Genomic DNA, 57,671 nt, shown 5'->3' with positions numbered 1-57,671 from the left:
CAGCAGCAATTCCAGTTTTCATTGCCGTCACTTTAGGTCAATCAGCCGTGAACTTTATTTTACAAGTTATGCCAAAATGGTTCATGACAGGACTGACTATAGCAGGTGAAATGTTACCTGCCGTAGGTATTGCAATGCTGTTAAATTATATGCCGACAGGTAAATTAGTTAATTACTTATTAATTGGTTTCTTTCTAGCTGCTTTTCTAAAAGTGCCAATTATCGGTGCTGCAATTATTGGTTTTGCAGCTGCATTTACAACCTATAAGCAAGCTGAAAAAGAAGGACAAGCTAAAGCCATGGCTGCAAATACAAATTCAGGTATAGGAGAGGACGAATAAAATGGCTAAAGAAGAAGACGAAAATATTTATGGCCCAATAGTAACAAAAAAAGATTTGCGTAAAGCTAATTATCGTTGGCTAATGAGTGTTGAGACATTTAACTACGAGACTCAACAAGGGGCTTCTGTTGCATATGCTCTATCCCCAATTTTACGTAAAATATATCAAAAAGATGATGATTATGTAGAAGCTTTAGACAATCACTTTCAATATTATAATACTCAACCATGGTTAGCCGCTATTGTTCTAGGAGCATGTGTTGCTATGGAAGAAAAACAAGGGTTAGCTGCTAAAAGTGCTATTAATGATTTTAAAGTTGGTACTATGGGACCACTAGCTGGAATAGGAGATTCTCTTCTAATGACAATGATTCCAACTATCATGGGTTCAATAGCAGCTTATATGGCTTTGGAAAATAATCCATTCGGTATTATTCTGTGGGGTATCTTAATAGCAATTATCTTTTTCCTACGTATGCATTGTTTTGAGTTTGGATATAGACAAGGCTCTAAAGTTATTACAGAATATGGTGATAAGATAAATTACTTAACTGAAGCTGCTTCTGTTTTAGGCATCACAGTTGTAGGCTCTTTGATTGGATCCGTTATATCTGTTACATCGCCACTAAAATTCCAATTTGGAAAAGTTACAATGCAAATTCAACCTATGTTGGATAAAATATTACCACAATTAATTCCAGCATTATTAGTTTGGCTAGCTTATAAGCTTTTAAAATCTAAAAAGTGGAACATGACTTGGGTGATTTTACTATTTATTGTAATAGCAATGTTTGGGGCAGCATTTGGCTTTTTAAAATAATTAGGTAAGGAAAAATAATGAAAAAGATTATTATTGTAACTCACTATACACTTGCACAGGGCTATCAAGAAACCCTTGCTGGACTGACAGGAGATAAAAAAATTGTCACAGCCATTTGTGCCTATATGAATAATGAAGGAACAAATGAATTAAAGGAAAAAGTTGGCAAGATATTAAATAATTCGGACGAATTTTATATACTTACTGACTTAAGTTTTGGCAGTGTAAATCAAGTTATGAGTCAATTTGCATCTGCTAAGATTCATATAATCACTGGGGTTAATCTACCCTTTGCATTAGCACTAGCTCTTGCAGTTAAAAATGATCAGCCAATTAATATCACTAATTTAATTAATCAAGCAAGACAGCAGTTATTACAAGTATCAGTAAATGATATAACTGATTCAAATGATGATGAGTAGGTGGTAAAGAATGAGCTCTTTAGATGATGTATTACATTTTAAAAATGAACAAAGCAGGACTATTTCTGCCGAAAATAAGACAGGGGCTCCTGGAAAGGCAGCAATGGCAACCGGCAAGCTAGGACCACAAAGAAAAGGAAGTGCTGATATTTCACTTGAACAGGGAGAAACAGTAACATTAGCTGACATTATTGGGCCAGGAGAAATTCGCCATATGTGGTTTACAGTTACAGACAAGACAACTAAGGGAAGTTTTGTTTTGAGGGATTTAGTGTTGAGAATTTACTGGGACAATGAGCAAAATCCTTCTGTAGAAGTCCCATTGGGTGACTTCTTCTGTAATGGTTTTGGAACTAGATGTATAGTTAATTCTATACCAATTGTTGTAAATCCCTTTGGTGGCATGAATTCTTACTTTAAAATGCCCTTTAACAAACATGCAAAAATTACTATTACAAATGAACACCCTGGATTTCTTAAACACTTTTTCTATACTATAAATTATGTTAAAAAAGCCAAAACTGAAGATTTGTTGTATTTTCATGCGCTTTGGAACCGCGAAAATCCAGTAAAAATAGGACAAGATTATACTTTACTTGATGGAGTAAAGGGCAAAGGCTATTACGTGGGCACATATATGGCTCTTTGTGCTTTACAAAGATATTGGTGGGGTGAAGGTGAATTTAAATTTTATATTGATGAAGATAATCAATATCCTACTGTAACTTCAACTGGGGCAGAAGATTATTTTGGTGGTGCTTGGGCTTTTCAAAAACAGGAATATGGTCATTTGCCAGAAACTCATACATTTTCAACTGCCTATCAAGGTTATCCGTTTCACGAAACTCAAGACCATTCGCGGGATATGTTTAGTGCAGGAAAACCAGATCCTAATTCTGTTCATGCTTGTGGTAATGATGGCTTACCAGAACATGGGTTGTACCGATGGCATTTGCCTGATCCAATAGCTTTTACTAAAAAATTAAAAGTTACTTTTCAAGATATAGGTAATGATGATATTGGTCTGTTTGAACGTTCAGATGATATTGCAACAGTAGCTTATTGGTATCAAACTGAGCCTCATCAACCATTTCAACGCTTTTTATTGAGAAATGAACGTTTGCCAAGATAGATAAAAAGGATAGTGAATTGATTTCTAGATTTGGTTATCTTTTTTAATTCTATTTTAAATTTATTAATTATTATATATGATTTATATATTAATTTAAATTAATGAAACAAATACTGTAAATATAAGCCATAAAAAACCAAACTTGTTTAAGTTTGGTTTTTAAAATATCAGCTGCTTTAGTTATTATTCACAGCAATAAAATTCTGATATGCTTCATTTTCTGAAGTAGTTGTAATCTTAAAATTATTAAAATCAGGCTGCTTCTGGTGCAAGGTACTTTCTGCAACGTCAATGTAATGTGTAACTGTCGCATTTCCAATTAATTCGATCCAATAGCTATTGGCGGTGCGATGTACCTTTGTTTGGACAAATCCTCCGGGATTTGAAACAGTCAGCAATTTATCAAACAGATCCTGTGACTTGTTGGTCAAAGCGTAAATTAAGCTTGCTGCAGACATGCCAGTACCACAAGCGTTGGTAAAACCAACACCGCGCTCAAAAGTGCGAACGAAAAGGTGGCCAGAAGACAAAACTTGAGCAAAACTGACATTTACTCCATCTGGAAAATAAGGATTTTTATGATTTAATTTAGTTCCTAAATTTGCTAACAAGTCACTTTTTAAAACATCATCTGAAACTAAACTAATCAAATGAGGGTTGGGGACAGCGACTGCTGAAAAGGTTAACTTGGGTGCAAATTCAGGTACTGCTTGGTTTAGTAGTTCAGAGCAGCCTAAGTTGGTAAAAGGAAGATCTGCAGCTGCAAAACTAACCGGACTAATTTCTACACTGACTGCTTTAACGTTTTGCGCCCAGTCTGGCTGACAACTAACACGCAAATCACTTTGCATTGTTTCGACTTTGAAAGATTGCTTGTGGTATTTTTGCGCTAGATAACGGCCCACAGTCCGTAAGCCATTGCCACACATGGAAGCAAAAGAACCATCAGCATTAATGACCTGCATTTTGCCTATGGCTTGTGGATGATGCGAATTGCTGACTACTAACAAGCCATCAGCTCCGTTTAATAATCCTGTGGCGGAGTTAGTTATTTGTTTGGCCAAATTAACTAATTCATTTTTAGTTAAAGGGTTTTGCAATTGGGTTTGATCTAGTAGAAAAAACGTATTCTGTGAACCGTGAACTTTTTGTAGTTGTACCATAAAAATTGCTCCTTAAATTAATTAAAAAACTTATGATAGATTTCTTTAACGGCAGCTGCTGCGTCTGCTTTTTTAGTACCCAGCATAATTGAGATCCTTGAAGCACCTTGGTTAATCATATGAATTGCAATATGCTTTTGTGCCAAAGGCAGCGTGATATTCTTCATTACCCCAATTTTGTTTTTCATTCCTTCTCCTACAACCATGATAATGGCATAGTCATCAATCCACTCTAATTGATCAGGATTAAGTGCCTGTTGAATTTCAAGACACATTTGCTGGCGGATTTGTTCATTAAATTGGCGTTTGTCAAAAATCACAGTTAAATCGTCAATTCCTGAAGGCATGTGTTCATAAGATATATTAAATTTATAAAAAATTTGTAGTAATTTAAGAGTAAAACCGACCTGTTTATTTAGCAAGTATTTATGTAAATATAATGCGGCAAAATGACCAGAACTAGCTACTCCTGTAATTGTACTTTGAGGCTGAAAATTATTTTCAGGTACGATCATTGTCCCCGGCAAATCTGGATGATTGGTATTTTTGACATTAATTGGTATTTGCCCTTCAATTGCAGGAATAATCGCTTCATCGTGAAAAACTGAAAAGCCTGCATATGACAGTTCCCGTAACTCGCGGTAGGTCATAATCTTAACGGCATGGGGATGAGCAATTATTCTAGGATCAGCAGCGTAAATAGCATCGACATCAGTGAAATTTTCATAAAGGTCAGCGTCAAGTCCCCGTGCCCAAATTGCTCCGGTAATATCAGAACCACCACGAGAAAAAGTAGCAATTAAACCGTCTTGAGTAACACCATAAAAGCCAGGAACAATTAATAAGTCTGAAGTTTGAGTCCACTTCTGCAAATTGCTGTAAGTTTCCGGCAAAACCTGGGTGTCATTAGGGTTGTCAGTCACAATAAAACCAGATTCTTTAGGGTCTAAGAAACGAGCTGGTATATGACGACTTTGTAAAATTAAAGTCAAAAGCTGAGCATTTAGTTTTTCTCCATGCGCTTTAAAGCCTGCCATTAAAAAATCTTTACTTGGATAAGAAACTTGAGGTAGATTATGTAATTCTTGCAATAAAGGCTTTAATAATTGTTCGGGTATTTTAAAATAAGCGGCAATGTCATGATACCTGGACCAAATTGTTGTAACAGTTTCACTATAATTTTGTTTATTAATTGTTTCCTGGGCATATTTTATTAATAAATCTGTTACTTTAGTGTCATTTTTATATCTTTTTCCTGGCGCTGAAGTAACTACAATTTTACGAGCCGGATCAGCATTAATAATTTTTAAAACTTTTTGAAACTGTTCTCCGTCAGCTAGAGAACTACCACCAAATTTTACAACTTTCATGTTAATACCTTTCACAATTAAATTTAATTTAAGTAATTAGTATTGGATTTTAACATTAAAATTTTAATCTTCAACTGAAAAAGAAAGTTGCTAATTAATAACGCTATTATTTCTCTTAAGAAAGCTTTGGTAAAAAGACTCTCGATAAATGCCGGTCTTAATAGCATTTGTTATAACTTTAAAAAATCAATTGTAAAAAATAATTTTGCGGATTTGAAAATCAAAAAATATTTACCAGCAAAAATGGTTGACAATCATATTAATTAATAATAATATTTTAATAAATCGAAGAGGTTGCAACCAACAAAAGTAGCTGGTGGAGTTTCTGCAAAAACTAAGAAGCCAGTTAAAGGGGCGGTTGCCGAAGCGTTAGTTATTGCGGTAATTAATTAGCTGGGACGTAATCTAACAGGTTACGGACTGTCGCAATTTTATATTCGCGGAGCGCTATCGACAAAATTGATACCAGATAATAACTTGAAGGACTCTTTTGTTAGGCACAACAAAAGAGCCTTTTTTATTTAACAAAAGGGAGAGACTTAAATGGCTGCTAATGATTATTACCAGACTAACGCTCAAGGTCACTTGGCAATTGGTGGAGTAGATGCATTGAAACTGGCAAAAGAATTTGGTACTCCATTAGTTGTTTATGACGTACAAAAAATCAAACAGCAATTTCAGGCTTTCCAAAAGGCATTCGCAGAAGAAAGTGTAAATTATGCAATTAGTTATGCCAGTAAGGCTTTTGCTACAATTGCGATTTATCAGGTAATTAATGAACTTGGCGGACATGTTGATGTTGTTTCGGGCGGAGAATTGTACACAGCTCTAGAAGCAGGATTTCCGGCAGAAAAAATCAGTTTTCATGGTAATAATAAGACCGCAGATGAGCTATTAATGGCCGTCCAAAACCATGTCGGTGTCATTGTTTTGGATAATTTTTATGAAATTAAGTTGCTGACGCAAATTTTGCAAAAAACAAATGCTCAAGTGCAAGTAATGCTGAGGCTAACTCCAGGGGTCTCAGCTCATACTCACGAGTATGATCAAACTGGTCAAGAGGACAGTAAATTTGGTTTTGATATTAGATCAGGCCAAGCCGAGCAGGCATTTTTAGAGGTAAAAGCTAATAAACAGATGGACTTGATTGGCTTGCATGCCCATATCGGTTCACAAATTTTGGAAACAGTTGGTTTTAAGCTGGAAGTTGAAAAACTTATGCAGTTGGTCAATAACTGGAAACAAAAATATGACTACCAGCCTCAAATCTTAAATTTAGGTGGCGGGTTTGGCATTAGATATACCAAGCAGGACAAAGTTTTGACTGCGCAAACTTTTATCAGCCAAATAGTGCAGACAGTTAAAAAATGCATACAAGAAAGTCACTTAAAAATGCCGGCTATCTGGATAGAACCGGGTCGTTCAATTGTAGGGGAGGCTGGTTATAGCTTATATACAGTTGGTGCACGCAAAGAAGTACCGGGACTATTGCCTTACACTTCAGTAGATGGTGGTATGGGAGATAATATCAGACCGGCACTTTATCAAGCACAATATGAGGCATTATTAGCAGAAAATCCTCATGCAGAGCCTGAAGAAACTGTCAGACTGGCAGGGCGCTATTGTGAATCAGGCGATATTCTTATTAACGAACTGCCATTGCCTCAAAGTAAACCAGGTGATGTAATTGCAGTTCTGGCTACTGGGGCCTATGGCTATAGTATGGCTTCAAATTACAACCGTGTTCCACGTCCAGCCGTTGTATTTGCAGAAAATGGTCAAGCACAAGTAGTAGTTACACGTGAAACTTATGCGGATCTAATCAGCCATGATCGCTTTTATCAAACGAAAGGATAATTAATAAATATGAAAAAAATGTCGGCTGCTGAAATCATTGATTTCATCGCTAATTCAACCAAAAAAACACCAGTTAAAGTATATGTCAAAGGTGAGATAGCTAAGCTAGACTGGCCTGAAGATTGCAAATTTTTTAATGAAACTCACACTGGTGTCGTTTTTGGAGATTGGCAAGTATTGCGACCCTTTTTAGAAAAAAACGCAGAAAAGATAACATATTATCAAGTGGAAAACGTCAGTCGTAATTCTGCTATTCCGTTATTGGATCTAAAAAACGTCTCAGCCAGAATTGAACCTGGTGCGCTTATCCGTGAAAACGTTGAGATAGGGAAAAATGCTGTAATCATGATGGGTGCAGTCATAAATATTGGTGCGGAAATTGGTGAAAATGCCATGATTGATATGAATGCTGTTTTGGGCGGTAGAGCAATCATTGGTGCTAACAGCCATGTAGGAGCGGGTGCCGTAATTGCCGGAGTTGTCGAACCGGCTTCAGCACAACCTGTGAAAATTGGCAAAAACGTTTTGATTGGTGCTAATGCCGTAGTTTTAGAAGGAGTCCAAGTTGGCGACCATGCAGTGGTAGCAGCAGGTGCTGTAGTAACTAAAGATGTCCCAGCAAATAGTGTCGTTGCCGGAGTGCCGGCAAAAGTTGTTAAAATGCGTGATCAAAAAACTGCCTCTAAGACAGGAATTGAACAGGGATTAAGAAAGCTGTGAATTAATTAATGTTAACTTCTGAGCAACTCGTTAAAATTCGCCGAGATTTACACCAAATCCCTGAATTAGCCTTGCATGAACACCAAACACAAAAATATTTATTACATATTATTAGCAATTTTACTCAAAAATATATTGAAGTTCGCACATGCCCTGATCTGCCCACAGCAATATTGGTCAGGGTTCAGGGAAGTAAACCGCAAAAAACAATCGGTTATCGAGCAGATATTGATGGCTTACCGATTGAAGAAAAAACGTCTTTGCCGTTTGCCTCCAAAACTCAAGGTCAAATGCACGCCTGTGGTCACGATATCCACATGACAGTGGCACTAGGAATTTTGGCTTATTTTTGTGAACATCAGCCACAGGATAATTTGCTTTTCTTTTTTCAACCAGCTGAAGAAAGTGAAAGTGGCGGTAAAAAAGCCTATGAGGCTGGAATTTTTACTGGTAAATGGCGCCCTGATGAGTTCTTTGCCTTGCATGTTACTCCTGATTTGCCTACTGGCACAATTGGCTGCCGTTTAGGAACATTATTTGCAGGGACAACTGAAATCAATATTGATTTATATGGTAAAGATGGACATGCCGCATATCCACAACAAGCCAATGATATGGTAGTAGCTGCTGCTTCTTTAATAGAACAAATTCAGACAATTGTCTCACGTAGTATTGATCCCATTGCAGGCGGAGTTATCACAATAGGAAAGGTCAGGGCTGGAACAGTTAGAAATGCTATTGCAGGTCATGCTCATCTAGAAGGAACTATTCGCGGACTAACCCAAAAAATGATTGAAAGAATCGATCAGCGCCTGCAGGATGTGACTCAAGGAATAGCGCAGAGTTTTAATGCTAAGGTTGATTTGCAGCTTAATCAGGGTGGCTATTGGCCAGTTGAAAATGACCCCCAAATTACAGCAGAATTCATTAATTATATGAAGAAAAATCCTCAAATTAACTACCAAGAGATGCAACCGGCTATGACAGGGGAAGACTTTGGCTACTTACTGGCACAAATTCCCGGTACTATGTTCTGGCTGGGAGTGAACGATAATTCTCAACTCCATTCTGCAACCTTTAATCCACACGAAGAAGCAATAGTAATAGGAATTAAAGCAATGGTAGGTTTTTTACTGAGTCATATGTAGCTCAAAAGGAGAAAGACATGACTAATTTTGACAAAGCAGATTTAATGACCGCGATAATTACGCCCTTTAATAAAGAAGGAAAAGTTGATTATCCCGGACTGAAAGAATTGACAGAACATTTAATTAATACGGGTAGCAACGGCTTTGTGATTGGGGGTACCACTGGTGAAACAGCAACAATGACCCATGACGAAAAAATAGAACTATATACTAAGTTTGCTCAAATAATTGCGGGACGAGTCCCTGTAATTGCGGGCACGGGCAGTAATAATACTGCACAGACAGTTGCATTTACTCAAGAAGTGGGGCAAATTCCCGGCATTGATATGGCTTTGGTAGTAGCGCCATATTATAACAAGCCTAATCAAAGAGGCATTATAGCCCACTTTGAAAAAGTAGCAGAAAATTCTCCCGTTCCAATTATTATTTATAACATTCCAGGTCGGACTGGAATTAAGATTAGCAAAGAAACTTTGGTTAGTCTGTCGCATAATCCTAAAATTGCCGGTGTTAAGCAATGTGCGGAGTTAGAAGACTTAGAATATATTGTTGAACACGCAGCAAGTGACTTTTTAGTGTATACAGGCGAAGACCTGCAATCTTTAACTGCTAAAGTTTTAGGTGCAAAAGGAGTGATTTCGGTAGCTTCTCATGTTTATGGTTCGACCATGCGGGAAATGTATGATGATTTAGATCAGGGCAAAGTAGCTGCAGCAGGAAAATTGCAAAGGCAACTAATGCCGAAAATGCAAGCATTATTTATGTACCCCTCACCTTCACCGATTAAGGCAGTTTTAAACGCTCAGGGTTTACCTGCTGGTGGCTGCCGGTTACCGATTGTAGATTTAAATGAAGCAGAAAAAAGGCAATTAGCTGTTCATTTAGGTTTAGCTGAATCAGCTTTATTGCATAAACTGCCGTTAGAACTAGGAGTATAATATGAAAAAAATTTTGGTAGCTGGGTCCACAGGATCTATGGGAAAACAAACAGTACAGTTAGTAGAAAAATTACCGGATTGTCAACTGGTAGCAGTTTTAGCACCAACGGCATCTAAAAGTTCAGACTTTGAAGCTTCAGTTAAATGCTTTGATAATTTAGCTGCTGTTGATGTGGATGCCGATATTTGGGTTGATTTTACTACTCCACAAGCCGTTTATGAAAATACTAGATTTGCTTTGGAACACCATATGCACCCCATTATTGGAACAAGTGGTTTAACCCCAGATCAAACAAAAAAGCTGCAAGCAATTGCACAAAAAGAAAAAATTGGTGGCATTATTGCTCCAAATTTTGGTTTGTCGGCTGTCTTATTAATGAAGTTTGCACAAGAAGCTGCCCGTTATTTTCCTGATGCAGAAGTAATTGAGATGCATCATGCTGATAAAAGGGATGCACCTAGTGCAACAGCAATAGCGACTGCAAAATTAATAGCAGCTAGTCGTAACCCAGAAAATTGTTCTCAATCTGCGAATGATTCTGCAGCTCGCGGTGCTGATTATGATGGTGTTCCTGTACATTCCGTTCGTTTACCAGGCTATGTAGCTCACGAACAAGTGCTTTTTGGCGGTCCCGGAGAAGCTTTAACTATCAGACAAGATTCATTTTCCCGTTCTTCATTTATGCAGGGCGTGAAAGTGGCCTTGAAAAAGGTAATGGACTTACCAGATTTAGTGGTCGGTTTAGACCAGATTTTATAATTTATAAGGAGAACAAAAATGCCACAATTAGCTACTGATTTAACTTCTATTATTCATACACCATTGGAAAAAATCCCTCCTTCTGGTATACGTGCTTTTGCCCAAAAAGTTGAGGACATTCCAGATTTAATAAAATTAACCTTAGGAGAACCTGATTTAAATACACCTGAACATGTTAAAAAAGCAGCTGCTCAGAGCATTTTAGATAATGATTCACATTATTCTGCTCAAAAAGGAACACCTAGATTGCGTCAGGCTATTAGCAATTTTTTACAGCGCAAGCAGGGCTTAACTTATGATCCTGACAGCGAAATTGTAGTCACAGTGGGTGCAACTGAAGCTATAGCCGCAACAATGCTGGCTTTGTTTCAACCGGGGGATGAAATTATTGTACCTACTCCTTCTTATGCCCTTTATTTTCCGTTAATTCAATACACTAAAGCTGAGTTAGTTGCTATTAATACAGCAGACACAAATTTTGTGTTAACTCCCGAAGATTTGGAAAAGACACTGGATGAGCACCCTCATGCTAAAGCAATTTTACTGAATTATCCTACTAATCCAACTGGCAGGGAATGTCCCAGTTCTGTTTTAGAGCAAATAGCACCAATCATTAAAGAGCATCACCTTTATGTGATTTCTGATGAAATATACAGTGAGCTGACTTATAACTTTAATCACGTATCGATTGCACATTATTTACCCGATCGCACACTACTAATTAATGGTTTGTCCAAGTCTCATGCGATGACTGGTTACCGTTTGGGTTATGTAACTGGACCAGCCGATCTAATTAGCTTAATTGCAAAAATGCATGCATTCTTGGTTACAGCTCCATCAAATCCGGCACAAGCAGCAGCTGCTGAGGCCTTGGAAAATGGTGATCAGGATCCAGCTGCAGCACGACCAATTTATCAAAAACGGCGTGATTATATTGTTAGTGCATTAAATAATATGGGCTTAGAAACTCATGCCAGTGAGGGTGCATTTTACGTTTTTGTCAAAATACCGGCAAGTTATGGTAAGGATGATGAAGCCTTCGCACTGGATTTGGCCCATAAAGCCAAAGTTGGTGGCACTCCGGGTAATGCTTTTGGTCCTGGCGGAGAAGGCTATATTCGCTTTTCTTATGCTGCCAGTGACGAAAATCTACATATGGCTATGAGTCGAATTCAAAAGTTTTTAACGCAAAAGGGTGAAAATTGATGAGAGAGTACGTAGTTGCAATTTTGGGCGCTACAGGTGCAGTAGGTCAGCGTTTAATTAGTGAGCTGGAAAAAGCAGCAATTCCAGTCAAGCAAGTTAAATTGCTGGCTTCCAAGCGTTCAGCAGGCAAGAAGTTACAATTCAAAGGGCAAGAAATTACAGTTGAAGAGGCACAACCTGAGTCATTCACTGGCGTTGACTTGGTTTTATCATCTGCTGGTGGCGCTGTTTCAAAAAAGTTATTACCTGAAGCTGTAAAAAGGGGGGCAGTGTGTGTAGATAATACTAGTGCTTTCCGTATGAATGATGATGTTCCATTAATTGTTCCTGGAGTTAACGATGACCAATTAGTTAATCATCATGGCATCATTGCTAATCCTAATTGCTCGACTATTCAGATGGTAGCTGCACTTTATCCACTTCACATCAAGTGGGGTATTAAGCAAATCATCGTTTCAACTTACCAGGCTGTTTCTGGCGCTGGCAAAGCGGCTTGGGATGAACTGCTGCAACAAGCACAAGATAGGCTGAATAATCAAAAAACTGAAGCCAAAATTTTGCCAACTGCGTCTGCTAAAAAGCATTATCCTATGGCATTTAACCTGTTACCGCAGATTGATGTTTTTGAAGATGATGGCTATACGCACGAAGAATGGAAAATGATTCATGAAACCAAAAAGATTTTGTTTAATGATCAGGATTCAAAGCAGATAAAGGTTACTGCTACTTGTGTTCGTGTGCCAGTTGAAATTGGTCATGGTGAGACAGTCTATTTTACGTTGAAAGATCAGTCAGCGACTGTCGCCGAAATAAAGCAGGAGATTGAGCAGACTCCCGGGTTAGTTTTACAAGACGATCCGCAAAACCAAATTTATCCGCAACCGCTTTTAGCAGCAGGCAAAAAAGAGACTTTTGTTGGCCGTATTCGTCCAGACCAAGAAAATCCTGGTGCGTTTAACATGTGGGTAGTTGCTGATAATTTATTAAGGGGTGCTGCCAGCAATACCGTGGAAATTGCTGAGTGTTTAGTCAGGGATAATCTGGTGCGTGTCCCTGATAAGTAATGTTTTTCTTAATAAATAAGCCAAACTTTGGACTGTACAATATTTAATATAAAAATTAACTCTTTTAAACTGAATTATTCAGTTTAAAAGAGTTTTTTGCTTAATGTTCGTAATGCTCTTAATTATATGCGTATGGTAATCTTAAGCACTTTCATAATCTAAAAAATACAAACTATTTACTGAACTAGTATAAATTTTATTCGTATTTGATGTTGACAGTAGATTAAAAATTCGATACTCTAATATACAAAGCGGAGGTAATATATGAATCGCAAAACAGCAGTATGGTTGTTAATTCCTGCATTTTTGGGAGTACTGGTATTCACTTTTTTCCCTCTAATTCAAATTGCAATACCAACATTCCAAAGTAAAAGTGGCTTCTTTTCACTTTACGCGCAATTTTTAAAAAGTTCTTTCAATTGGGCAGTCATTGGCCGTAGTTTTCTCATAGCGATTGTGACGGTGATTGTTGTATTGATCCTTGGAGTACCTATTTCTATCTGGATAGGAAGACAAAAAACAGTAGTTAGACAAATACTGAATTTGCTAATCCTTTTTCCCATGTTAACCAATGCAGTTGTAAGAAACTTTGCCTGGATTATTATTTTGGGCCATGATGGAATCGTCAATAAAACTTTGCTGGCGCTGCATCTAATTAAGTCACCACTAAATATACTTTACACTAATACCTCTATTATTATTGGTTCAGTTTACTTGTTTTTACCAATTATGATTAATTCATTAATTGGCAGCGTGGCTGAATTAAATGTGGAGATTGAAGAAGCTGCAGCCGTTCTTGGTTCCAGTCCTTGGCGAACATTATTTAAGGTGATCATTCCTCAATTAACTACTGGCATTTTAACTGGCTGCATTTTAGTGTTTGCCGGAACAATGACAGCCTATACTACCCCAGAAATTCTTGGTGGTAACCGCCATCTGGTAATGGCGACTTTGATTTATCAGCAAGCAATGACATTAGGCAATTGGCAAAATGCCAGCGTTATCTCACTAATTTTAATTGTTATTTCTGCTCTTTCAATGTGGCTCATGAGAAGACTTAGCCATCATTTAGATCGGAGGCCAATTAATGCTTGATCGTAAAAATAAAACTCTGACAGTGATTTCGATTATTATTTTGGCTTTAATCATGTTGCCACTAATTTTAGTCGTAATTACATCCTTTAATACGCAAAGTTCAATTTCATTACCAATTACCGGCTTTACCCTTTCTTGGTACAGCAATATTTTCCAACAGCCCGATTTTATTTCCGGTTTTGAATCAAGTTTAATTGTTGCTTTGATTGCCAGCATTTCGGCTTTAGTAATTGGTATTCCTGCTGTCTACGCTTTGACGCGCTACAACATTCATCATGCTGCTTGGTTTCAATCGTTTTTCCTGAGTCCTACTTTAATTCCTGAAATTGTTATTGGATTTGCACTCTATCAAGCTGCAGTCATTACTATGAGAATTCCGGTATTTATCGGCTTGATTGTCGGACATTTTCTGCTGTGTTTACCGTATGTCATTCGTTTAATTACAGCCAGCATGCTGCTAATGGACAGTCATATCGAAGAAGCGGGTTGGATTTGCGGCTGTTCGCGAAAAAAAGGATTTTTTCTGATTGTTTTACCTAATATCAAGGCCAGTATCATTGCTGCGTTTATGATGTGCTTTATCAATTCCTTCAACAACATTCCAGTTTCTTTATTCATGAACGGACCTTCTCTTACCATGTTGCCGCCGGCAATTTTGAATTATTTGCAAAATAATTATGATCCTACTGTATCAGCGATTTCTGTGCTGTTAATGATCTTTACGGCACTCATGATGTTCTTGGTTGAAAAAGCGATCGGTATTAAAAATATTACAGAGTAGAGGAGTAGTGCAGTGGCAAATTTAGAAGTTCAAAATTTAGCAAAATCATACGATGGCAAAACTAAAGTTTTAAAAGATATATCTTTTGCTGTCAATAACGGAGAGCTGGTTTCAATTCTCGGTCCTTCTGGCTGTGGCAAAACAACAACACTTAGAATTATTGCCGGTTTAATTCCAGAAACTGCAGGACAAGTTTTAGTTAACGGTAAAGATATTACTAAAGTACCTGTTTATAAGAGAAATTTCGGGATGGTTTTTCAAAGTTACGCACTTTTTCCCCATATGAATGTTTTTGATAACGTTGCTTTTGGACTGAAAATGCGCAAGCTTGACAAAAGTGCCATCAAGAAAAGAGTGACTGATATGCTGGCAACTACCGGCTTAAGTCAACTGGCTAAACAATTTCCAGCGCAGCTTTCCGGAGGGCAGCAACAAAGAGTTTCGTTAGCAAGGGCTCTGGTTACCAATCCTGAATTGCTATTAATGGATGAGCCTTTAAGCAATCTTGATGCAAAATTGCGACTGAAGATGCGTGAAGAAATTCGTGACTTGCAGCAAAAACTAAAAATGACGGTACTGTTTGTAACACATGATCAGCAAGAATGTTTTGCAATTTCCGACAAGGTTTTAATTATGAAGCAAGGACGTATTGATCAGTTTGATACGCCACAGAATATTTTTCATCATCCCCGTACGGAATATGTTGCCCGTTTTATTGGCTATGACAATTTTATTACTGTCACTGCTGCTAATCGTCAGGATGAGCATCATATCAAAGTAGGCGAAACAGTTTTAAATACGGTTGAACCAAATCAAGATGCAAAAGTGCTGACTATTCGTCCAGAAAACATCCACTTGAATTTAGCTGATGCTTCTGAAAATTCATTTACTGGTACTATCATGAGTCGTGAATATTTAGGACAAAGTTTTAAGTATGCCATTCATTCAGCTATAGGGGACTTTCAAGTTGAGGAAGCACGGCAAAAGATGCGCAGCTCAGGAGAAGAAGTAACGCTAGCTCTTCCTGCTAAACATCTTCATCCGTTATCAGAATAATCATTCTTTAGAAAGGTTTTGTTATGAAATTTAAAAAAGCTTGTTTGTTAGCAGCTAGTTTTATCATTGCCGGTACAACTTTGGCAACTTCCGCTTGCTCTTCTAATGCTGGCAGCGGTAAACTGACGGTTTCTACTTTTGGCTTAGCAACTAAGCAGATGCGCTCCGACGTGCTTGATCCATATGCTAAGAAAAACAATGTTAAGGTGTCTACACAGTTTGGGGACAGCTCAACTCGCCTAACTCAGATTGAGCACAATTCTAATTCACCTGTAGATGTCATTGAATTGGCACAAAACAATGCAATTACAGGAGCCAAAAAGAAACTCTTTAAAAAATTGGATTTCTCCAAACTCAAAAATTTCAAGTATTTATCAGCTGACCAGCAAAAGTTGGCAAAAGATACTAATACTGTTCCGTATACTGTTAACAGTTTTGGCATTATTTATAATCCGAAAAAGGTTCACATTAAAAGTTGGGATGACTTATGGTCTAAGAACTTAAAAGGCAAGATTGCAATTCCTGATATTGTAACAACTTTTGGTCCTGCAATGCTTTATGTGGCAGGGGACCATGCTAAAGTCAGCGTAACCAAGGATGATGGCAAGGCTGCCTTCAAAGCGTTAAAGCAGTTAAAGCCGAACGTTGTTAAAACATATTCTCAAAGTTCAGATTTAAGCAATATGTTTAAAACGGGAGAAATTACCGCAGCGGTTGTAGGTGATTTTTCAATCAGCATGCTGCAGGCCACTAATCCTAGTTTGAAGTATCTGGTACCAGCTTCAGGAACATATGCTAACTACGATAATATTGCAATTTTGAAAAACAGTAAGAATACTCAAGCGGCATATAAGTATATTGACTTTCGTATAAGTGAAGCTAACCAAAAGAAAGTCGCCAGTGCAAAATCTCTTAATAATGCACCGGTTAATTCACAAGTAAAATTGACTGCTGCAGAAGCTGCCAATAAAACATATGGTGCGATCGCACAAAGAGCAAAAACTATTGACTTTTATTACGTGAACAAGCAGATGCCTTCATGGATCAGTCAATGGAATAAAATTATGAACCAATAATTATCAAAAAAGAACTTGCCTTCATTAATAAGGCAAGTATGATTTTCGGAAAGGTCTATTATGAAAATTAAAAAAGTATGTTTAATGGTAGCAAGTTTAATTGTTGCGGGAGCAGCTATTGCTACTTCAGCTTGTTCTTCTAAAGCAAACGGTGGCAAGTTAGTTGTTTCTACGTTCGGCATCTTGACTAAGCAAATGAGATCAGATGTACTCAATCCTTTTGCTAAGAAAAATAACGTTAAAGTTTCAGCACAATTTGCTGCAGATACAACTACGAGCTTAACCCAAATTGAGCATAATCCTAATTCTTCAGTTGACGTGATTGAAGTGGCACAAAAGAATGCTTATGCGGGTACGAAAAAGAAGTTGTATAAAAAAGTAGATTTTTCTAAAATCAAAGATTTTAAATATTTATCCAGTAGTGAACAAAAGCTGGCTAAAGACACAGGTACCGTTCCTTATACTGTTAACAGCGTAGGTATAATTTATAATCCTAAAAAAGTTCATATTACAGAATGGGATCAACTGTGGTCTAAAAAGTTAAAGGGCAAGATTGCAATTCCTGATATCGTAACAACTTTTGGTCCTGCAATGCTGTATATTGCGGGTCGCCATGCTAAAGTCGATGTCCCAAGCGACGGTGGTAAGGCGGCTTTCAAGGCCATGAAAGAATTGAAGCCTAATGTGGTTAAGACATACGACCAAAGTTCAGATTTAACTAATATGTTCAAAACAGGTGAAATCAGTGTGGCCGTTGTTGGCGACTATGCTATCAGCATGTTGCAGGCTACTAATCCAGGACTTAAATACATTGTTCCAGCATCAGGTACATATTCTAACAGCAACGTTGTTGCCATTTTAAAGAATAGCAAGAATACAGATGCTGCTTATAAGTATATTAATTTTAGACTAAGTGAAGCTATTCAAAAGAGATGTGCCAGTGCAAAATCACTTAATAACGCCCCAGTTAACACGCAAGTTAAGTTAACACCGGCTGAAGCTGCTAATAAGACTTATGGGGATGTGGCAAAACGCGCAAAGAGCATGAATTTCTTCTATGTTAATAGCCATTTGTCTTCATGGGTTAATCAATGGAATAAAATTATGAATCGGTAAATAGTAATTAAAAATGAAGGGTTGGAATATTTCAACTCTTTCGTTGTTTATGGGGGAGAAAAATGACACAAGTTGATCTTTTGATAAAAAATGGCCATGTTTTTAATGTTTTTTTACGTAAATTTGTTGATACTCAAGTTACAGTCAAAAATGGCAAATTCTATTGGGTTAACCAGGATTTACCAGGAATTAGGGCTAAAAAGACAATTAATCTCAAGGGTAAGTATCTAATCCCAGGATTTGTTGATGCTCACATGCATATTGACTCATCCATGACCACTCCTGCGATTATGGGACAAACAATTTTAAAATACGGTACAACAACAATTATTGCTGACGACCATGAAGTAACAAATGTTGCTGGAATCAAGGGACTAAAAAATTTCATTGCAGAGCCGTCGCCAATTGATATTTTCTTTGGCATTCCATCTTCAGTTCCATCAACGAATCCGGATATGGAAACGACAGGTGGCAAAATTGGCGTGAAAGAATTACAAGAACTGCTTAAAGATCCGCGCTTTATTTGTTTAGGCGAAGTGATGAACTTTAAGGATATGACTTCTCCGCATAAAACCTTGATTAAAGACATTATCAAAGTTTGTCGTGAGGAAAAACCTACAATGCCTCTTGAAGGACATGTGCCGGCATATGCTGGTGAAGATCTGGCTAAAGTTATCTATGCTGGAGTTACCACTGACCATACGGAACAGACAGCTGCCTTAGTTAATGAAAAAGTTCCAAATGGCATGTTTGTTGAGGTGCAACTAAAATCAATGCTGCAGGAAGTAATTGACACGATCATTAAGAATAACTACTTTGAACATGTTGCTCTGGTGACTGATGATTCTATGCCTGACACTCTGCTTCACGGTCACTTGAACTATTTGGTGAAAAAAGCAATCAAAATGGGGATGACACCAGAAGAAGCAATTTATATAGCTACCTATACACCGGCTCGCCATATGGGATTATGGGATAGAGGTGCAATTGCTCCTGGCCGAGTAGCTGATTTTGTTATCCTAGATGATCTGCAGGATTTGTCAATCACAGCTGTTTATAAAAATGGAATTAATGCAGCAGATATCAAAGAGCAGACAGGTTACCAATTTTTGCCAGAGTTGCGTCATTCCGTTAACGCGCCTAAATTATTACCTGATGACTTTGTGGTTAAAACAGATTTAGTCGCAAACGGAGAAGTATTGGCAAATATTATTCAACTTAATCCTGTAGGTACTTTTACTAACCATATTCAAGAAAAACTTGAGGTAAAAGATCACATAGTTCAATGGCAAAAAGCCGGTTTTGCACTGATTATGGTGCAAGACCGTTATAGCGGCAGCGGACATTATAGTCTTGGTTTTGTTGACCGCGGTATTATAAAAGACGGTGCGGTAGGAGCGACTTGGGCTCATGATCACCACAACATAATGATCATGGGTACGAATACTGCCGCAATGCTCAAGATTCAGAATCAACTGGTTGAACAGCAGGGCGGCTATATTGCAGCAAAGGGTGATAAAATAGTTGCCAATGCAAAATTAGCTATTGGCGGTGTTGCCAGTGACCAACCAATGTCTGTTTTAGGCACAGAAATAGGCAAGGTGCGCAAAACACTGCAGGAACTAGGGTATAAAAATCCTAACGAGATTATGTCATTTTCTACTTTGTCTTTACTGGTCTCACCAACCATTAAAATTTCAGATAAGGGTCTATTTGAGGTCAAAAGTCAGAAAAAGATTCCTCTTTTTGAAGAAATTAAGTAGAGAGTGAAAAAAATAATTAAATAATGACCAAAAAATCTGCTAGTCAGATATTGTGAGATTTCACAATATAAACTAACAGATTTTTTCATACTTAAGACGTGAAGGTGTTTATTTCTTTAACCATTCTTTTACTATAGCCTTATATTGGCTTAAAGTAATTGCGCCATCTTCACCTTCACTAGTTGCGTTAAAAGCATCAGCAGCACCATAAGGGGTTTGAGTCATGTGAGCCATGCCCATTACGCGATGTCCCTTATTTAATAAATTGGTATAATGTCCTGCCATTCTATAACCGTTTGTTCCTAAGACAGCCTGATTATATACAGGGTCTGCCCAATTAGGAGTGAACTCATAGGGCGCTAGGCTAGGACTTTTCTTTACGTTCCATTCCCAGGCTACTTTTTCAGTCATCCAGTTGCTAATTGGCTCAGCACCGGCAGAAAGATTTTCCAGGTTGAAATGATAACCATAAAAGCCCGGATGATTTAAGGAACCCCGTTTTTGATAATCCGCATCAATCATGGAAATGGCTGTAGAAGTTGGAGAAATCTTTAACGCACCAACTCCAGCTTTAGTTCTTTCCTTATTTGCATTGGCAAGACTCTGAAGAGAAGCTTTAATATTAACGTTGCTGGTGGCATCATCTTTGCCACCTAGCTTGACATAAGTATTGAACCATGATGGTGCACCTTTTTGCGCTTGACTATCAATTTTGCCTGTTCTTAGTAAAGTGGCTGCTTTTTGTGCTTCTTCTCTTTGAGCAGTAGTTAGCGAACTATCATTTGCCATAAAATCCATCAAACTTGCCCCGTTTTTAGCAGGCCTATTTTTTGGAGTTTTGACTATATTAAGCGGTAAGCCATCGTAATAGTGAATGTATTTATTTTTACCGATACGATAATATTTATAGCCTTTAATCTTTTTAATAGAAGTATAGTAAAGGCTCCTACTCTTTTTATATACTTTTTTGGTTTTCTTGCCCTTGTGATCGTAGACATATGTTTTGCTGGACACAAATATTTGATGTTTAGCAGCAGATACTGGTTGCGGACTACTAAATGAACCAGTACCTAGTAATATTAAAATACTGGCAATTATTACAATAAAATTCTTTTTCTTCATTGCTTCTCCCTTCATAAAATAATAAAGCTTATTAGCCAAAAAATTATTAAATTAATATAATTTAATTTTCGAATTAACGATCTTTTTATTATTATGCATTACTTTTTTTAAAAATGATTTCTTGGCGCCACAGTTGACATACAGGTCTACTTGAGGAAGGTGGGTACTATTGGAAAGATTGCCTTTGCGTGAAGCCTTCTGAGTAAACCACCGATATTTAGCATAATGTGGGCTATTGAGGAGCATGTCATTTTTAAAACGATATTTTTTCCCTGGCTTAAGGTGAGAGAGATCAAAGCGAAATCGCATTAAATAAACACGACCATGTACAAATCTTTTGTGGTCGATGTTATTTATGTAAATACCATCTTCTTTAGCAGAAAGTCCCGTCGCCTTTTTATTAACAACATATATGCTTGGAGTAAAGAACATTGGCTTTCCCGTGTTAACTTTTAGATGTCGAGTGAAAAAAGTAACATTTCCTACCCAATCACTATAAGCCTTTTTAGTAGAATTAACGTTATAATATTTTTTATCAAAATCTGCTTTAATTGTTATAGCAGATGCACTAATGCTTTTAGGTGAAAATAGAATAAGGCCAGTCAATAGCACAAAAAAAGTAGCAATAATTTTAACAACTGATTTTTTCTTCATTATTTATTCCCTTTAAAAACAAAATAAGAATATATGGATAAATTTATAAGTCATCACCGCCAATAATAAAGTCGTAATTTGGATATTTGCGATCTTTTAACTTTTTGGCAAGTTTAGCTGTCTGGTACCAGTGACTATCTACATACCAATAAACATTCTGATATTCTGCATAACCTAAAACTTTATTTCCATCTAATTTAGCAACATTATACCAATCAAGCGTACCTTCGTCAGGGTAACCCCAAATGCCAACTCCTGTCCAAGTATAGCCTTTCTGAGTCATTTTATTTGATAAATAAACCCAAGATCTTGTTTTTTTACTAGGTTTAGGCATGACCTTAGGTTTAGCTTTTAACAATTTAGGATACTGGTGGCCATTTTCGTAATATATTTGTTTTGTTTTAGTGAATGTCATCTTATCGATTTTCTTTGTCTTGGAATTATATGAGTACCATGTTCCACGCCAGCTTTTAGGAAAAACTGCCTTAGTTTGCTTAGCTTGCACATTACTTGGCGTATTAATAAAACTCCCAATCGTGCCAACACTTATTAAGGCGGCTGCCAACATAATCACTTTTTTAAATTTCATTTTTTATTACCTCTATACAAAATTTAACTTCACTACAAACAAATTATACGCTTTCTATGCTTCGTGTAACACTTTAAAACGGATAAAAAAGCATAAATAAAGAAATACCAGGCAACTAATTGAAAATGTGTGAGTTTCTTTCTGATTGCTGCCAGTAGAATAGACTTTAACTAGGGAACAATTTCTTCAAATTTGAATACAAAAAATCCCAGCACTGACTATTTACAGAACTGGGATAACATTATTTTAACAGGAAATACAAATTGCTACCATATTTAACAATTTAGAGATAAGAAAATAACTTACTTATTTGTCACCATTCATGATTGTATTTTTAACAATCACATAATCAACTAATTTAATTGAACTAAGATCTCTGCCCCCGGCATATGAAATTGAGGATTGCAAGTCTTCTTGCATTTCTCTTAGCGTGTCAGCAATATGACCGCGGTAGGGAACAAGCATCTGTTTACCCTCAACATTGCGATAAGCTCCTTTTTGCACTTCCGAAGCAGAGCCCCAATATTGCTTATAGGTTTTACCGTTAATTTTGATTACATTACCAGGTGACTCTTCATGCCCTGCAAGCATTGAACCAATCATAACCATGGTAGCGCCAAAACGAATTGATTTTGCTATATCGCCGTTATAACGGATACCGCCATCTGCAATCAATGGCTTGCTGGCCACTTTACTGCACATTCTTAAAGCAGCTAGTTGCCAGCCACCAGTACCAAAACCAGTTTTAAGTTTGGTAATGCATGCGCGGCCAGGGCCAACACCAACTTTTGTAGCGTCTGCCCCTGCGCCTTCTAATTCACGTACGGCTTCAGGAGTTGCAATATTACCTGCTGTTAAGAAAGTATCAGGTAATTTTTCTTTAATGTATTTGATCATATCAATTACATAGATAGAATGACCGTGGGCGACATCAATCGTGATATATTCAGGCTTAATGTTTTCAGCAACTAGTTGATCGATAAAATCATATTCGCCTTTTTTAATACCAACAGATATAGAAGCAAATAGGCCTTTTTCATGCATCATTTTGATAAAAGCGAGTCGTTTTTCCGGTTGAAAGCGGTGCATGACATAGTAGTAGCCGTTTTGGGCCAGCCAAACCGCCAAATCATCGTTAATGACGCTTTCCATGTTGGCAGGTACGACAGGTATTTTAAATGTTCGGTTTCCGAACTTAACACTGGTATCCGCGTCATGACGGCTTTTAATGATGCCCTTATTGGGCACAAGCTGGATATCATCATAATCAAAGGCTTCCATACTGAAATAATTGCTCATAAGTAAATCGGCTCCTAAATAAATATCTTTACAAACGAAGTAACTATAATCAAAAATGCTTTTTTTGTCAATATAAAAATCGAACTATTAAAAATAAACTTGCTATAATAATTCGCATTTAAATTTGACTAAAGAATGGTAAATTGCTAGACTATTTACGTGATATTTGTAGAAATTTAATGAGGTGAATAAAAATGACAGCAGTTGCAGTCGTTGGTAGCCAATGGGGCGACGAAGGAAAGGGCAAAATTACTGATTTTTTGAGTAATGAAGCAGCTTATACTGTTCGTTCCAATGGTGGTAATAATGCTGGCCATACTATTGAAATCAATGGTCAAGATTTTAAGATGCGTTTAATTCCATCAGGTATTTTTGCGTCAAAAGAAGGGGCCGTAATCGGTAATGGCGTAGTTATTAATCCTGAAGTTTTATTTGGTGAATTAAAAAATCTGGCTGAAAAGGGAATTGACACTAGCAAATTGAAAATTTCCAATCGTGCTCATATCATCATGCCATATCATATCAAGCAAGATGAATATCAAGAAGAAGCAAAAGGCGATCAAAAAATCGGTACTACTAAAAACGGTATTGGACCTGCTTACATGGATAAAGCGTCCAGAATTGGTATTCGTGTTTGTGATCTCCTTGAAAAAGACACTTTTGCAGCAAAATTACGTGCTAACTTGATTCAGAAAAACAACATTTTCACTAAGATTTACGGCAAGCCGGCACTGAAATTTGATGACATTTTCACTAAGTATTATGAATATGGTCAAAAAATGAAAAAATACGTCACAGACACTTCAGTGTTAGTTAATGATGCTCTGGATAATAATGAAAAAGTGTTATTTGAGGGTGCACAGGGAATTATGCTTGATATAGATGAAGGAACCTATCCCTTTGTAACCTCATCGAACACCATTTCCGGCGGCATTGCCAGTGGTATCGGTGTTGGTGCTAACCGGGTAAAAAGTATCATCGGTGTCTGCAAAGCTTATACCACTCGCGTTGGTGCTGGTCCTTTTCCTACCGAATTATTAGATGAAACTGGTGACCGTATTCGCGAAACTGCTCATGAATATGGCACAGTTACCGGTCGTCCTCGGCGCGTGGGCTGGTTTGATTCAGTCGCTTTACGTCACGCTAAACGTGTTGCTGGCATCAATGGTTTAAGTCTTAACTTGCTTGATATTTTTAGCGGTTTTGACACTATTAAAATTGCAACTGCTTATGAACTTGATGGTCAAAAAATTGATTACTATCCTGCTAGTCTAAAAGAATTGGATCGTTGCCAACCGGTTTACGAAGAATTACCTGCTTGGAAAGAAGATATTACAGGTGCTAAGACTTGGTCTGACTTGCCAGAAAACGCACAGAAGTTTTTAAACCGCGTTTCAGAACTTGTGGGTATACCTTTAGTTACTGTTTCGGTAGGTCCTGACCGTGAACAAACAATAGTGTTACAAAATCCGTGGGAAATGTAATTTATGCTGGAACGTTATACTCGCCCTGAAATGGGTAAAATATGGTCTGATGAAAATAAATACGAAGCATGGCTAAAAGTAGAAATTGCTGCTACCAATGCCTGGAGTGAATTAGGGGAAGTGCCTCAAGAAGATGCTGCTAAAATTGCCCAAAATGCCAGCTTCACGCCAGAGCGGGTGGCAGAATTGGAGCAGGTAACTCATCATGACGTGGTTGCTTTTACACGAACGGTTTCTGAAAGCCTGGGTCCTGAGAAAAAGTGGGTGCACTTTGGTCTGACTTCGACGGATGTTGTAGATACGGCGCAGGGTTATATTTTAAAACAGGCAGATGAGATTATTCGCCAAGATCTGCATGAACTAAAAAAGACGATTGCTGAAAAAGCACGTAAATATAAAAATACGGTGGAAATGGGGCGCACGCATGGTGTGCAAGCTGAACCCACTACTTTTGGCTTGAAACTAGCTCGTTGGTATGCGGAAATTAAGCGTGATATCGAACGCTTTGATCATGCAGCAAAGGGAGTAGAATCAGGAAAAATTTCCGGTGCCGTTGGGACTTTTGCTAACGTACCACCAGCTGTTGAAACCAGTGTCTTAAAGCAGCTAGACTTAACTCAGCAGCCAATTACCAGTCAAGTATTGCCACGCGATTTGCATGCTGAATATATTGCTACTTTGGCGCTAATAGCCACAAGTATTGAAAATTGGGCAACCGAAATTAGAAGTTTGCAACGCTCTGAAATCCATGAAGTAGAAGAACACTTCCGTGCAGGGCAAAAAGGTTCTTCAGCAATGCCTCACAAACGTAATCCTATTGGCTCAGAAAATCTTTGTGGAATGGCACGGGTTTTACGGGGTCATATTATAACTGCTTATGAGGATGTATCACTTTGGCATGAACGCGATATTTCCCATTCCAGTGCTGAACGTGTAATTTTACCTGATACGACAATTGGTATTGATTATATGCTCAATCGTTTTAACCGCATTTTGACTAACCTTGATGTTTTCCCAGAAACCATGCTTAAGAACATGGATAAAACTTATGGGTTGATTTATTCCCAGCGCTTATTATTAAAACTGATTGATGAGGCTGGTCTTTCTCGTGAAGATGCCTATGATATGGTTCAAAAATTAACCACGAGATCGTGGAACGAAGGGATTTCCTTTAGAAAATTAGTTGAAGATAGTCTAATCATGGACTATCTTTCAGAAGATGATGTAGCTGATGCATTTGATTATCATTACCATTTGCGTCATGTTGATGAAATCTTTAAAAAAGTTGGTTTAGAATAATTAGTAAAGCAGTTCACTTAATAGTGAGCTGCTTTTTGTCATGGAATTTAAATTGCTGATAAATAAAAAAGTTGAGGTGCTGAAACAAGTTGAATCTGATGATTATGGCCAAAAAGCTATTAACGAATTACCTCAAAAAATGGTCGCTGAAAATAAGGTTGACGTAGATGCAGTTTCGGGCGCCTCTAATACTACTAGAGGATTGAAAGATGCTATCGGGGATGTATTAAGCAAAATTAAATAGATATTTATCAAGAATTTAATAAGCATTTAAAACAGGTCATAAATTTGGTTAAAACTTATGACCTGCTTTTTGTATTATGAAGTTAGGGCAAGTTAACCTGGTAATCATTAAACTGAAACATTGTTTATGAATTTACCTGAGAATTTTGAAAAAGAAAGTGCTTTTAAAAAATTTCTTAACCAATTAATCTATATTTATAACTACTTTATTTGCAGAATAGGAGAAAAGGTAATGGAAAAACTTAATAGATATATTGATCATACTTTATTGGAACCAAATGCGACTCAAGAGCAAATTGATAAGGTGATTTCAGAGGCTAAAAAATATCAATTTGCGTCTGTCTGTGTAAATCCTTTTTGGGTAAAATATGTGAGTGAAAAATTACAAGGAACAAAAATTAATACTGTAACGGTGATTGGTTTTCCCCTAGGAGCAACTACTACTGAAACTAAAGTTTTTGAAGCAACACAAGCAGTCGCAAATGGTGCCGATGAATGTGATATGGTTCAAAATATCGGAGCGTTTCTTTCTGAAGACTATGATGTAGTGCTTAAAGATGAAAAAGCGGTTGTCGAAGCGGTACATTCAAAGGGAAAAAAGGTAAAAGTAATTCTTGAAAATTGTTTTCTTAATTCGCAGCAAATAAAAAAAGCATGCTTGATAGCAGAAAAATCTGGTGCTGATTTCGTGAAAACGTCAACTGGCTTTGCAAAATATGGAGCTAGAGCAGAAGATGTTAAGATTATGGCCGCAACCGTCGGAACTAAAATGGGCATCAAAGCAGCAGGCGGCATTCATACTAAAGCTGAAGCCTGCCAAATGATTGCTAGTGGAGCTACTAGATTAGGGGCAAGTGCAAGTCTAAAAATAATAAAAGAATCATAGATTTAGCGCAAAATAGAGTATTTAAAGAAGACACAATAGTTGTTAACGCAAGGTGTCTTCTTTTTTAGTGTAGTTTTTTGCATAATTTTGTTGAAAGTAGGTAGACTATGTGTCTTATTTTTCAAAAGAAATTGGAAACAATAAACTCTTTTTTATATGTAAGCGGTAACGTATTATTTGAATTGAGGTGAGGAATATGAAAGACCGGCAATTACTGATAATAAATGAGTTGCTTGATAAAGAAAATTTATCAATCGATGAATTGAGTCAAGCCTTGAATGTTTCTTCCAGAACTATCAGAAATGATGTAGATGATATTAACAGAACTTTAAGTGACCTTTCAATTACTGGAATTTCTAATAAGCGGGGGCAACTTTATTTTTGTCTTGATTTGGATGCCAGGCATTCCTTATCTCACTCTTTAAAAATTAGTTCGGATACATTTCTTGATCCTAAAGAAAGGCAACTTCATATCATTATCAGTTTTTTAAAAGCTCCTCGCCAGGTAAAAATTTATGAAGAACAAAAGCGGCTGAATATAAGTAAAAGCACAATGGACAAGGATATGCGTCAGGTTAGAGAATTTCTTGCTAAATATTCTCTGACCTTAGATACGCAACAAGGAGCAAAAATTGAAGGTGCTGAAAGAAATATCAGAACAATGATTCAACAATTAATTGTTGAAAATATTGATATTTCACAATTAACGGAAAAAGGCAGCTTTGAAGGAAGTGATAGTTACCAAATAGTAATTGATTATTTAAATCCCAACATACTTGAGCAAACTAATAAAGTTGCTAAGGAACTAATACTTGGTGGTCGTTACGAAGGAGTTTCTGCTAGAGAAGCACAAATTTCTGTTTTAATGGCCATTTGGATTAGACGCTTGCAGGAAAAGCAATATCTTGATGACAGTCAGGTTTCCAATTTAGAAATTGCTAATACTAGAATTATGAACTCTGTGAACAATTTGCTGGGTAAGTTGGAGCTGACAGTTCCGGAAAATGAAAAAAGCTATATGACTTTTATTCTTAAAACATTTTTGGGTGAGAAAGAGGTAAGAATTGACAAGTGGGCGGAATCGGAACTTCTGACTTTACGGCTAATAGATTATATGAGTGACGTAGAAAAAATTAATTACCGTGATTCTGAACAACTTTATGAACAGCTTAATTCACATATTTCAGCATTCTTGCAAAGGCAGGAAAATCATATTGAGGTATTTAATCCGTTAACTGACGTGCTTAAGACCAATTATGCAACTATTTATCAAGATATTTCAGCTTTTTTTGAAAGCAAATACAGTAAAAATGTTTCAGCAGGAGAGAGAGCTTTTATAACCGTTTACTTTAGTACGTATTATGAAGAAAGCGTTAAGGAAAACAACTTTTATAGAATTGCTGTTCTTTGCAATTATGGTGAGGCTACCGGTCAACTTTTGGCTGCCAATATTTCCCGAAACATGAATGTTGAAGTTGTGGCAGTTTTGGGATTACAAGATATAAATTCTTTAAGAAAGCTAAACATAGATTTTGTCGTTAAGACAATCAATGAATCAACGGGAATGGTCCCCAGCTTTAAAATGCCTCCTGTGCCGAGAAAGCAAGACTATCAGGAGTTAAAGAAATTTATTGCCAAAGCAGACATAAAAAAACATATGCTGTCTTTAAAACAAAGTCCTTCAGTTAAGAAGAATTTACTTAAAGACACCATTTCGCTAATTGAGACAGAAACCAGAAAAAATGTTTCGGCCCGCTTGGTAGACAAGTTAATTGAAATTTTTTCTGAACATCATATTGAAATAAAAGAGAGGGAGGTGAGGCCAATGCTTGAAGATTTGTTAACTGATGACAAGATCCAAATACACATAACAGCTGATAATTGGCGTGAAGCGATTGAAAAGACTAGCCAACCGCTAATAAAAAATAAATCAATTAATGAAGATTATGTTGCTGCAATGGAAGAATCAGTTAAAAAATTTGGGCCGTATATTGTCATAGGTCCTGGAATTGCTTTGGCCCATGCAAGACCAGAGGACGGGGTTGCAAAATTGGATGTTAGTGTAGCATCACTGGCTGAGCCAATAAAATTTGGTAATAAAGCAAACGATCCAGTAAAAATCATTTTTGTTTTATCAGCAATTGACAGCTACTCACATTTAAATGTTCTAAAAGCAATTGTGGATTTAATAAATAAGCCAAATAAGATTGAAGAACTATTTAATAAGGAAGATAAAGCAAGTTTTAAAAAGACCTTGTTTGGCGTAGAAAGATAATAGAGTTAGGAGTGTAAAAATATGGCAAAAGTACCTACAGTGTTCTTTATTTGCGGCAATGGCTTGGGCTCAAGCTTAGCTTGTCAGATGGAAGCAGATGATGTTTTTAGTGAAGCCGGTATCGAAGTTAATTCAGATCATGATTCGATTTCAGATGCACCTTCACTCAATGCCGATGTTATTGTTTCAGCAAGCAATTTTGAGTCTCAATTTGCTAATATGCAAATTGATCCCAAAACCAAATTTGTCTATTTAGACAATATCGTGGATAAAGACGAAATTAAAGAAAAAGTTTTACCAGTTGTGAAACAAATTGCAGATAGTTAAGTTTATAAAAAGGAGTGAGAGAAATGGTCGTTATTCAATGGATAATTAACAATATCCTTACTCAGGCAGCAATTTTAATTTCATTAATTGCGATGCTGGGATTAATATTACAAGGTAAAAAAATAGGAGCGGTCATAAGTGGTACGCTTAAAACTTTGCTTGGATTTGAAGTTTTGTCCGCTGGTTCGACAATTATTCAACAAAGTTTAGCTTATTTTGCAGTAATTTTTCAGCATGGTTTTCATACCAAAGGTATTGTACCTAGTATTGAAGCCATTAATGGTCAGGCAATGAACAAGTTGGGTTTAGGTAATAGTATTGCCTTAACTCTTTTAGGTATTTTCATTGTGAACATTATCATAGCCAGATTTACTAAATGGAAGTATGTCTTTTTAACCGGACAAGCTTTATTGTGGATGGCAACTATGACTGTTATTGGTGGTCACTTTGCCGGCTTAAAAGGTTTTCCGTTAATCTTAATGGGTAGTATTATAGGTGGTATTTTTGCCATTGCAATGCCGGCATTAGCGCAACCAATTGTACGTAAAATTACTGGCAGCAATGCAATTGCCCTGGGTCACTTTTGTACAATTGGATATTTAGTTGAGGCAGGCGTGGCCTGGCTAGTTAGAGACCGCAAAGTTGATCAACACGTAACTAACATTAAGGAAAGAAAAGATTCTTGGGAACACGTAAAGCTGCCTAAGAGTATGTCATTTTTACAGGATAATTCCCTTTCTATTATGGTAGTAATGGTACCTTTATACATTATTACTGCTGCTTTTGCTGGTCCCTACTGGTCCATTAAAGCTGCTGGAGGAGCTGCAGGAAGCGTAAACTACATTATTTATGCCTTTTTACAAGCTATTGAATTTACAGTTGGTGTTTATGTAATGCTTTCAGGGGTTCGTTTGATGTTAGGTGAAATTGTTCCTGCCTTTCGTGGTATTGCTATGAAGGTAGTTCCTAACTCAGTACCTGCTCTTGACTGTCCAGTTTTATTCCCATATTCACCAAATGCAGTCATTATTGGCTTCATAACGACAACTATTGGGACAGTGATTGGCATGTTCTTGTCCCCATTAGTAGGACTAGCAGTTATCTTGCCAGGTATGACTACCAATTTCTTTGCGGGCGGTACTGCAGGAATCTTTGGTAATGCAATTGGCGGCAAACGTGGTGCCATCGTTGGTGGTATTGCACATGGTTTGTTTATTACCTTGCTTCCAGCACTTTTGGTTGGCGCATTATCATCAGTTGGCTTTGTAAACGCCACAGCTACAGATGTTGATACCATTACCGCTGCTTTATTATATCTGTGGGTTATTGCACCGGCCTTTCATGCCTTTGGCTAATTACTTTGGAGGTGTTTAATAATGTCGTTTTGGTCGAAAATTTTTAAATCAAATGCAACGGAAAGTAATTCAGCTGCAGATAAAGAAACTAATGAAACAAGCAGCCAGTTAACAGATGATGAAAAGCAACAGATCAAGAGTCAAATCAAAGACTTAACTGAACAACTTAATGACAACGACTCAGAGTCAGTAGCAAGCAATAAACAAAAAGCTACTGTTTTAACCCAGCTGGGGGAAAATTATCAAAAGCTGGGTAATGTTGATGATGCTATTGATGCTTATGAAAAAAGCTTGAAACTCAACGAGGATTTTGGTCCGGCTTTTGACGGTTTGCTTAAGCTTTATGATATTAAACGGCAAAAAGCTGCTTATGCTAAGAATAATGATGAAATACAAAAATGGCTCAACAAGGGTGACGAATTGACAGCATTATCAAAGAAAATAATGCGTTCTAAATAAATTTCCAGATTATATATTTAAAATTCGCAATTAAAGGAGAAAAAATGGCTTATAAAACGTTAAAAGAAGTACTAAAAGAAGCAGAAGAAATGGATTTCACGGTTGGCGCGTTTAATGCTCATAACTTGGAAATGGTTCCGGCTATGATTGAAGCTGCACACGAAGAAGGCGCTCCTATTATTATTCAAACTTCTGTTGGTACGGCTGATACAGAGGGGATGAGAAACTTTGTAGCTGTTTGCAAAAGCATGGCAGAACACGAAGCGGTGGATGTTGTGCTCCACTTAGATCATGCCCGTGATATTAAAGACATTGAAAGAGCAATTGCAGCCGGATACAGTTCGGTCATGTTTGATGGGTCATTACTTTCATTTAAGGAAAACATTGCCAAGACCAAGAGAGTTGTAGAATATGCCCATAAACGCGGTGTCTCAGTTGAGGGTGAAATTGGAACTATCGGTGGAACTGAAGAAGGTTTTACCGTTAAAGAAGGAAACTATACCCGTCCTGAAGATGCTGTTAAATTTTTGCAAGAATGTGACGTTGATGCTTTAGCTGTCGGCGTTGGTACACATCACGGTCAATTTCAATCTAAAACCAAATTGAACTTTCCACTTATTGAAGAATTACATAGTAAACTGGATAAGCCAATGGTTATCCATGGTGGAACGGGAGTTAACGAGGAAGATTACCATAGACTGACCGAAAATGGTATTCGCAAGTTTAACGTCGGTACTGAACTATTAGTTTCATGGACTAAGAAAGCAAAAGAGATGTTTGACAAAACCGAAGTTAATGAATCTCTGAGAAATAACATTATTCCATGTAACGAAAGCGTTCATAACATTATTAAACATAAAATTGAATTATTCATGAATAAAGGGTGATCTCGTTGAAAAAAACGATGTTGCTTTTGGCTGGTTGTCCTGGGACCGGTAAATCTTATTTAGCGAATCTGATATGCAAGGCCATTCCTGATTATTTTAATGAAGTTTCTATAGATCTGTTTAAAGAGCAGCTTTATGAAAGTAGAGGCTTTGATAATCCATCTGAAAAAACCGAGTTAGACAATCAAGCGTATGATATGTTTTACCAAAATGTCGCAAACTTTATGCAAAAAGATCAATCAATTATTTCTGATTACCCATTTTCTTATCGCCAGCACGATATCTTAGAAAAATTAGCTAACAAGTATCATTTTCAAATAATTACAATTACGCTGACTTGTGACTCAGATATTTTATATGAAAGACAAAGAAAACGTGATTTGGATCCTGATCGTCCTTTAGGATTCATAATGAACCATTATCATAAAGGTGATACTTTAACCGACAGGACAAAAATGGATATCCAAAAAACAAAACAGGAATTTGAAAGTTTTAATAATAAAAGAGGATATTCAACTTTTAAATTAGGTAAAACAATTTTTCTTAATGTTTCAGATTTTAGTAAAGTTGATTATGACGGTACAATTGCTAAGATAAAAAGCTGGGTCAACTAAGTACAATTTTTACTTCTTAAATATTTTGTTCAATATTCATTTAAGAAATTTTAGCCGTATTTCGTATTAAAGCGAATTACGGCTTTTTAAGTGCTCTTGAATTTTTTGTTTCTTCTGAATCAAAAAAATATGCCACTTGGTTTCTTATAATTGCCACTTAGTTAAAAGTGCTAGATTTTACATTAAAATAAGCGTTTAATTAAATCATCAAGTGATGAAGGGCAGGTGAGAAGCGTGAAAATAAAAATAGAACTGAATCCGGATATGGAAGATGATGATACCAGTGTAACAATTCATGCTAAATCTGTGACACCAGAAGTTGAACAGATATACCGACAGTTGCAAGGTATCAATGAACATCCTGACCAAATAGAAGGCAAAAAAGATAATGTGTCCTATTACTTGAGCATGAATGAGATTTTATTTTTTGAAACAGAAGATAAACAAGTGATTGCACATACTGCCAGGGATGCCTTTACCGTAGACTACAAACTCTATGAACTAGAAAATTTGTTAAATAATCAGTTCATGCGGGTATCTAAGTCAACAATTTTAAATTTAAATCAAATTTATGCGTTAACACGTTCGATTTCTAACTGTAAGATTAATTTTCGCGATTCTTATAAAACTGTCTATGTTTCACGTCACTACTATCACAATTTGAATGATAGGTTAAACGAGAGAAGGTCATCATAATGAAAAAATTTAAACTTAGAGAAGTATTTTGGGGCATTGCTCTAGTAGCAGCTGCCGTATTCTTAGTCCTTAATCAGCTGCATCTGCTTTCATTTCATTTAAAAGTCAGCATGATTATTTGGACTATCATATTCGGAGCGGCACTGATCGAAAGCGTGGCTGATAAAAGTTTGTTTGGTACAACTTTTTCCATTGCCTTTTTATTAATTGTTTACGCTGAACCGTTGCATATTACCAAAATTGTACCGTGGACGGTCTTAGTGGCGGCGTTATTAATTTATTTAGGTTTAACGCTGATTTTTAAGAGAAGCTGGTTTCCCAAAATAGTCTATTTTAACCAAAAAAAAGACGGCAAATGGAAGAACTTTAGCAATAATCATTCAAGAATAGATAATAACGTATTCAGTGGCGGTACTGGAAATGTTGATGGCGAAGATATAGTAATTAATCAGCGCTTGTCATCAGTTTCGCGTTATGTTCATTCACAAAATTTACGCAGTATAACAATTAATTCTTCTTTGGGTGAAGTTGAAGTCTACCTTGATCAAGCTAAAGCTGCAGGCGATGTAGTGACCGTTGACATTAGTGGCACTATGGGTGAGATTGAAATTTACGTTCCAACTTCATGGAGAGTCAATAGTGATAGCTTAGACTTAGCTCTGGGAGAATTAAATATTGATGACGGATTTACCGGTGGCGGTCCTACATTAATGTTAACAGGTCATTTTAGCATGGGTGATGTGGAAGTTAATTATGTTTAACTTTGGGAAAAATAAAATGGTTAATTTAAAACAATACATAATTATGTCAAAGAAAATTATGAAGCCGGAAACTATAAAGAAGCTGAAAAAGCCTATAAAAAATGGCGTGATACCTATGATTATACCTATAATGCAGCTAATGCAGCAAAAACTGCTGTGAAAAAGAGTTCTCTCAGTGATTATCAAATGGGTTATGAACAAGCCAAAAAGGACTATGCAGAGAGTCATTCTTTCAAGGATTTTCCTAAAAAAGGTGTTAACTTAGTTAATCGTGTTACCCAGAATAAAGCAATTGAAATAGAACGCTACATTGACGGCTACAATGATGCCAAGGCCAAAATTTTACGGGCGAAAAAATAGCCCATAAAGGAGATTATTAATTATGTATGGCTCATTATTAGCCAATGTAAGTCCAGATAGAAAAATTAAGGAAGCTGTAGAACAATTTCCTCAACATACACAAGCCTATTATCTCGAAAATAAGCCAGTCGGGTTAATGACCTGTTGGCAAAATGCTTTTCACCCTTATTCCTTAAATTTTGCGGGCTATCTTGCACCTAGATTAACCAGCGGTGAACAAATGCAGGTTTATGAGCAAATACTGACGGATTTAACGGCAAAAGCCCAAAAAAATCACCAAAACGCATTAATTACTTATGATTATGCACCGCAGTTACTCTTTAATGCTATTGGTCAAAAAAATGGTTTTAAATTAATCAGAACTACTGTAGAACCCCAGATGCCCTTGAAAAGGGCACTGAAAAATATTCTAATTGATACTGATTTGCAGATGGTCACTCTACACAAAATAAAAAAAGATTCTGTAATAATGAATAGGCTGGCACAGGTGAGTTTCTCCGATTATCAAAAAAATCATTTAGCAAATCCTGTTGCAAAGATACCTCTTAGTGAGTGGAGCAAAACCATTTTCACTGATCAACTTGAACACGCTCCCTTAGCGCTAATTGCTGCTGGACAAATTAAGGCTTATTGCTTTTCTTTTGAGGATACCCCTCAAAAATTGACTTTAGGATGGATGGGTGCTGTTAAGCCTAATTTATTAGACCAATTGCAACAGCAATTGCTAAATTGGGCACAAGCAAAATATCAAACTTTAAGTGGTGAATTTGACTCTACGGACTCATTAGCAACGCGGACTTACAGAAAGTATGCGTTTAATCTGTGTCCAGTTTATGAAACGTATTTAAAGAAACTGAACTAGAAATTTAAAAGACGCCGTTATTCAACTAATGGCGTCTTTTTACTTGTTTATAATTGATAGCGGTAAAAATAATAGGGGATATTCCAACTTTGCGAATCAGCCGCAACTAAATCATCATTCATTAAGTATTTAGGCAATAATGCAGTTGCCTGGCCTTTTTTGACTAGCTCTAAAATCATTTCCAGTGAATCAATTTCAGTGACGCTGTTTTTATTCTGCGTTAATTTGAGAGTCAAGTTACGAAACGGACAATTTATGTCTGCGTTTATGGCAACCGGTACTCTTTTATTTTCCTGCTTTTTGCCTTTTAAAAAACAGGCTTGTAAATGGCTTTTCTTGATTAACGAATATTGGGGTAAAGTGATCGGAGTAAAGGCCCAGACCATGTCATAGGGATGCTTAGTCAATAATTCTTGAATTTCATTAGTACTTTTAATGATGACTTCATATTGATCAAGTGCAAACTGTTTCTTTTGGGTAATAATATAGCCAAAAAGCAACTCAGAGATTAAAACTTTTGGTTTGTTACTGGTTAAATCGTCTTTTAAATCTTGATAGTTTTGTAGTGCTTTAGTCGCAAAATGATACATTTTTTGCCCATTTTTAGTTGGTCTGACTCCTAAATTAGAACGCACGAAAAGTGGCGTTTTCAGTTCTCGCTCCATTGTTTTGAGCCTGGCCGTAATATTGGATTGAGTGTAGCCCAATTTCAATGCCGCTTTATTCAGTGATCTAGTTTCATAAATTGTTTGGTAAATATATAAATCGTTAAAATTCATAATACTCCATATCATTAAAAGTGATAACCCTATTACAATCTCGGATTATGCAGAGTGAATTTGTTTTAATATACTAATTTTGTAATCTAAAGGGGGAACTTATTATGACTACAAAAATTGGTATTAATGGTTTTGGTCGCATTGGTCGGCTTGCTTTACGGCGAATTTATGAAGTGGCCAGTGATGACATCGAAATTGTCGCAATCAACGACTTAACCTCACCAGCTATGTTAGCACACTTATTAAAATATGATACTGCGCATGGTCAATTTAATCATGAAGTAACTGCTACAACTAATAGTATTGTAATTGATGGTAAAAATATTCCGGTTTATGCGGAAAAAGATGCCAGTCAAATTCCGTGGGTTAAAAACGATGGAGTTAAAATAGTACTTGAATGCACTGGATTTTATACTTCAACTGCAAAATCCCAAGCTCACCTTGATGCCGGTGTTAAAAGAGTATTAATTTCTGCTCCTGCAGGCAATATGAAAACTATTGTTTATAGCGTAAATGATGATCAATTAACTGACTCTGATCAAATTATTTCCGCAGGCTCATGTACCACTAATTGTTTAGCACCATTAGCACAGGCAATGAACGATGAATTTGGCATTCAGGTGGGAATTATGTCTACAACGCATGCCTATACTGCTTCACAAATGTTACAAGATGGACCTGATCGTGGTGGCAATGTCCGTAATGCCCGTGCTGCAGTTGCTAACGTTATTCCGCATTCAACTGGAGCAGCTAAAGCTATTGGACTAGTTATACCTGAACTGGATGGCAAACTTACGGGTATTGCTCAACGAGTCCCTGTTATTTCTGGTTCTATTACTGAACTAGCTGCCGTTTTAAGAGAAAAAGTTACAGCTGAAGAATTTAACGCTAGAATTAAAAAGCATACTGAAGGCAATGCTTCTTTTGGCTATAATGACGACCAAATTGTGTCATCAGATATTATTGGCACTGAATTTGGTTCGGTATTTGATCCAACTCTCACCCAAGTTGAAACTGGAGATAATGGGGTACAACTAGTCAAGGGTTACGCCTGGTATGATAATGAGTCCGGCTTTGTAGCCCAAATGATCAGAACACTGCAAAAGATTGCCCAGCTAAGTTAATTCCAAAAATTAACTGATATTTTTATCAATTTATAACTGTTTATCATCAATAAAAAAATGGTTCTGCCAAGTGCAGAATCATTTTTTTGTTTTTAAAATATACTAGTCATTTTTCACCCATGGCGCTGTGAGCATTTGACTAACGGTTTGCTTAATATCATTGCTTTGAGCAATCAAAGAAATTACCGCAGCTCCAGCTGCTTTAGTTTTAGCAATTGCTTCTAAGTCGCTAGCGGTAATCCCACCAATAGCAACAATTGGCCGGGTTGTGCTTTTGACCAGTTTGCTTAAGCCGGCAATACCAATTTCGGGGTCGGCATCACTTTTAGATTGGGTGGCATAAATTGGGCCACTGCCATAATAATCAATTCCGCTAATTTTATTGGCTTGCTCAACTTGAGCTAAATTCGAGCAGGAATAGCCGATAATCATTTGAGCGCCAACTTCTTTAATGACCTGTCTGATTTCTTCATCGCTTTGACCAACATGAACGCCTTCGGCATGAACTTGTTGTGCAAGCTGAACATCATCGTCAATGAAGAAGGGCACGTGATACGCATAACACAATTGGTGTAGCTTTTGTGCCATGGGGAGTCTTTCAGCTTCACTTAAAGTTGAATTAGGTCCCTTATCTCGAAATTGAAAAGCAGTAATACCTGCAGCAAGTGCTTCTTCGACTATGCCCGGTAAAGTTTTACCTTCTGGAACGTCTTGACTGCCACAAATAAAGTAAGCATGTAAAAAATCAGTGTTAAAGTCTTTCATTATTTCTCCTAAATTACTGAGCCCAATGATTTAAAGGACCGTGACCATGACCAACTTGAATAGTTTCCTTAATAGTTTTGGTAACGTACTTTTTAGCAATTTTAATTGCTGACGGTAAACTTTGACCTAAAGCCAGTTGAGCTGTAATTGCTGCAGCTAAGGTGTCACCTGTACCGTGAGTGCGCTCGGTATGTATTCTGGAACTGCTGACCCAAAGATCGGAACCATCAGCAAATAAAGCATAATCTTTTACTTGTTCGCTACTTGCATGACCGCCTTTAATTAGCACATTTTTAACTCCCATATCTTGTAATTTATGAGCTAATTCTGGATATTGGGCTTGATCTTGTACCTTGATATCAGTTAAAGTCTCCGCTTCTGGCAAGTTGGGTGTTATTAGATCGGCTAAAGGCAGCAGCTCGTTCTTAACGGTGGCGACAGCATCTTGACTTAATAATGGTGCGCCCCCCTTAGCAATCATCACTGGATCTATGGTAATAGGACCAAAGTCATACTTTTGCAAATTAAGTGCAACTTGGTGAACGTGATCTGCATCGCCCAACATTCCTGTTTTACAAGCACGGATGTGGAAATCTTCTGCCAAAGAGGCGAATTGGGCATCGATCATTTCTAAAGGCAGTAAAAAAGATTTCTGGACGCCCAAAGTGTTTTGTGCTGTCACTGCTACTACAACAGCTGTACCAAATACTTTTTGCATTTGAAAAGTTTTTAAATCAGCCATGATTCCGGCACCTCCACCTGAATCTGTGCCGGCAATAGTTAAAACCTGGGGAAAAGAATTAATTTTTTCAGTCATCATAAAGTTCCTTAATCAAAATCAGCAATTCGTTCAATATCAGCAACTTTTACTTTATACAAATAATCCATGAGATACATGCCAAAAGTAGCGGGTCCGACATTGGGATGATCTTTAACTACTAATTGACCGGCGCAACTGAAAACTAAAGCACCTATTTGAGCTGCTTCAAAAGGATCGTCAGCAACAGCTGTAAAAGCTGTGACAATACTGGTTAACATATCTCCTGAGCCGACATGAGTTTTAAAAAGGGGTGAGCCGTTATGGACATGGGCTATTCTTTTACCGTCACTAATTGTGTCTGTAGGTCCGCTCGCAATGACTGTGCAACGATATTTTTGAGCAGTTTTAGCAGTAATTTCATCAATATCGCCAGAACCGGAGCCTGCATCAATCCCCTTTGAGCTCCAATCAAAGCCACCTAAGGCAGCTATCTCACCAATATTGCCCCGAATAATACTAGTATGAAAATCCCATAAAAGTTTATCTGTGATTTTATAACGGTACTCCACGGCGCCAACGGCAACGGGATCAAATACTATGGGTTTATTATATTGGCGCGCTAAATCCTCCACTTTTTTAATGTGGTTAATTTGCTGCTTGGTTAAGCAGCCAATATTAACTGCCACGGCGGAAGCCATCCGCACAATTTCTTCAGCTTCAGCAACTTCATTGCTCATAATTGGTGAAGCACCAATAGCATTAACAGCATTGGCCACATCTTGAACTGTTACAAAATTAGCAATATTGAAAATAACCGGATTTTGCGCTCGCAATTTGTCTAATAATTCTAACTGCATTTTATTACTCCTAATTTAATATCCTTAAAATTTTTGACTAATAAAAAAACTTTGGCATATGGAAATGCCAAAGCTTAAGCAGTTTTGACACGTTCCTACGCAAGTATTAACTTACAGGTTCAAAGGGTCTGAAAAATTTTCATCTCAGCCAAAAAGGCACCCCTCGTGTTATCGCTTACAATTATAACGGAATTTATTACTGATTACAATAGTAGGTTGATAAAATTGCTATCTGTTTACGTTATAAATGCTGGTACTTTGACTGTTATTATAAGATTGTGTATAAAAATCAAAAACAGTATAGTGGTTAGAGTTTATCTTTAGTAAAATGTAATTAGTAATAATTAACTGTCATTTTACAATATTATTTAACTCGAAGGAGAATATTCATGAATTTTACGGATCGACTGCACGAAGCGGGGAAGGCATTGTGGCATGAAAGTATGGTGCATCCCTTTATAAAGGAGTTACAAAGTGGCGAACTTCCAATTGCAACTTTTAAATTTTACCTGCTGCAGGATCGCTATTATTTAAGAGAATTTAGCAAGTTACATGGATTAATTGCGGCAAAAATGGATAATCAGGAAGCACAAAAATTTTCACTGGCAAGGGCACAAGACTTGAAAGACGTTGAAATATCAGTGCGAGACCATTTTTTTGAAGAATTAAAAATAACTGCGACTGAAATTGCTGAAACTCCGGTGGCGCCAACAGCTTATAATTACGTTAATCACATGCATATGACATTAAATCGATCTGGTGTTAGGCCTGCGGTAGCAGCGCTTTTACCATGTTACTGGCTCTATCAGGAAATTGGCCAAAAAATGGCAGAAAAGGGCTCACCGGTTTCTTATTATCAGGAATGGATTGATACTTATGATGGCGAGTGGTATGGTGCCAACGTAGCAAAAATGCTGCATTTAACCAACTCTTTGGCTGAAAGTGCCACTAATGAAGAACTTGAGCAAATGCAAACTGCGTTTGTGCGCAGCAGCTATTATGAATTGCAGTTTTGGCAGATGGCTTATGAAAAGCAAGATTGGAAGTAACTTCTGCAAAAAAGCTGATAAAAAGAGCCCACGATTTGCCAAAATCGTTTTTAGTTAATAACTGGTTACAATCACTACCATGTAGCAACATAACAAAGTATCAAAAAACTACTAGACATAGTAATTGGATTTACTACGCCTAGTAGTTTTTTTGCAATTAATTTGTTTTAGCTGCTATTCGCTCATCATGCCATTCAAGAATCATCTTTACTATGGCGTTAGCGACATTCAAGTTTTTTAACAACGGTCCGTGAGAATAGGTACCAATGAAATTGCGATAACGCAGGCCTTCAACGTGGTCTTGTGGGTTGTTGCCGTAACCTTCGATCATTTCTCCTAGGGGATGCAACTTATCCTTATCGTCAAAATAAGTTTGCCCGGAATGATTTTCAAAGGCCTTGACTTCGCCCCATTCACTCATATAGCGGGTATCGCCAATCATGCGCTTATCTGCTTTAAAAACAGTATGGAAGGGTAGGATATCTAGCCCCTTGATAGTCACACCGGCATTAGTTTTGTAATAAGTGCCAACGAGTTGGTAGCCGCCACAAACGCCTACCATAGGTTTACCTGCGTTAATGTACTTGGTTAAAGTTTCCTTATGACGCGGTAAATCTTTGGCAATAACAGTTTGCTCGAAGTCCTGCCCACCGCCAAAAAAGATGAAATCATAGTCAAAAGCATTGAACTCACTACCAAGAGAAATATTATCCACTTGCGTAGTATAGCCTTGCTTTTTAAGTAAAAAACTTATGATTTTAACATCTCCGGAATCACCATAGGTGTTCATCAGGTCTTCATATAAATATGCAATCTTGATTATTTTGTTCGCCATTGTTTACCAACCCCTATTTTCTTGTTTAAAGTATATCTTAATAGTTAGAAGTGGGCAAAGAATAGTTATTTAAGATTTTGCTGCGCTGCAAAATGATTAATTGGGCCATATTTGGAGCCAACTGCAATGGGGTGAGCAATAGCTTCATAAGTAAAATCTTTAGCAGTTTGTACGCTGGCAATAATTGATTGTCCTTTTGCTAATTCAGCAGCAATTACTGCTGATAGTGTGTCACCTGTACCATTAATTCTATCTGTATTAATAAACGGCTTGGTAAATTCGTGAAATTTTCCGTCTGCAGTGAGTAAAATATCTGTTACTTGCGACTGCGCAGAATCATCATGACGGCCTTTCATTAAAACATTTTTGGCTCCCATATCCTGCAATTTTTTGGCTCCCTGATGAATTTCATCTTTGGTAGCTAAATTCAAACCGGTTAATTTTTTCTGTTCGTAAAAGTTAGGCGTAATAATGTCGGCTAATGGCATTAACTGCTCAAGAAAAGCCTGGTAGGCATCGTCATCAAGCAAGGTATCACCGTGTTTGGTCATAATAACCGGATCGAGTACGATCTTACCCATATCATATTTGTGCAAATTAGCAGCAACACAGGCAATTACGTCCTTGTTAGCCAGCATACCGGTTTTAAGTGCGTCAATTTTAAAATCATCGTTTAGTACGTCAAATTGTTCCTGAATAAAAGAAATAGGCATAACTTCTTGTGCATATATACCAGTTGTATTACCAGCAACGGCAGCTGTTAAAAGCCCCATGCCATATACTTGACGGGCATAAAATGAATGTAAATCAGCAGTCATCCCCGCACTGCCATCGCTGTCATTTCCCGCTATTGTTAAAGCAATAATTTCTTTTTTCATTTTCATGTATCCTCTTTTTAACGTAAGCTCTATGTAACCAGTATAACTTAAAATAAGGATAATGTTATAATAATTTCTTGTAAAAGCAAGTCCGGGTAGTAAAATTAGTATAAACCGCTTTCTGTCGGAGAGGATACAAGAGACAATATGCTAAAACAATATATTATGGCAATCGATGAGGGAACTACTTCAACTAGGGCGATGATAATTGATCATCAGGGCAGAAAAATTGCTTCATCACAAAAGGAATTTCCCCAATATTTTCCTCAACCTGGTTGGGTAGAGCATAAACCTGAAGAGATTTGGCACGCAGTTCAAACAACAATTGCCAATGCCATTATTAATTCTGGCGTGCGACCGGGGCAAATAGCAGCAATTGGTATTACTAACCAGCGTGAAACAACGGTAATTTGGGATAAAAAGACCGGCAAACCCATTTATAATGCAATTGTTTGGCAGTCACGGCAGACAACCGACTTGGCTGAAAAGTTAAAGACCGATGGCTATAGTGAATTGATCCATAAAAAGACGGGACTAATAATTGACCCATATTTTAGTGCTACCAAAATTCGCTGGATTTTAGACCATGTTGCTGGTGCACAAGAAAAGGCCGAAAATGGTGATTTGCTTTTTGGTACAATTGACAGCTGGCTTTTGTGGAACTTAACTGATGGTGAAGTCCATGTGACTGACTACACTAATGCTTCGAGAACGATGCTGTTTAATATTCACGACTTAAAATGGGATGACAACATTTTGAAACTGCTCAATATTCCCAAAGTAATGTTGCCAGAAGTTAAGTCCAATTCTGAAATCTATGGTTATACCAAGTCTTATACTTTTTTTGGTGGCAAAGTACCAATTGCCGGTATTGCCGGAGATCAGCAGGCAGCCTTGTTTGGTCAACTGGCTTTGAAAAAAGGAATGGTTAAAAATACTTATGGTACTGGCTCCTTTATCGTCATGAATACCGGTGACCAGCCGACAGAGTCGGACAATAATCTGTTGACGACTATTGCTTATGGTTTAAATGGCAGAATTTCCTATGCTTTAGAGGGTTCTATTTTTGTTTCTGGCAGTGCTATTCAGTGGCTGCGCGATTCGTTAAAAATGATTAAGACGGCTGCAGATTCGGAAAAAGCAGCCAGGCAGTCGAAGTCCGAAAATGAGGTTTACGTTGTTCCGGCATTCACAGGTTTAGGTGCACCGTACTGGGATTCAGAAGCACGTGGCTCTGTTTTTGGAATTACACGTGGAACAAATGATAAGGATTTTATCAAGGCGACGTTGCAGTCGCTCGCTTACCAAACACGGGATGTAGTGGATACGATGCAGGTTGATTCCGGCATTAAAATTCCGACTTTGCGCGTTGATGGCGGAGCTTCCAATAATGATTATTTGCTCCAATTCCAGTCTGATATCTTGGGCATTAAAATCGAACGTGCTAAAGTATTGGAAACAACTTCAATGGGCGCAGCTTTCTTGGCCGGTCTGGCAGTCGGCTATTGGCAAAATGTGGCTGAATTAAAAGATATTTTTGTCGTAGGCAAGACCTTTGAACCTCAAATGCCTGAAAGTGAAAAGGAACATTTATATCAAGGCTGGAAGAAGGCCGTAAAAGCTACTCAGATTTTTGCACATGGTGAATAAGTTATTTAAAAAAGGGGGACAAGAAATTGGCACATGATCGAATAGTTGCACTAGATAGTCCGATGAACTTTCGTGATGTTGGCGGTTATCAAAGTGTGACTGGTAAAACAGTTAAATGGAATAAAATTTATCGTTCAGATTCACTTAGTTCTTTAACGGCCAGGGATCAAGTTAAATTAGCTAAAATGCGTGTCACTGTTGATTGCGATTTACGCTCTGAATACGAGAAGTCCTCTTCACCGGATATGTCTTGGCCCGAAGTGGAATATGTCGATTTACCAGTATATTCAGACAGTATTAATGATACGCAAAATAAGCGCTCAGTCTACCGTTTTTTACATCATATTCCTGATATGCACAATAATTTTATTGGTCGCATTTACCAGCAAACTCTGCTTAGTTCGCACAGTCAGGAAATGTTTGCCCGTGTTTTCGCAGAATTGCTGGAATTGCCCGAAGATGAAGCACTAGTTTATCACTGCAGTGCCGGAAAAGATAGAACGGGAATGGTTTCGGCTTTAATATTAATGGCACTTGGAGTAGATGATGATACCATCGCCCGCGATTATTTATTGACTAACGAGTTATATGATTTTGCTGTTTCACGGCAATTACCAAGTAATGATGAAATTACGCAAATGGTTTCAAAAATGAATGTAACTAAAGGTGAAGGTATAGCTATTCGCGGCATTACAGAAACAGTCCGTGGCGGCTGGGGCGATTTTCCCACCTTTTTCAAAAAAGTATTGGGCTTTAATGATGATGACCTGGCTCAATTAAAACAAATGTACTTAGATTAGAGGCAGGTCAAGCCACTTTTATATAAAAAATTAATCTCAAAACGTTAATTAACGATCTTTAATTTAGATAAGAAGTAACAAGCTTAAAGAGTTTGGAAAAAATAGGGAAACCACTAATTTCCTTGATCTGTCTGACAATAGTTGAGAAGAATATTGATAAAATCAAATAGAATCTTAGTTAAAGCGGTTGTAATGATTGATGAGCTAGGCCAGGTGTGAACTGTATTAAAGAAATTTAAGAAAAAATAATTTGGGTTTAAAATGATATAAAAAAGAGGCTCAGTTTATGGAAGATATCAAAATTGTTCAAGGGGACATAACCAAATTAACTGTAGATGCAATTGTTAATGCTGCTAATAAGACATTGTTAGGTGGCCTGGGTGTTGATGGGGCAATCCACCAGGCAGCTGGACCGGAATTGCTGGCCGAGTGCAGGCAGCTTCATGGCTGTGAAACGGGGCAGGCTAAAATTACCAAGGGCTACAAGTTACCTGCTAAGTTTGTAATTCATACTGTGGGACCAATTTATTCAGGGTCTGCGGAAGATAATAAGTTATTGAAAAGTTGTTATATCAACTCCCTAAATTTAGCCAAAAGCCATGGCTTACATAGTATCGCGTTCCCAGCAATTTCTACAGGGGCTTACGGCTTTCCGGCTGCAGCTGCTGCACATATTGCTTTTACTGCCGTGCAAAATTGGCTCATTCAACATTCTGATTATCAAATGGAAGTTATTATGTGTGCCTTTGATTCCAAAACAACCCAGTTATACCAAGCAGAAGCAAAAAATTTGGAGTAAAAGTTAAAAACCATCCAGCCGTTAACTAGGATGGCTTTTAATTGCCAATAAGCATTTCCAAATTATGCTGCCTCAATTGCTGGCTTTTTGTTAATTGAGCAAGCAACTTTGACCGTTATTACGAGTACTATTAAACTTGTGATTCCCAGTAGTATTAATGCAGTAGTAACATTAAACGAAGCAGTAATTGTAGTAAAAATGGTAGTCATAACAGGACTGGTTATTATTAAAATTGTGTTCAACAATCCAATCGTTGAAGATAGAATATCTTGGTCAACGGCACCAACCAGCCATTGCGTTAATTTAGGACTGGCAGTACCAATAAATGCTGCAAGACTTGCCATAACAGGTAAGCAAATAAAAATATTTTTAATAAGCATGCTGCCTACAACTGCTGTGCTTAAGGCGGTGGCAATTATTGCTACAGTAAATAATGACATGTTTTTAAATAATTTAGTGCCTACGATACTGCCAAGAGCCATGCCGGCAGTCATTACACCTCCAATTAGAGCAATGGTAAAACTATATGTTCCGATAATCATAGAGGATTTATTGCCTGCAACTACGATTGAAATTAAAGGTTCAATAGTGCCTAAAATACCATTTAGCAAGGCAATTACTAAAACAACAGTTAATAGTCCATTAGCTTTTCTAACTTCTTTGAATGACAAAGCAATCGTCTTAAAAAAGCCATGCTCGTTAACCTGAACAGTTTCTTTTTGAGAATGATTTTTGTGATAATTGAAACCAACATTGGCAAAAAGAGCACCTGCTGCTAAAAATGTTAACGCGTTAAAGATTGCCAAGCTAGAGTAGGACATAAATAGTAATAAACCTGATCCAATAAATTGGGCAATCATATTTATAATACTGTTAATGCCGCTGGCAAAGCCTTCAGCTTCAGCGAGATCATCGTTTCCAACAATAGCAACAATTAGTGGAGTTTGCAAACCACCAGAATATGAACCGGCAATATCTGACACAAGGTTGATGCAAATAACAGTTAAAACTAGATTCCAACCAGCAAAGCCACTGGCGAAAAGTATACCAACGATTAAGTAAAGTCCAAAACGGATAACGGCTAGCCAAACCATCAATTTAAATTTATTTTTAGTGCGGTCAGCTAAATAACCACTAAAAACTTGCAGTATTTCAGGTATTGATTCAGAAATTGAAATCAATGAAATTGCTAAAGCATAATTTCTTAATTTACTAGCGTAAGTAATAAGTGCCAGGTAAAATAAAATGTTGCCTGCACCAGATAAAAAGCTGGCGATTGTAAATTTGCGATAATTTTTATTTTTTGCGAAAACGTCCATGATTTTGTAGCTCCTAACTTAAAACTTTTATACTTAAGTTATAACTTGGGTATAATAAGAATTAGCAAAAATGTCGTATTCGAACATTTAAGGATAAATATGAATTAATCAAGGGCATATACTGATGAAAATAGTGATATCAGTGCAACAATTAATGAAGCATATTATAGCAGGTGAAAAGAATCAACTTGAGCAAATTAAAAAGCCGTATTTGAGGTTAAACTTAAATACGGCTTTTACTATTTATTTTACAATTACAGCAAAGGCTTCATATGGCTTTAAGCTAATGTTATTAAATGATTGCGGTGCATTATAATTACTGATTAAAACTTGGTCAATTTTATCAGGTGCAGAAAATCGTTCTTCATTGCCTGTCAAATTAGCAACGACTAACCAGCGCTTCCCAGCAAGTTCACGGTAATAAGCCAAGACGTTAGGTCTGGCAGAAACAGGAGTGAAGTTGCCATTAACGATAATTTCGTTTTCGTGACGTAACTTAATCAATTTTTGGTAGGTATAAAAAATTGATTGTGGGTCAGCTAAAGCCGTTTGAACGTTAATATCTTGATAGTTGGGATTAAGTGCCAGCCAAGGAGTACCAGTAGTAAAGCCAGCGGCAAAAGACGCTGACCACTGCATGGGTCTACGGGCATTGTCACGCCCCTTGGTATTGATTGACCTGATAAGTTCGTCTTTGCTATAACCTTGCTTGATTCGCTCATTATACATATTGACACTTTCAAGGTCTTCAACTTCAGAGATATCCTTGACCGGACAGTTTGTCATGCCAATTTCTTCACCGTTATAAATATAAGGAGTACCCCGCATTAAATGTAAGGCAATGGCAAACATTTTGGCAGATTGTACTCTGTATTTATTATCATTGCCCCAACGAGAAATGACACGGGTAAGATCATGATTTTCCCAGAACAAACTATTCCAGCCATGATTATAATCAATTTGTGTTTGCCATTTAATCAAGATATCTTTAAGATCGCTGGCCTTAAAGGGTTTAAGATCCCATTTTGTCTTTCCCGGCTGTTTATCAATGTTTTGATCTTCAAACTGAAAAATCATAGAGAGCTCATGCCGGTCAGGATCAGAATATTTACGGGCACTATCGAGATCAGCACTCCAGGTCTCACCAACAGTTACTACATCGCGGTTAGCTAAAACAGCTTGGTTCATTTCCTGAATATAATGATGAAGCTGGGGACCATTTTCGCGAATTTTTCGATCCGGATCTTTGCCAATTAGTTCGATCACGTCCATGCGAAAGCCGCCAATGCCTTTATCAAGCCAGAAGTTCATCATGTCATATATTTTGTGCCGTAATTGTGGATTTTGCCAGTTCAAATCTGGTTGTTGCGGGGCAAAAAAGTGGAGGTAATATTGACCCGTTTTATCATCAAATTGCCAGGCAGAACCTGAAAAATCAGATTTTAAATCATTAGGTTCATGACCAGCAACAGGATCACGCCAGATGTAAAAGTCTCTGTAAGGATTATCTTTACTTTTGCGTGCCTCGATAAACCACTCATGTTGATCAGAAGTATGATTAACGACTAAATCCATGATGATTCGAATACCGCGTTTTTTAGCTTCACTAATCAGCCTGTCCATATCTTGCATGCTGCCATATTGCGGATCAATAGCTTCATAATCGGCAATATCATACCCATTATCGACGCCAGGAGATTTATAAATTGGTGAAAGCCAAATTGCATCTATTCCCAATTTTTGCAAATAGTCTAAGCGACTTATAATGCCGGGCAGGTCACCAATACCGTCACCGTTGCTATCTTGGAAAGACTTGGGATAGATCTGATAAATTACTGCATTTTTCCACCATGGTGTCATATTAATTCTCCTTTGCAATCGCTCACATTTTCAGTTAATTATAACACTGCAAGATAGGAAAAATTATTGTTACCGGTATCTGATTAAAGTCCTAAATCTGCAATTAATTGCACTGCCTCTCTATCATCACCAAGCTGCAATAGGGCATCTTTTAGACATAACATGGGCTTACCGTCACGGTCAGGCGTTGTTTGGGCATGAGCCAAAGAACTGAGAATGGCTTCGTGCACAATATCTACCGTAATCCTAAAGTAACGGTCGATTTTGTCATCAGTAATTGCCTGAATTGTGCTCAACTCATGGTCGGGGAAATGACTTACACGGTTAGCAGTAGAAAAAGCCAGAGTAATCTCGCCACTACCGTTACCGCTAAATGAACCGCTGCGTGTGATACCAACACCGGAACGCTTGGCAATGCGTTTTAGTTGTCTTGAGTTAAACGGAATGTCAGTAGCAATTACTGTGATAATGCTGCCTTTTTCCTTACTATCCTTGTTATCCACAAACTTTTTACCAATGGCATGGCCATAAATGTTCAAATCAGCGCTAAGACCAAAATTGGACATAACAAATGCGCCCATTGTAAAGGTCTTACCGTCAATTTCGACTTGTCTTGAAGCCGAGCCAATACCGCCCTTAAGTTCATAGCAGCGCATTCCTGTGCCACCGCCAACTCCGCCTTCAGCGAAATCTGCACTAGCAGCTGCAAAAGCATCATTCACATCGTCTTCGGTGACACCTAAATCGCGAATATGGTTAATCGAACTGTCATTGCACTCCATGATGATCGGATTGACGCTGCCAGTTGACAGACCAATTTCAGGATTTTCAGCCAGCATTCTTTTGACTAAAGCCATTGATGCGGTACCCACGCTGAGAGTATTGGTTAAAACCAGTGGTGTTTCAATTGTACCCAGCTCGTTAACTTGAATGAGTCCTGTGCTTTTGCCAAAGCCGTTAATCACATGTGCAGCTGCCGGCATTTTTTCCCGAAAGATATTATCTGGGCAGGGGTTGATCACAGTAACACCAGTCCTGAGTCTGTCAGTGACAACTGTCTTGTGGCCAACTGTAATGCCCGCAACATCTGTAATTAAGTTTTTTGGTCCAGGCTTAGTATCGCTAAGCGCAAATAAAAGCGGTTTATTAAGTCCCATTTTTACTCCTTTTGTGTTTAAAAAATTTTCTTCTCTTATTAAAACGGTTCGTTTATTTTTATGCAAGACAAAAAATTCCGTCAATTATGACGGATTTTTTGAATTTGCAATCATCCTTTTTTCTTTTTACTAAAGCAACTGGCAAGCAGGCTGCAAATCACCGACAAAAAGCCTAACAGCAGCACGATTATTTGTGAACGTTCATTAGTGCCAGTTTGTGGCAACTCTTCTTCTTGGTCATTGTTGGTGATAAGTATTGGATTTGTGGAGTCAGAATCACTGTCAGAGGATTTGAAAATAGTATAGTTCTCAGTAACACCATTAGTGTGGGGCCTGTGCTTATTTTGGGATTTATTAGTTTGTGAAGCACTATTTTGGCTAGGGCTATTACTGGATGAATTTGTTGGATCGGTTTGATCATTTTTTTCAGGGATGACATTATTTTGAGCATAAATATAAGTTACGCTTTGCGGGTCAGTGCCGAAAAAACCGGTGGCATTCTCAGGCCTGACTTTTAAGGTATAACCCGGTATCGCCTTAGCACCAGTAGTGTAGCCGTCACCCACATTGCCCTGTAATATTGTTTCAGGCGCAATTTGATTGCCGTTTTCATCTTGATAATAGACGGTAACATCTACAGCTTTAATTGGAGTGTTGGTAGAAATAGATTCTGGGTCAACAGAATAAATAAATTCGACGTTCTGCTGTTGATCAGTGAAAACCCCAGTGGCATTATTTGGAACTTCCTTTACGATATATCCCGGAATTGTCTTCGCAGTCACTTTATAATCAGCGCCAATTTTGCCCTTCAAACTAATATCGGGTGCAATTAATCTTTTACTAGCATCCAAGTAAGAAACAGTAATAGGACTACCTGGTCGAATATAAGTGTCGCCGAGAATGTCGTGTGCATGGGCAATTAAGTCTTCAGACAGATATTTATTGTTTGCTTGTGGTTCGTCTTCGCTTCTATCGCCGATATTGACCCAAGTTCCAGGAGTGTTAAGATGTGTATCATTAATATATGTACTTTTACCTAATTTAAGGGTATTTAATTTAGCGAGTCCATCTAACATATAACCCTTATCAATATTAGGATCTATGACAAAACTCCTGAGATCAAGTTCTTTTAAGTTACTACAATTATTAAACATTCCATTCATATCAATTACGTTAGAAGTGTCAAAGGATGATAAATCCAACTTGGTTAAGCTGGAGCAATCCTTAAAAGTCCAAATCATCGATTTAACTTGATGTGTATTAAACTTACTGAGATCTAAAGCAGTTAAGCTTGAACACCCACTGAACATGCGATTTATGTTGTCCACCTTAGCTATTGTGAAATCAGGTGAAAATTTAATGTTCTGTAAGTTTTCACAATCTTGAAACATGCTCTCTGCGTGGATAGTATTAGCAGTATTAAAACTTGATAAGTCTAGACTAGCTAATTTACTGCAGCCCGCAAACATAAAAGACATGTTAGTAACTTTGGGGGTCTGCAAATTATCAATCCCATCTATGCTGGTTAAATTTTGGCAATTCGCAAACATGTACCGCATATTACTGGTAGCAGATGTATCCAGATTTTCCAAACCAGTGATTTTAGTTAAATTAGTTAAGTCTTTAAACATTTCAGAAGCTGAGCCAATCTTTAGTTGGCCGGTAAATTTAACTTCTTGCACATCGTCACTATTAATGCCGTTAATGTGAGCTAAAGAATCCGGTTGGCCTACACTGCCACTGGGGACGGTAATGACATGGTTACTATAGCTGACATCAAGGTTGCCCCATTTAAAAGTAGCAGCACTTGGAGTAGTCGACTCTGCAATTTTTGGCTGAGGTTGCTTTTGAGGGTTTGGTTGCTCTTTGCTAATGAACTTAGAATTAGCATAATTGGTATTATTAATTTGTTTATTCTTAATTTGTGCAGGAGACGGCAGAGATGGATCTGCTTTAACTGTTATAGAGTTAACAGTTAGTGAACTTAAAATTGCTGTAGCAACACTAAAAAACATTGTTGCTGTTTTTGTTCGCATAGGTTTCTTTTTCTGGCTCATTTTGCTATTCATTCCTTGATTATAAAATAAACATATACATGATTAATATTTTTCTTATACCTTATTTCCCTTATTATACAATTCATTAAACTTAATAACACTATTTATACATTTCACCTTGTTTGGCAAGAATAAATAATTAGCTCACCTAAAAACTGTTTTTGATTTATAAATTTAATTATTTGCTGGAGATATAACACTAATTAGTAATTTAAGCACAAAATGTTGAAGTAATTTATTAAATTTTGAGCATAGAAAAAGAACTCAATTAGCATTTTTAACTGTTAGTTGAGTTCTTTTTATTGATAAAGTAAATCTCTTAATCTTTAAAAGTTTGCTTTCTTAACAAATTGGTTCTTGCCTACGATGTAGTATAACTTATTGTGCATCTTAACAGCACCACCGTAAGTTCTAACTGTCTTATTCTTCTTAAGGACTTTGTGACCATAACGTTTAACTTTATTATTGGCTTTCTTAGTGTAAATAAAGGCATTGTGCTTTAATTTACGGTTGATGCCAGTAACATTATTAGCTTTAACGAAACGGTTCTTGCCTAAAGCGTAGAACTTCTTGCCGTTAATGGTCTTAGTACCATAAGTAGTAACAGTTTTACCAACGAAGTATTCACCTTTTACACGCTTGCCTTTTTGGTTAAAGATATAAGCGTTGTGGGTAACAACTCTCTTAACGCCTTTCTTGGCCTTCTTAGCTGGCTTCTTGTTGTCAGCAGCAGGCTTGGTAGTGTCTGGCTTGTTAGTATCCGTCTTATTAGCGTCTTGCTTATCAGTCGTAGTATTTGTGTTGGTGTTACCTGTGTTAGTAGTATTACTTGGAGTAGTCGGTGTGCTTGGTGTATTTGGAGTACTTGGAGTAGTCGGTGTGCTTGGTGTATTTGGAGTACTTGGAGTTGAAGGGGTGCTTGGTGTAGTTGGAGTACTTGGGGTTGAAGGTGTGCTTGGTGTATTTGGAGTACTTGGGGTTGAAGGAGTGCTTGCAGGAGTTAAAGTTAAGGTACCTGCATCCTTAGAACCGTCAAATTTCCGCATAAGTTCTTCGGAAGTTAAGTTCTTACCGTTCAGGTTCCATGTACCCTTTGTGTTAAGACCAGAACTTTTAATAATATTGTCTTTACCAAGTTTTAGAGAGGTTAAGCTGTCCAGTCCCTTTAGCATATCAGTTTCAGCGGGTTCACTATAAGCTGTCTTTCCGTTTTCATCTTTTACTGGTACTGGTTTCTCTGGAGTTTTGAAACTACTGATGTCCAAAGATGTTAAAGCGCTCTGGTTAGTGAACATATTGCCCATTCGTTTTACCTTGGCAGTATCAAACTTTTCCAAGCCTTTAATTTCAGTCAATTTCGGAGCAGCGTCTTTACTTGGTTTATCGTCATCATTAGATGTATCAACCTGAGCAAACATGTATGACATATCAATCACGTTTGAAGTGTCAAAACTTGATACGTCTAATGAGGTTAAACTAGAATCATTGGTAAACATACCCATCATGTCGGTTACTCGAGAAGTGTCAAGGTTTGACAGGTCTAATGAAGTTAATTTAGGATCATTAGCAAACATTTGTTTCATGTTAGTGACTTCTTTTGTATCGAGGTTCTTTAATCCCTCAATTTTCTTCAAGTTTGGTAAATTAGCAAATAATGAACTGGCATCACCTTTGAAATTAAAGGGACCGTCAATTTTAATGGTTTCAATTTCATCTGTGTTAACATCATCAATATTCCAAGCTATTTGGGCAGGATTGATAGGTGGTTGTTCTTGACCGCTAATAACTGTGTATTCATTGTTAAATATACCAGGTTCTGGAATCTTAATGGTAAAAGTCTTAGTCTTTTCGTCATAACTGTAAGATCCTTTGACCCATGCTGAAGCCCATAGACTGTGTGAATCGTCTTCGGCAGTATGATCCTCTATATCGGTTTTTTGGTCTTTATCATTATTTGTTGTTGACTTAGTTTCAGCTGGCTTAACAGGTTGCTCTTTCTGTGCTTCGGCAGCCTTAGCTGCAACAGGACTAACTGCAATTACGCTTAACGCAGCAACTGCCATACTAGTGAATAGTACCTTTTTACCTTTATGATAAAAATTGTTATGTTTACTCATGTTTCTCCTCCATTTATACCATCTAAATCTCATTATACCATTATTAAGTATATCCATATATCTTGTTAAATTCAATACTGTGATAGGTATTTTCATATAGATTTAATATTTTTGCATACTACAAGTAAATAAAATTTGCCCATCATTCATAAAATAAGCTTATTCACAGTAAATATTAGATGTAATTAAGTCTAAATTAATCTTTTTTGCGATTAAACCAAGTTCCAATTGAACTGATGAATATGGCTAAGTTACCGAAAAATAAGGCAACTAGTCGACTTTTTTCATCTAAACCAGTCTGCGGTAAAGCTTTAATATTTTGCTTATGAGTAGCAGCTACAGTTTTAACGCCATTTTCATTATTAGGAAGGTTGGTTGATTTTAATGATGGTGTAATTTTAGCAGAGGAATTATCATCTGTTACTTCAGGATTCAGGTTAGATTCAGGAGTATAATTTTGCCTGTTTTTATCAGTAGGTGTTGTATTAGGTGGGGTATCTGCTTGATTAATTTCATTTTCTGATGCCTTGGCATAAATGTAAACAACATCTTGTGGATTTTTGGTGAAGAAACCAACAGCATTGTTTGGTCTAATCTTCAAAAGGTAGCCAGCAGCAGTTGCAGCAGAAGTGACATATCCGTCACCTACATATCCAGTGATAATTTTGTTTGGAGCAATTTCGTTGCCATTTTCGTCTTGATAATGAACAACGATAGATGAAGTAACTTTAGAAGGCAAAGATGAAGAGGACAAGTTGGGTTTAACCGGAGTTGGCTTTGGTTTAGGATCGGGCATAACAGGTGTCGGATCAACAGGTTTAGGACCGGGATTTGTGGTTGAAACAGCAGTATAAGTACCAGGTTTTGAACCATCGTATTGTGCAATTAGCTCAGCTGATGAGAACTTTTCGCCATTATATGACCATGTGACTGGTGTATTTAATCCTGTATTTTTAATAACTGTATTAGAGCCGAGTTTTAAAGTATTAAGATTGGCTAAATCAGCTAACATATCACCTGTATTAACACCATTAGATATAGTAAATTTGCTAATATCAAGGATTTTAAGATTTTTGTCACCTGTAAACATTTTTTGCATATTATAAACTCTGCTCGTATCAAAACTAGATAAATTCAAATTAGTTAGTTTTGAGCAATACGCAAACATTGCTTGCATATTGGCAACTCTTGTTGTCTTGAAATTGGCTAAATCAAGACCATCAAGGCTTTGGCAGTCATAAAACATGTTGGACATATTGGTGACAACACTCGTATTGAACCTGCTGGAGAAAGTTATGTTTGCTAGTTTCCTGCTAGAAGCAAACATATATGACATATCTACTACCTTGCTACTGTCAAAATTTGATAAATCCAAGTTGGTTAAATTATCACAAGTAGCAAACATTGCTCGCATGGTGGTCACATTTGTAGTGTTGAATCTAGCTACATTGATGTTTTGTAATTTAAGGCAACCAGCGAACATATATGACATGTCAGTTACATTAGTCGTGTCAAGCTGGTTGAGATTTTCAATTGATACTAAATTATTAAGCTCACTAAATAGCTCAAGTGCCGAACCATTAATTGTTAATTTACCATCTAGTTTGATTTTCGTAATGTGGCTTGTATCAACACCTTTAATGTTACCAGCTATTCTTTTGGGATTTGTAACAGTACCACTGTGAATTGTTAAAACATGGTTATTGTAACTAACTTCCAAGTTATTCCATTCACTTTTAATCGCGGAATTGTCAATTTCAGAATTAGATTTATTACTCAGATAATCGGCAGAAACTGAGTCATTGTTTAGTTTGGCAGAAACTAAAGTGGAATTATATTTAGGATTAACAACTTTCTTAGTCAAAGAGCTGTTAGTTACCTGGTTTTCCGGTAATTTATCCGCTTGAACGACTTGCGAATTGATACCAAACAGTCCCAATGTTACGACTGCCATACTGCTATATAATGTTTTTTGTTTATTCATAATTTTTCCTATACTACTAATATAAAAAAGTATTCATAAATAGTATATTAGGATAGAAATTACAGGTCAAATAAACATTTTTTAATATATAAATAAGTCAATGTTTACATAAAAAATACTTCGAAAAGCGATATATACTTCACGAAGCATTTTTGCAATTAGTATTGATTTTAGTTATTCTTTCTTTTTCCGATTAAACCAAGCACCTACTGTACTGCTAATAGTTGCCATAAAACCAAGTAACAAAGCAGCCAATTGTGAATGTTCATCAGATCCAGTTTGTGGTATCTTTTCATCCTTTTTTGCATTATTATTGTTTGCTACCTTGGTAGGAGTTTGACTATTATGGCTGTCAGTATTAATTAAATTACCGGAACTATCATTATTTTTACCACTATTATTACGCTTATGGTTTCCGGTTTCTGTTACCTTATTGGACTTTCCGGTTTTATCAGTTTTATTAGTTTTATCCTTACCCGTATCACCATCATTAGTTTGGGGACTATCCTGATTGTCTTTGGCATATACGTAAATTACGCTTTGTGGATAAGCACTAAAGAAGCCTGTGGCATTATCTGGTCTAGTTTCTAAAGTATAGCCCGCAATAGGCTCGGAACCAGTTGTGTAGCCATCGCCAACGTAACCATTTAAAACTATGTTTTCAGCTAAAGTATTACCGAATTCGTCTTGATATTTTACAGTAACTGGTGCAGCTTTTTGGCGATAGTTTGGAGTAACAGTATCTTTGAGGTTATCTGGTTCAGGTTTTTTGTCTTTTTTATAAACGAAGACAACTGTCTGATCCTTGCTGTTATAATCCAGGCTGGCCGTATCAGTGCCGGTCACCTTCTCGCCGTTGACTAGGATATAGCTCAGCTTGT

Annotated in this window: 55 protein-coding genes and 2 riboswitches (1 of these 57 running past the window's edge); of the genes, 36 read left to right on the top strand and 19 right to left on the bottom strand. The window is 37.2% G+C overall.

All coding sequences use genetic code 11. The features are described from left to right. The 4 genes in view from H3U49_RS06350 to H3U49_RS06335 are tightly spaced (at most 17 nt apart) and all read left to right on the top strand, a layout consistent with a single transcriptional unit that may run on beyond the window. Window positions 1–341: the final stretch of a PTS sugar transporter subunit IIC gene (locus H3U49_RS06350; RefSeq protein ID WP_187154132.1), read on the top strand. 445 nt of this gene lie to the left of the window's left edge; 341 of the gene's 786 nt are visible here — the last part of the coding sequence; its start codon lies off the left edge, out of view; the stop codon is at window positions 339–341. Window position 342: 1 nt separating this feature from the next. After that, the gene (locus tag H3U49_RS06345; protein ID WP_198180621.1) at window positions 343–1,161 is read left to right on the top strand and encodes a PTS system mannose/fructose/sorbose family transporter subunit IID; all 819 of its coding nucleotides are present in this window, start codon (window positions 343–345) and stop codon (window positions 1,159–1,161) included. Window positions 1,162–1,178: 17 nt separating this feature from the next. Next, a complete protein-coding gene (locus tag H3U49_RS06340) occupies window positions 1,179–1,583 on the top strand; it encodes a PTS sugar transporter subunit IIA (RefSeq protein WP_198180619.1) in 405 nt (134 codons plus the stop codon). Window positions 1,584–1,593: 10 nt separating this feature from the next. Beyond that, window positions 1,594–2,715 carry a glycoside hydrolase family 172 protein gene (locus H3U49_RS06335; protein WP_198180617.1) on the top strand — a complete coding sequence of 374 codons (1,122 nt, stop codon included), beginning with the start codon at window positions 1,594–1,596 and terminating at the stop codon, window positions 2,713–2,715. A gap of 176 nt (window positions 2,716–2,891) precedes the next feature. On the opposite strand, the gene dapF is transcribed toward H3U49_RS06335, so the two are convergent. Further along, on the bottom strand, window positions 2,892–3,878 hold the full coding sequence (gene dapF / locus H3U49_RS06330; RefSeq protein ID WP_198180616.1) for a diaminopimelate epimerase: 987 nt from the start codon (window positions 3,876–3,878) through the stop codon (window positions 2,892–2,894). 17 nt (window positions 3,879–3,895) lie between these two features. Further along, window positions 3,896–5,248: an aspartate kinase gene (locus tag H3U49_RS06325; protein WP_198180614.1), complete on the bottom strand. Its 1,353-nt coding sequence runs from the start codon at window positions 5,246–5,248 to the stop codon at window positions 3,896–3,898. Window positions 5,249–5,528: 280 nt separating this feature from the next. Next, a riboswitch (Lysine riboswitch) is annotated at window positions 5,529–5,707 on the top strand. A gap of 84 nt (window positions 5,708–5,791) precedes the next feature. Between H3U49_RS06325 and lysA the strand changes: the two genes are divergently transcribed. The 13 genes from lysA (at window position 5,792) to H3U49_RS06260 (ending at window position 19,828) form a co-directional block, all read left to right on the top strand. Further along, on the top strand, window positions 5,792–7,105 hold the full coding sequence (lysA, locus tag H3U49_RS06320) for a diaminopimelate decarboxylase (RefSeq protein ID WP_198180612.1): 1,314 nt from the start codon (window positions 5,792–5,794) through the stop codon (window positions 7,103–7,105). Between the two features lie 9 nt (window positions 7,106–7,114). Then, on the top strand, window positions 7,115–7,825 hold the full coding sequence (dapD, locus tag H3U49_RS06315; RefSeq protein WP_198180610.1) for a 2,3,4,5-tetrahydropyridine-2,6-dicarboxylate N-acetyltransferase: 711 nt from the start codon (window positions 7,115–7,117) through the stop codon (window positions 7,823–7,825). Window positions 7,826–7,833: 8 nt separating this feature from the next. Further along, entirely contained in the window at window positions 7,834–8,973 is a 1,140-nt protein-coding gene (locus H3U49_RS06310) for an N-acetyldiaminopimelate deacetylase (RefSeq protein WP_198180608.1), read from the top strand. 17 nt (window positions 8,974–8,990) lie between these two features. Next, on the top strand, window positions 8,991–9,911 hold the full coding sequence (gene dapA, locus H3U49_RS06305) for a 4-hydroxy-tetrahydrodipicolinate synthase (RefSeq protein ID WP_198180606.1): 921 nt from the start codon (window positions 8,991–8,993) through the stop codon (window positions 9,909–9,911). Between the two features lies 1 nt (window position 9,912). After that, the gene (gene dapB / locus H3U49_RS06300; RefSeq protein WP_198180604.1) at window positions 9,913–10,671 is read left to right on the top strand and encodes a 4-hydroxy-tetrahydrodipicolinate reductase; all 759 of its coding nucleotides are present in this window, start codon (window positions 9,913–9,915) and stop codon (window positions 10,669–10,671) included. Window positions 10,672–10,689: 18 nt separating this feature from the next. Continuing rightward, on the top strand, window positions 10,690–11,877 hold the full coding sequence (locus H3U49_RS06295; protein WP_198180602.1) for an aminotransferase class I/II-fold pyridoxal phosphate-dependent enzyme: 1,188 nt from the start codon (window positions 10,690–10,692) through the stop codon (window positions 11,875–11,877). Next, window positions 11,874–12,941 carry an aspartate-semialdehyde dehydrogenase gene (locus tag H3U49_RS06290; protein WP_198180600.1) on the top strand — a complete coding sequence of 356 codons (1,068 nt, stop codon included), beginning with the start codon at window positions 11,874–11,876 and terminating at the stop codon, window positions 12,939–12,941. The genes H3U49_RS06295 and H3U49_RS06290 overlap by 4 nt, the downstream gene beginning before the upstream one ends. A gap of 264 nt (window positions 12,942–13,205) precedes the next feature. Continuing rightward, on the top strand, window positions 13,206–14,036 hold the full coding sequence (locus H3U49_RS06285) for an ABC transporter permease (RefSeq protein WP_034978378.1): 831 nt from the start codon (window positions 13,206–13,208) through the stop codon (window positions 14,034–14,036). Beyond that, the gene (locus tag H3U49_RS06280; protein WP_198180597.1) at window positions 14,029–14,817 is read left to right on the top strand and encodes an ABC transporter permease; all 789 of its coding nucleotides are present in this window, start codon (window positions 14,029–14,031) and stop codon (window positions 14,815–14,817) included. The genes H3U49_RS06285 and H3U49_RS06280 overlap by 8 nt, the downstream gene beginning before the upstream one ends. A 12-nt stretch (window positions 14,818–14,829) precedes the next feature. Then, entirely contained in the window at window positions 14,830–15,873 is a 1,044-nt protein-coding gene (locus tag H3U49_RS06275) for an ABC transporter ATP-binding protein (protein ID WP_198180596.1), read from the top strand. A 23-nt stretch (window positions 15,874–15,896) separates the two neighbouring features. Continuing rightward, window positions 15,897–16,949, top strand: a complete 1,053-nt coding sequence (locus H3U49_RS06270; protein WP_034978370.1) for a PotD/PotF family extracellular solute-binding protein — start codon at window positions 15,897–15,899, stop codon at window positions 16,947–16,949. Between the two features lie 60 nt (window positions 16,950–17,009). Continuing rightward, on the top strand, window positions 17,010–18,065 hold the full coding sequence (locus tag H3U49_RS06265) for an ABC transporter substrate-binding protein (protein WP_198180594.1): 1,056 nt from the start codon (window positions 17,010–17,012) through the stop codon (window positions 18,063–18,065). Window positions 18,066–18,127: 62 nt separating this feature from the next. Continuing rightward, window positions 18,128–19,828, top strand: coding sequence for an adenine deaminase C-terminal domain-containing protein (locus H3U49_RS06260; RefSeq protein WP_198180592.1), 1,701 nt, complete (start codon window positions 18,128–18,130; stop codon window positions 19,826–19,828). A gap of 108 nt (window positions 19,829–19,936) precedes the next feature. Here the strand turns inward: H3U49_RS06260 and H3U49_RS06255 are convergent, their stop codons facing one another. From H3U49_RS06255 to H3U49_RS06240, 4 genes are all read right to left on the bottom strand, one after another. Next, entirely contained in the window at window positions 19,937–20,950 is a 1,014-nt protein-coding gene (locus H3U49_RS06255; RefSeq protein ID WP_198180585.1) for an SLAP domain-containing protein, read from the bottom strand. A gap of 51 nt (window positions 20,951–21,001) precedes the next feature. Further along, on the bottom strand, window positions 21,002–21,604 hold the full coding sequence (locus tag H3U49_RS06250) for a hypothetical protein (RefSeq protein WP_198180583.1): 603 nt from the start codon (window positions 21,602–21,604) through the stop codon (window positions 21,002–21,004). A gap of 43 nt (window positions 21,605–21,647) precedes the next feature. Next, window positions 21,648–22,193, bottom strand: a complete 546-nt coding sequence (locus H3U49_RS06245) for a hypothetical protein (protein WP_198180581.1) — start codon at window positions 22,191–22,193, stop codon at window positions 21,648–21,650. Window positions 22,194–22,499: 306 nt separating this feature from the next. Further along, window positions 22,500–23,492, bottom strand: coding sequence for a GMP reductase (locus tag H3U49_RS06240; protein ID WP_198180580.1), 993 nt, complete (start codon window positions 23,490–23,492; stop codon window positions 22,500–22,502). Between the two features lie 194 nt (window positions 23,493–23,686). On the opposite strand from H3U49_RS06240, the gene H3U49_RS06235 reads away from it, so the two are divergent. The 14 genes from H3U49_RS06235 (at window position 23,687) to H3U49_RS06170 (ending at window position 36,000) form a co-directional block, all read left to right on the top strand. Next, a complete protein-coding gene (locus H3U49_RS06235) occupies window positions 23,687–24,976 on the top strand; it encodes an adenylosuccinate synthase (RefSeq protein ID WP_198180579.1) in 1,290 nt (429 codons plus the stop codon). 3 nt (window positions 24,977–24,979) lie between these two features. Beyond that, window positions 24,980–26,275 carry an adenylosuccinate lyase gene (gene purB, locus H3U49_RS06230; RefSeq protein WP_198180578.1) on the top strand — a complete coding sequence of 432 codons (1,296 nt, stop codon included), beginning with the start codon at window positions 24,980–24,982 and terminating at the stop codon, window positions 26,273–26,275. Between the two features lie 40 nt (window positions 26,276–26,315). Continuing rightward, the gene (locus H3U49_RS06225; protein WP_198180577.1) at window positions 26,316–26,519 is read left to right on the top strand and encodes an FMN-binding protein; all 204 of its coding nucleotides are present in this window, start codon (window positions 26,316–26,318) and stop codon (window positions 26,517–26,519) included. Window positions 26,520–26,750: 231 nt separating this feature from the next. After that, window positions 26,751–27,404, top strand: coding sequence for a deoxyribose-phosphate aldolase (gene deoC / locus H3U49_RS06220; RefSeq protein ID WP_198180576.1), 654 nt, complete (start codon window positions 26,751–26,753; stop codon window positions 27,402–27,404). 196 nt (window positions 27,405–27,600) lie between these two features. Then, window positions 27,601–29,679, top strand: coding sequence for a PTS sugar transporter subunit IIA (locus tag H3U49_RS06215; protein ID WP_198180574.1), 2,079 nt, complete (start codon window positions 27,601–27,603; stop codon window positions 29,677–29,679). 21 nt (window positions 29,680–29,700) lie between these two features. Continuing rightward, complete coding sequence (locus H3U49_RS06210) at window positions 29,701–30,006, top strand: PTS sugar transporter subunit IIB (protein WP_034980994.1); 306 nt, start codon at window positions 29,701–29,703, stop codon at window positions 30,004–30,006. A 23-nt stretch (window positions 30,007–30,029) separates the two neighbouring features. Next, window positions 30,030–31,361, top strand: coding sequence for a PTS sugar transporter subunit IIC (locus H3U49_RS06205; protein WP_198180572.1), 1,332 nt, complete (start codon window positions 30,030–30,032; stop codon window positions 31,359–31,361). Window positions 31,362–31,382: 21 nt separating this feature from the next. Then, on the top strand, window positions 31,383–31,820 hold the full coding sequence (locus H3U49_RS06200) for a lipopolysaccharide assembly protein LapB (RefSeq protein ID WP_198180570.1): 438 nt from the start codon (window positions 31,383–31,385) through the stop codon (window positions 31,818–31,820). Between the two features lie 44 nt (window positions 31,821–31,864). Next, the gene (locus H3U49_RS06195; protein ID WP_198180568.1) at window positions 31,865–32,707 is read left to right on the top strand and encodes a class II fructose-bisphosphate aldolase; all 843 of its coding nucleotides are present in this window, start codon (window positions 31,865–31,867) and stop codon (window positions 32,705–32,707) included. 5 nt (window positions 32,708–32,712) lie between these two features. After that, window positions 32,713–33,321: an AAA family ATPase gene (locus H3U49_RS06190; RefSeq protein WP_198180566.1), complete on the top strand. Its 609-nt coding sequence runs from the start codon at window positions 32,713–32,715 to the stop codon at window positions 33,319–33,321. Window positions 33,322–33,555: 234 nt separating this feature from the next. Then, window positions 33,556–34,017, top strand: a complete 462-nt coding sequence (locus H3U49_RS06185; RefSeq protein WP_198180564.1) for a LytTR family DNA-binding domain-containing protein — start codon at window positions 33,556–33,558, stop codon at window positions 34,015–34,017. Next, window positions 34,017–34,778, top strand: coding sequence for a LiaF domain-containing protein (locus H3U49_RS06180; protein WP_198180562.1), 762 nt, complete (start codon window positions 34,017–34,019; stop codon window positions 34,776–34,778). Before H3U49_RS06185 ends, H3U49_RS06180 begins: the two co-directional genes overlap by 1 nt. 156 nt (window positions 34,779–34,934) lie before the next feature. Continuing rightward, window positions 34,935–35,138 (top strand): hypothetical protein, encoded by a 204-nt coding sequence (locus tag H3U49_RS06175; RefSeq protein WP_198180560.1) that lies wholly within the window; start codon window positions 34,935–34,937, stop codon window positions 35,136–35,138. A gap of 22 nt (window positions 35,139–35,160) precedes the next feature. Then, window positions 35,161–36,000: a hypothetical protein gene (locus H3U49_RS06170; protein WP_198180558.1), complete on the top strand. Its 840-nt coding sequence runs from the start codon at window positions 35,161–35,163 to the stop codon at window positions 35,998–36,000. Window positions 36,001–36,047: 47 nt separating this feature from the next. Here the strand turns inward: H3U49_RS06170 and H3U49_RS06165 are convergent, their stop codons facing one another. Beyond that, window positions 36,048–36,779, bottom strand: coding sequence for a LysR family transcriptional regulator (locus H3U49_RS06165; RefSeq protein WP_198180556.1), 732 nt, complete (start codon window positions 36,777–36,779; stop codon window positions 36,048–36,050). 104 nt (window positions 36,780–36,883) lie between these two features. On the opposite strand from H3U49_RS06165, the gene gap reads away from it, so the two are divergent. Next, window positions 36,884–37,903, top strand: coding sequence for a type I glyceraldehyde-3-phosphate dehydrogenase (gap, locus tag H3U49_RS06160; protein ID WP_198180554.1), 1,020 nt, complete (start codon window positions 36,884–36,886; stop codon window positions 37,901–37,903). Between the two features lie 102 nt (window positions 37,904–38,005). Here gap and thiE read toward each other — a convergent pair whose 3' ends face one another. Genes thiE through thiM form a run of 3 tightly spaced genes read right to left on the bottom strand, consistent with a single transcriptional unit; the run spans window position 38,006 to window position 40,285 of the window. Then, window positions 38,006–38,671, bottom strand: a complete 666-nt coding sequence (thiE, locus tag H3U49_RS06155; protein ID WP_370466813.1) for a thiamine phosphate synthase — start codon at window positions 38,669–38,671, stop codon at window positions 38,006–38,008. A 10-nt stretch (window positions 38,672–38,681) separates the two neighbouring features. Beyond that, the gene (thiD, locus tag H3U49_RS06150) at window positions 38,682–39,485 is read right to left on the bottom strand and encodes a bifunctional hydroxymethylpyrimidine kinase/phosphomethylpyrimidine kinase (protein ID WP_198180544.1); all 804 of its coding nucleotides are present in this window, start codon (window positions 39,483–39,485) and stop codon (window positions 38,682–38,684) included. Between the two features lie 11 nt (window positions 39,486–39,496). Then, window positions 39,497–40,285, bottom strand: a complete 789-nt coding sequence (thiM, locus tag H3U49_RS06145; RefSeq protein WP_198180542.1) for a hydroxyethylthiazole kinase — start codon at window positions 40,283–40,285, stop codon at window positions 39,497–39,499. A gap of 75 nt (window positions 40,286–40,360) precedes the next feature. Further along, a riboswitch (TPP riboswitch) is annotated at window positions 40,361–40,459 on the bottom strand. 215 nt (window positions 40,460–40,674) lie between these two features. Here thiM and tenA point away from each other — a divergent pair. Next, window positions 40,675–41,334: a thiaminase II gene (tenA, locus tag H3U49_RS06140; protein ID WP_198180540.1), complete on the top strand. Its 660-nt coding sequence runs from the start codon at window positions 40,675–40,677 to the stop codon at window positions 41,332–41,334. Window positions 41,335–41,491: 157 nt separating this feature from the next. Here the strand turns inward: tenA and H3U49_RS06135 are convergent, their stop codons facing one another. Together H3U49_RS06135 and thiD (H3U49_RS06130) are read right to left on the bottom strand one after the other, a co-directional pair. Next, entirely contained in the window at window positions 41,492–42,169 is a 678-nt protein-coding gene (locus tag H3U49_RS06135) for a type 1 glutamine amidotransferase (protein WP_198180538.1), read from the bottom strand. Window positions 42,170–42,234: 65 nt separating this feature from the next. Then, entirely contained in the window at window positions 42,235–43,047 is an 813-nt protein-coding gene (gene thiD / locus H3U49_RS06130; protein ID WP_122053145.1) for a bifunctional hydroxymethylpyrimidine kinase/phosphomethylpyrimidine kinase, read from the bottom strand. 147 nt (window positions 43,048–43,194) lie between these two features. Between thiD (H3U49_RS06130) and glpK the strand changes: the two genes are divergently transcribed. The 3 genes from glpK to H3U49_RS06115 all read left to right on the top strand — a co-directional run bounded on the left by glpK (window position 43,195) and on the right by H3U49_RS06115 (window position 46,296). Continuing rightward, window positions 43,195–44,697 carry a glycerol kinase GlpK gene (gene glpK, locus H3U49_RS06125; protein ID WP_198180536.1) on the top strand — a complete coding sequence of 501 codons (1,503 nt, stop codon included), beginning with the start codon at window positions 43,195–43,197 and terminating at the stop codon, window positions 44,695–44,697. A 26-nt stretch (window positions 44,698–44,723) separates the two neighbouring features. Next, on the top strand, window positions 44,724–45,497 hold the full coding sequence (locus H3U49_RS06120) for a tyrosine-protein phosphatase (RefSeq protein WP_198180534.1): 774 nt from the start codon (window positions 44,724–44,726) through the stop codon (window positions 45,495–45,497). A gap of 286 nt (window positions 45,498–45,783) precedes the next feature. Continuing rightward, window positions 45,784–46,296, top strand: a complete 513-nt coding sequence (locus H3U49_RS06115; RefSeq protein WP_198180532.1) for an O-acetyl-ADP-ribose deacetylase — start codon at window positions 45,784–45,786, stop codon at window positions 46,294–46,296. A gap of 62 nt (window positions 46,297–46,358) precedes the next feature. Here the strand turns inward: H3U49_RS06115 and H3U49_RS06110 are convergent, their stop codons facing one another. From H3U49_RS06110 to H3U49_RS06080, 7 genes are all read right to left on the bottom strand, one after another. Beyond that, window positions 46,359–47,615, bottom strand: coding sequence for an MFS transporter (locus H3U49_RS06110; RefSeq protein WP_198180530.1), 1,257 nt, complete (start codon window positions 47,613–47,615; stop codon window positions 46,359–46,361). Window positions 47,616–47,858: 243 nt separating this feature from the next. Continuing rightward, complete coding sequence (locus H3U49_RS06105) at window positions 47,859–49,475, bottom strand: alpha-glucosidase (RefSeq protein ID WP_198180528.1); 1,617 nt, start codon at window positions 49,473–49,475, stop codon at window positions 47,859–47,861. A gap of 83 nt (window positions 49,476–49,558) precedes the next feature. Beyond that, the gene (locus H3U49_RS06100; RefSeq protein ID WP_198180526.1) at window positions 49,559–50,632 is read right to left on the bottom strand and encodes a P1 family peptidase; all 1,074 of its coding nucleotides are present in this window, start codon (window positions 50,630–50,632) and stop codon (window positions 49,559–49,561) included. Window positions 50,633–50,742: 110 nt separating this feature from the next. Beyond that, window positions 50,743–52,689 (bottom strand): MucBP domain-containing protein, encoded by a 1,947-nt coding sequence (locus tag H3U49_RS06095; protein WP_198180524.1) that lies wholly within the window; start codon window positions 52,687–52,689, stop codon window positions 50,743–50,745. 326 nt (window positions 52,690–53,015) lie between these two features. Then, a complete protein-coding gene (locus H3U49_RS06090; protein WP_198180522.1) occupies window positions 53,016–54,806 on the bottom strand; it encodes an SLAP domain-containing protein in 1,791 nt (596 codons plus the stop codon). 196 nt (window positions 54,807–55,002) lie between these two features. Continuing rightward, complete coding sequence (locus H3U49_RS06085; RefSeq protein WP_198180520.1) at window positions 55,003–56,790, bottom strand: BspA family leucine-rich repeat surface protein; 1,788 nt, start codon at window positions 56,788–56,790, stop codon at window positions 55,003–55,005. 174 nt (window positions 56,791–56,964) lie between these two features. Further along, window positions 56,965–57,671: MucBP domain-containing protein (locus H3U49_RS06080; RefSeq protein WP_198180518.1), on the bottom strand; the 707-nt coding region annotated here is incomplete at its 5' end.

The sequence above is a fragment of the Lactobacillus sp. W8174 genome (assembly GCF_016100975.1).
GTDB lineage: Bacteria > Bacillota > Bacilli > Lactobacillales > Lactobacillaceae > Lactobacillus > Lactobacillus juensis.
Note: the sequence above shows the minus strand (reverse complement) of the source record. Positions and strands in the feature narration are given on the sequence as shown.

Coding starts and splice junctions, on each gene's coding strand:
- H3U49_RS06240 (WP_198180580.1), bottom strand. CDS start 23,492: ATGAGCAATTATTTCAGTATGGAAGCCTTTGATTATGATGATATCCAG.
- H3U49_RS06345 (WP_198180621.1), top strand. CDS start 343: ATGGCTAAAGAAGAAGACGAAAATATTTATGGCCCAATAGTAACAAAA.
- H3U49_RS06235 (WP_198180579.1), top strand. CDS start 23,687: ATGACAGCAGTTGCAGTCGTTGGTAGCCAATGGGGCGACGAAGGAAAG.
- H3U49_RS06340 (WP_198180619.1), top strand. CDS start 1,179: ATGAAAAAGATTATTATTGTAACTCACTATACACTTGCACAGGGCTAT.
- H3U49_RS06180 (WP_198180562.1), top strand. CDS start 34,017: ATGAAAAAATTTAAACTTAGAGAAGTATTTTGGGGCATTGCTCTAGTA.
- H3U49_RS06255 (WP_198180585.1), bottom strand. CDS start 20,950: ATGAAGAAAAAGAATTTTATTGTAATAATTGCCAGTATTTTAATATTA.
- purB (WP_198180578.1), top strand. CDS start 24,980: ATGCTGGAACGTTATACTCGCCCTGAAATGGGTAAAATATGGTCTGAT.
- H3U49_RS06285 (WP_034978378.1), top strand. CDS start 13,206: ATGAATCGCAAAACAGCAGTATGGTTGTTAATTCCTGCATTTTTGGGA.
- H3U49_RS06095 (WP_198180524.1), bottom strand. CDS start 52,689: ATGAGCCAGAAAAAGAAACCTATGCGAACAAAAACAGCAACAATGTTT.
- dapA (WP_198180606.1), top strand. CDS start 8,991: ATGACTAATTTTGACAAAGCAGATTTAATGACCGCGATAATTACGCCC.
- H3U49_RS06170 (WP_198180558.1), top strand. CDS start 35,161: ATGTATGGCTCATTATTAGCCAATGTAAGTCCAGATAGAAAAATTAAG.
- H3U49_RS06270 (WP_034978370.1), top strand. CDS start 15,897: ATGAAATTTAAAAAAGCTTGTTTGTTAGCAGCTAGTTTTATCATTGCC.
- H3U49_RS06215 (WP_198180574.1), top strand. CDS start 27,601: ATGAAAGACCGGCAATTACTGATAATAAATGAGTTGCTTGATAAAGAA.
- dapB (WP_198180604.1), top strand. CDS start 9,913: ATGAAAAAAATTTTGGTAGCTGGGTCCACAGGATCTATGGGAAAACAA.
- thiM (WP_198180542.1), bottom strand. CDS start 40,285: ATGCAGTTAGAATTATTAGACAAATTGCGAGCGCAAAATCCGGTTATT.
- H3U49_RS06165 (WP_198180556.1), bottom strand. CDS start 36,779: ATGAATTTTAACGATTTATATATTTACCAAACAATTTATGAAACTAGA.
- H3U49_RS06210 (WP_034980994.1), top strand. CDS start 29,701: ATGGCAAAAGTACCTACAGTGTTCTTTATTTGCGGCAATGGCTTGGGC.
- H3U49_RS06280 (WP_198180597.1), top strand. CDS start 14,029: ATGCTTGATCGTAAAAATAAAACTCTGACAGTGATTTCGATTATTATT.
- H3U49_RS06110 (WP_198180530.1), bottom strand. CDS start 47,615: ATGGACGTTTTCGCAAAAAATAAAAATTATCGCAAATTTACAATCGCC.
- gap (WP_198180554.1), top strand. CDS start 36,884: ATGACTACAAAAATTGGTATTAATGGTTTTGGTCGCATTGGTCGGCTT.
- H3U49_RS06135 (WP_198180538.1), bottom strand. CDS start 42,169: ATGGCGAACAAAATAATCAAGATTGCATATTTATATGAAGACCTGATG.
- H3U49_RS06225 (WP_198180577.1), top strand. CDS start 26,316: ATGGAATTTAAATTGCTGATAAATAAAAAAGTTGAGGTGCTGAAACAA.
- dapF (WP_198180616.1), bottom strand. CDS start 3,878: ATGGTACAACTACAAAAAGTTCACGGTTCACAGAATACGTTTTTTCTA.
- thiD (WP_122053145.1), bottom strand. CDS start 43,047: ATGAAAAAAGAAATTATTGCTTTAACAATAGCGGGAAATGACAGCGAT.
- H3U49_RS06265 (WP_198180594.1), top strand. CDS start 17,010: ATGAAAATTAAAAAAGTATGTTTAATGGTAGCAAGTTTAATTGTTGCG.
- H3U49_RS06335 (WP_198180617.1), top strand. CDS start 1,594: ATGAGCTCTTTAGATGATGTATTACATTTTAAAAATGAACAAAGCAGG.
- tenA (WP_198180540.1), top strand. CDS start 40,675: ATGAATTTTACGGATCGACTGCACGAAGCGGGGAAGGCATTGTGGCAT.
- H3U49_RS06115 (WP_198180532.1), top strand. CDS start 45,784: ATGGAAGATATCAAAATTGTTCAAGGGGACATAACCAAATTAACTGTA.
- H3U49_RS06200 (WP_198180570.1), top strand. CDS start 31,383: ATGTCGTTTTGGTCGAAAATTTTTAAATCAAATGCAACGGAAAGTAAT.
- H3U49_RS06310 (WP_198180608.1), top strand. CDS start 7,834: ATGTTAACTTCTGAGCAACTCGTTAAAATTCGCCGAGATTTACACCAA.
- thiD (WP_198180544.1), bottom strand. CDS start 39,485: ATGACTGAAAAAATTAATTCTTTTCCCCAGGTTTTAACTATTGCCGGC.
- H3U49_RS06260 (WP_198180592.1), top strand. CDS start 18,128: ATGACACAAGTTGATCTTTTGATAAAAAATGGCCATGTTTTTAATGTT.
- H3U49_RS06105 (WP_198180528.1), bottom strand. CDS start 49,475: ATGACACCATGGTGGAAAAATGCAGTAATTTATCAGATCTATCCCAAG.
- dapD (WP_198180610.1), top strand. CDS start 7,115: ATGAAAAAAATGTCGGCTGCTGAAATCATTGATTTCATCGCTAATTCA.
- H3U49_RS06085 (WP_198180520.1), bottom strand. CDS start 56,790: ATGAATAAACAAAAAACATTATATAGCAGTATGGCAGTCGTAACATTG.
- deoC (WP_198180576.1), top strand. CDS start 26,751: ATGGAAAAACTTAATAGATATATTGATCATACTTTATTGGAACCAAAT.
- H3U49_RS06325 (WP_198180614.1), bottom strand. CDS start 5,248: ATGAAAGTTGTAAAATTTGGTGGTAGTTCTCTAGCTGACGGAGAACAG.
- H3U49_RS06195 (WP_198180568.1), top strand. CDS start 31,865: ATGGCTTATAAAACGTTAAAAGAAGTACTAAAAGAAGCAGAAGAAATG.
- H3U49_RS06100 (WP_198180526.1), bottom strand. CDS start 50,632: ATGGGACTTAATAAACCGCTTTTATTTGCGCTTAGCGATACTAAGCCT.
- H3U49_RS06250 (WP_198180583.1), bottom strand. CDS start 21,604: ATGAAGAAAAAATCAGTTGTTAAAATTATTGCTACTTTTTTTGTGCTA.
- lysA (WP_198180612.1), top strand. CDS start 5,792: ATGGCTGCTAATGATTATTACCAGACTAACGCTCAAGGTCACTTGGCA.
- H3U49_RS06295 (WP_198180602.1), top strand. CDS start 10,690: ATGCCACAATTAGCTACTGATTTAACTTCTATTATTCATACACCATTG.
- glpK (WP_198180536.1), top strand. CDS start 43,195: ATGCTAAAACAATATATTATGGCAATCGATGAGGGAACTACTTCAACT.
- H3U49_RS06205 (WP_198180572.1), top strand. CDS start 30,030: ATGGTCGTTATTCAATGGATAATTAACAATATCCTTACTCAGGCAGCA.
- H3U49_RS06245 (WP_198180581.1), bottom strand. CDS start 22,193: ATGAAATTTAAAAAAGTGATTATGTTGGCAGCCGCCTTAATAAGTGTT.
- H3U49_RS06090 (WP_198180522.1), bottom strand. CDS start 54,806: ATGAGTAAACATAACAATTTTTATCATAAAGGTAAAAAGGTACTATTC.